The sequence below is a fragment of the Paraburkholderia lebeckiae genome (assembly GCF_050436225.1).
Taxonomy (GTDB): Bacteria; Pseudomonadota; Gammaproteobacteria; order Burkholderiales; family Burkholderiaceae; genus Paraburkholderia; species Paraburkholderia tuberum.
On record NZ_JBNDLU010000002.1, the window covers coordinates 4,131,796 to 4,175,000 of the forward strand.

Annotated in this window: 41 protein-coding genes and 1 pseudogene (2 of these 42 only partly in view); 21 read left to right on the forward strand and 21 right to left on the reverse strand. The window is 63.5% G+C overall.

The genetic code is table 11. The annotated features are described in order from the left end of the window. Positions 1-1,424 carry the 3' portion of a glutamine--fructose-6-phosphate transaminase (isomerizing) gene (gene glmS, locus OKW45_RS33610; RefSeq protein ID WP_018418705.1) on the forward strand. The gene continues 394 nt to the left of window position 1, outside the view, so 1,424 of the gene's 1,818 nt are visible here — the last part of the coding sequence; its start codon lies off the left edge, out of view; its stop codon occupies positions 1,422-1,424. 162 nt (positions 1,425-1,586) lie between these two features. Beyond that, positions 1,587-2,186, forward strand: coding sequence for a rhomboid family intramembrane serine protease (locus OKW45_RS33615; RefSeq protein ID WP_429473147.1), 600 nt, complete (start codon positions 1,587-1,589; stop codon positions 2,184-2,186). Positions 2,187-2,237: 51 nt separating this feature from the next. Here the strand turns inward: OKW45_RS33615 and OKW45_RS33620 are convergent, their stop codons facing one another. Then, positions 2,238-2,498, reverse strand: a complete 261-nt coding sequence (locus OKW45_RS33620; RefSeq protein ID WP_018418703.1) for a DUF6723 family protein — start codon at positions 2,496-2,498, stop codon at positions 2,238-2,240. A 240-nt stretch (positions 2,499-2,738) separates the two neighbouring features. Here OKW45_RS33620 and OKW45_RS33625 point away from each other — a divergent pair, with 240 nt between their 5' ends. The 5 genes from OKW45_RS33625 (at position 2,739) to OKW45_RS33645 (ending at position 8,230) form a co-directional block, all read left to right on the forward strand. Further along, a complete protein-coding gene (locus tag OKW45_RS33625; RefSeq protein ID WP_026225501.1) occupies positions 2,739-3,974 on the forward strand; it encodes an alkaline phosphatase family protein in 1,236 nt (411 codons plus the stop codon). Between the two features lie 8 nt (positions 3,975-3,982). Then, a complete protein-coding gene (locus tag OKW45_RS33630; RefSeq protein ID WP_429473148.1) occupies positions 3,983-5,269 on the forward strand; it encodes a cytochrome-c peroxidase in 1,287 nt (428 codons plus the stop codon). 125 nt (positions 5,270-5,394) lie between these two features. Next, positions 5,395-6,087, forward strand: coding sequence for a lytic transglycosylase domain-containing protein (locus OKW45_RS33635; protein ID WP_018418700.1), 693 nt, complete (start codon positions 5,395-5,397; stop codon positions 6,085-6,087). Between the two features lie 195 nt (positions 6,088-6,282). After that, positions 6,283-7,200, forward strand: coding sequence for a DUF2242 domain-containing protein (locus tag OKW45_RS33640; RefSeq protein WP_429473150.1), 918 nt, complete (start codon positions 6,283-6,285; stop codon positions 7,198-7,200). Between the two features lie 778 nt (positions 7,201-7,978). Continuing rightward, positions 7,979-8,230: a hypothetical protein gene (locus tag OKW45_RS33645; protein WP_018418697.1), complete on the forward strand. Its 252-nt coding sequence runs from the start codon at positions 7,979-7,981 to the stop codon at positions 8,228-8,230. A gap of 85 nt (positions 8,231-8,315) precedes the next feature. Here the strand turns inward: OKW45_RS33645 and OKW45_RS33650 are convergent, their stop codons facing one another. Further along, a complete protein-coding gene (locus tag OKW45_RS33650; protein WP_429473152.1) occupies positions 8,316-9,245 on the reverse strand; it encodes a DMT family transporter in 930 nt (309 codons plus the stop codon). Positions 9,246-9,481: 236 nt separating this feature from the next. Here OKW45_RS33650 and OKW45_RS33655 point away from each other — a divergent pair, with 236 nt between their 5' ends. Continuing rightward, positions 9,482-10,234, forward strand: coding sequence for an IclR family transcriptional regulator domain-containing protein (locus OKW45_RS33655; RefSeq protein ID WP_018418696.1), 753 nt, complete (start codon positions 9,482-9,484; stop codon positions 10,232-10,234). Positions 10,235-10,499: 265 nt separating this feature from the next. Then, complete coding sequence (locus OKW45_RS33660; protein ID WP_429473153.1) at positions 10,500-10,709, forward strand: hypothetical protein; 210 nt, start codon at positions 10,500-10,502, stop codon at positions 10,707-10,709. Positions 10,710-10,860: 151 nt separating this feature from the next. On the opposite strand, the gene OKW45_RS33665 is transcribed toward OKW45_RS33660, so the two are convergent. Together OKW45_RS33665 and OKW45_RS33670 are read right to left on the reverse strand one after the other, a co-directional pair. Continuing rightward, a complete protein-coding gene (locus OKW45_RS33665) occupies positions 10,861-11,136 on the reverse strand; it encodes a hypothetical protein (protein WP_018418694.1) in 276 nt (91 codons plus the stop codon). Between the two features lie 53 nt (positions 11,137-11,189). Then, positions 11,190-11,948 carry a Mut7-C RNAse domain-containing protein gene (locus OKW45_RS33670; protein ID WP_018418693.1) on the reverse strand — a complete coding sequence of 253 codons (759 nt, stop codon included), beginning with the start codon at positions 11,946-11,948 and terminating at the stop codon, positions 11,190-11,192. A gap of 93 nt (positions 11,949-12,041) precedes the next feature. Here OKW45_RS33670 and OKW45_RS33675 point away from each other — a divergent pair, with 93 nt between their 5' ends. Together OKW45_RS33675 and OKW45_RS33680 are read left to right on the forward strand one after the other, a co-directional pair. Next, positions 12,042-12,911 (forward strand): NAD(P)-dependent oxidoreductase, encoded by an 870-nt coding sequence (locus OKW45_RS33675; protein WP_018418692.1) that lies wholly within the window; start codon positions 12,042-12,044, stop codon positions 12,909-12,911. A 105-nt stretch (positions 12,912-13,016) separates the two neighbouring features. Then, the gene (locus OKW45_RS33680; protein WP_429473154.1) at positions 13,017-13,652 is read left to right on the forward strand and encodes a LysE family translocator; all 636 of its coding nucleotides are present in this window, start codon (positions 13,017-13,019) and stop codon (positions 13,650-13,652) included. Positions 13,653-13,949: 297 nt separating this feature from the next. On the opposite strand, the pseudogene OKW45_RS33685 reads toward OKW45_RS33680, so the two are convergent. The 4 genes and pseudogenes from OKW45_RS33685 to OKW45_RS33700 form a co-directional block, all read right to left on the reverse strand. Then, positions 13,950-14,200: pseudogene (locus OKW45_RS33685) on the reverse strand (DUF2957 domain-containing protein); the annotation flags it as partial. A gap of 476 nt (positions 14,201-14,676) precedes the next feature. Further along, positions 14,677-15,624 carry an N-acetyl-gamma-glutamyl-phosphate reductase gene (gene argC, locus OKW45_RS33690; protein WP_429473156.1) on the reverse strand — a complete coding sequence of 316 codons (948 nt, stop codon included), beginning with the start codon at positions 15,622-15,624 and terminating at the stop codon, positions 14,677-14,679. Between the two features lie 222 nt (positions 15,625-15,846). Next, complete coding sequence (locus OKW45_RS33695) at positions 15,847-16,419, reverse strand: flavodoxin family protein (RefSeq protein WP_026225500.1); 573 nt, start codon at positions 16,417-16,419, stop codon at positions 15,847-15,849. A gap of 91 nt (positions 16,420-16,510) precedes the next feature. After that, the gene (locus tag OKW45_RS33700) at positions 16,511-17,107 is read right to left on the reverse strand and encodes a YbhB/YbcL family Raf kinase inhibitor-like protein (protein ID WP_429473157.1); all 597 of its coding nucleotides are present in this window, start codon (positions 17,105-17,107) and stop codon (positions 16,511-16,513) included. A gap of 269 nt (positions 17,108-17,376) precedes the next feature. Between OKW45_RS33700 and OKW45_RS33705 the strand changes: the two genes are divergently transcribed. After that, positions 17,377-18,057 (forward strand): response regulator, encoded by a 681-nt coding sequence (locus OKW45_RS33705; RefSeq protein ID WP_018418687.1) that lies wholly within the window; start codon positions 17,377-17,379, stop codon positions 18,055-18,057. 144 nt (positions 18,058-18,201) lie between these two features. Here the strand turns inward: OKW45_RS33705 and OKW45_RS33710 are convergent, their stop codons facing one another. Further along, entirely contained in the window at positions 18,202-18,888 is a 687-nt protein-coding gene (locus OKW45_RS33710) for an orotate phosphoribosyltransferase (protein WP_018418686.1), read from the reverse strand. A gap of 311 nt (positions 18,889-19,199) precedes the next feature. On the opposite strand from OKW45_RS33710, the gene OKW45_RS33715 reads away from it, so the two are divergent. Both OKW45_RS33715 and OKW45_RS33720 read left to right on the forward strand, forming a co-directional pair. Then, complete coding sequence (locus OKW45_RS33715; RefSeq protein WP_429473159.1) at positions 19,200-20,444, forward strand: MFS transporter; 1,245 nt, start codon at positions 19,200-19,202, stop codon at positions 20,442-20,444. Between the two features lie 361 nt (positions 20,445-20,805). Next, positions 20,806-23,088, forward strand: a complete 2,283-nt coding sequence (locus OKW45_RS33720) for an NADP-dependent malic enzyme (protein WP_429473160.1) — start codon at positions 20,806-20,808, stop codon at positions 23,086-23,088. Between the two features lie 159 nt (positions 23,089-23,247). On the opposite strand, the gene OKW45_RS33725 is transcribed toward OKW45_RS33720, so the two are convergent. Then, entirely contained in the window at positions 23,248-26,844 is a 3,597-nt protein-coding gene (locus OKW45_RS33725) for an indolepyruvate ferredoxin oxidoreductase family protein (RefSeq protein WP_429473161.1), read from the reverse strand. 386 nt (positions 26,845-27,230) lie between these two features. Here OKW45_RS33725 and OKW45_RS33730 point away from each other — a divergent pair, with 386 nt between their 5' ends. Beyond that, positions 27,231-27,431, forward strand: a complete 201-nt coding sequence (locus OKW45_RS33730) for a hypothetical protein (RefSeq protein ID WP_429473162.1) — start codon at positions 27,231-27,233, stop codon at positions 27,429-27,431. Positions 27,432-27,569: 138 nt separating this feature from the next. Here OKW45_RS33730 and hppD read toward each other — a convergent pair whose 3' ends face one another. Further along, positions 27,570-28,667 carry a 4-hydroxyphenylpyruvate dioxygenase gene (gene hppD, locus OKW45_RS33735; protein ID WP_429473163.1) on the reverse strand — a complete coding sequence of 366 codons (1,098 nt, stop codon included), beginning with the start codon at positions 28,665-28,667 and terminating at the stop codon, positions 27,570-27,572. A gap of 188 nt (positions 28,668-28,855) precedes the next feature. Between hppD and OKW45_RS33740 the strand changes: the two genes are divergently transcribed. Further along, positions 28,856-29,353 carry an Lrp/AsnC family transcriptional regulator gene (locus tag OKW45_RS33740; RefSeq protein ID WP_018418679.1) on the forward strand — a complete coding sequence of 166 codons (498 nt, stop codon included), beginning with the start codon at positions 28,856-28,858 and terminating at the stop codon, positions 29,351-29,353. Between the two features lie 96 nt (positions 29,354-29,449). Here OKW45_RS33740 and OKW45_RS33745 read toward each other — a convergent pair whose 3' ends face one another. The 8 genes from OKW45_RS33745 to paaA all read right to left on the reverse strand — a co-directional run bounded on the left by OKW45_RS33745 (position 29,450) and on the right by paaA (position 35,831). Continuing rightward, positions 29,450-30,118 (reverse strand): GNAT family N-acetyltransferase, encoded by a 669-nt coding sequence (locus tag OKW45_RS33745; protein WP_018418678.1) that lies wholly within the window; start codon positions 30,116-30,118, stop codon positions 29,450-29,452. 277 nt (positions 30,119-30,395) lie between these two features. After that, positions 30,396-31,007 (reverse strand): TetR/AcrR family transcriptional regulator, encoded by a 612-nt coding sequence (locus OKW45_RS33750; RefSeq protein WP_018418677.1) that lies wholly within the window; start codon positions 31,005-31,007, stop codon positions 30,396-30,398. A 17-nt stretch (positions 31,008-31,024) separates the two neighbouring features. Then, entirely contained in the window at positions 31,025-31,840 is an 816-nt protein-coding gene (locus OKW45_RS33755; protein WP_429473164.1) for a DUF1835 domain-containing protein, read from the reverse strand. Positions 31,841-32,014: 174 nt separating this feature from the next. Next, the gene (gene paaE, locus OKW45_RS33760) at positions 32,015-33,103 is read right to left on the reverse strand and encodes a 1,2-phenylacetyl-CoA epoxidase subunit PaaE (RefSeq protein ID WP_429473165.1); all 1,089 of its coding nucleotides are present in this window, start codon (positions 33,101-33,103) and stop codon (positions 32,015-32,017) included. A gap of 1 nt (position 33,104) precedes the next feature. Further along, complete coding sequence (gene paaD / locus OKW45_RS33765; protein WP_018418673.1) at positions 33,105-33,674, reverse strand: 1,2-phenylacetyl-CoA epoxidase subunit PaaD; 570 nt, start codon at positions 33,672-33,674, stop codon at positions 33,105-33,107. Between the two features lie 7 nt (positions 33,675-33,681). Further along, positions 33,682-34,503 carry a 1,2-phenylacetyl-CoA epoxidase subunit PaaC gene (gene paaC / locus OKW45_RS33770; RefSeq protein ID WP_429473167.1) on the reverse strand — a complete coding sequence of 274 codons (822 nt, stop codon included), beginning with the start codon at positions 34,501-34,503 and terminating at the stop codon, positions 33,682-33,684. A gap of 8 nt (positions 34,504-34,511) precedes the next feature. After that, complete coding sequence (gene paaB / locus OKW45_RS33775) at positions 34,512-34,796, reverse strand: 1,2-phenylacetyl-CoA epoxidase subunit PaaB (RefSeq protein WP_018418671.1); 285 nt, start codon at positions 34,794-34,796, stop codon at positions 34,512-34,514. A 36-nt stretch (positions 34,797-34,832) separates the two neighbouring features. Then, complete coding sequence (gene paaA / locus OKW45_RS33780; protein ID WP_429473169.1) at positions 34,833-35,831, reverse strand: 1,2-phenylacetyl-CoA epoxidase subunit PaaA; 999 nt, start codon at positions 35,829-35,831, stop codon at positions 34,833-34,835. Positions 35,832-36,322: 491 nt separating this feature from the next. Here paaA and OKW45_RS33785 point away from each other — a divergent pair, with 491 nt between their 5' ends. Next, complete coding sequence (locus OKW45_RS33785) at positions 36,323-36,640, forward strand: CHAD domain-containing protein (protein ID WP_429473170.1); 318 nt, start codon at positions 36,323-36,325, stop codon at positions 36,638-36,640. Between the two features lie 32 nt (positions 36,641-36,672). Here the strand turns inward: OKW45_RS33785 and OKW45_RS33790 are convergent, their stop codons facing one another. After that, positions 36,673-37,032 carry a hypothetical protein gene (locus OKW45_RS33790; RefSeq protein ID WP_429473171.1) on the reverse strand — a complete coding sequence of 120 codons (360 nt, stop codon included), beginning with the start codon at positions 37,030-37,032 and terminating at the stop codon, positions 36,673-36,675. A gap of 211 nt (positions 37,033-37,243) precedes the next feature. On the opposite strand from OKW45_RS33790, the gene OKW45_RS33795 reads away from it, so the two are divergent. After that, positions 37,244-38,191, forward strand: a complete 948-nt coding sequence (locus OKW45_RS33795; RefSeq protein WP_429473173.1) for an FUSC family protein — start codon at positions 37,244-37,246, stop codon at positions 38,189-38,191. Further along, positions 38,188-39,678, forward strand: coding sequence for an MdtP family multidrug efflux transporter outer membrane subunit (locus OKW45_RS33800; RefSeq protein WP_429473175.1), 1,491 nt, complete (start codon positions 38,188-38,190; stop codon positions 39,676-39,678). The genes OKW45_RS33795 and OKW45_RS33800 overlap by 4 nt, the downstream gene beginning before the upstream one ends. A gap of 16 nt (positions 39,679-39,694) precedes the next feature. Here OKW45_RS33800 and OKW45_RS33805 read toward each other — a convergent pair whose 3' ends face one another. Next, a complete protein-coding gene (locus OKW45_RS33805; protein WP_035470484.1) occupies positions 39,695-40,144 on the reverse strand; it encodes a hypothetical protein in 450 nt (149 codons plus the stop codon). A gap of 685 nt (positions 40,145-40,829) precedes the next feature. On the opposite strand from OKW45_RS33805, the gene OKW45_RS33810 reads away from it, so the two are divergent. Both OKW45_RS33810 and OKW45_RS33815 read left to right on the forward strand, forming a co-directional pair. After that, entirely contained in the window at positions 40,830-42,452 is a 1,623-nt protein-coding gene (locus OKW45_RS33810; RefSeq protein WP_429473176.1) for an NAD(P)/FAD-dependent oxidoreductase, read from the forward strand. A 113-nt stretch (positions 42,453-42,565) separates the two neighbouring features. Next, positions 42,566-43,205, forward strand: the start of a protein-coding gene (locus OKW45_RS33815) for an SGNH/GDSL hydrolase family protein (RefSeq protein ID WP_429473177.1). It continues 641 nt past the right edge of the window; 640 of the gene's 1,281 nt are visible here — the first part of the coding sequence; it begins with the start codon at positions 42,566-42,568; the stop codon falls past the right edge of the window.

The window sequence follows — 43,205 nt, forward strand, 5'->3', positions numbered from 1 at the left end:
TCCATAGCCTGTATCACGGCGACCTGTTCGCTGCGGTGCGCGAGGCGATCGCGCAACTTCACGGCGCGTATGCGATCGCGGTGCTGCACAAGGATCAGCCGCATACGGTGGTCGGCGCGCGCCAGGGCTCGCCGCTCGTGGTCGGGCTCGGGGACGGCGAAAACTTCCTCGCATCGGATGCGCTCGCGCTCGCAGGCAGCACCGAGCGCTTCATCTTCCTCGAGGAAGGCGACGTCTGCGAACTGTCGCTCGATGGCGTGCGCATCGCCGATCGTCAGGGCGAGGCCGCGCAACGCGAGGTGCGCCAGGTCGCGGCCTATGGCGGCGCGGTCGAACTCGGCCCGTATCGCCACTTCATGCAGAAGGAAATCTTCGAGCAGCCGCGCGCGATCACCGACACGATTCCTCAGGCCGACGCGTTCGATGCGTCGATCTTCGGCGAAGGCGCGCGCCAGGTGTTCGCGGACATCGACAGCCTGCTGATTCTCGCGTGCGGCACCAGCTATTACTCGGGGCTCACCGCCAAGTACTGGCTCGAATCGCTCGCGAAGATTCCGACTCAGGTCGAGATCGCGAGCGAGTATCGCTATCGCGAGTCGGTGCCGAATCCGAAGTCGCTGGTGGTGGTGATTTCGCAGTCGGGCGAAACCGCCGACACGCTCGCGGCGCTCAAGCACGCGCAGGAGCTCGGCCACAAGCACACGCTCGCGATCTGCAACGTCGGCACGAGCGCGATGGTGCGGCAGACCGAGTTGTCGTTCCTCACGCACGCGGGCCGCGAGATCGGCGTCGCGTCGACCAAGGCATTCACGACGCAGCTGGTTGCGCTGTTCACGCTGGCGGCAACGCTCGCGAAGCTGCGCGGACGTTTGAACGACGAGCAGGAAGCGAGTTATCTGAAGCAGTTGCGCCACCTGCCGGCGGCGCTCAACAGCGTGCTCGCGCTGGAGCCGCAGATCATCGCGTGGTCGGAGGAGTTTTCGCGCAAGGAACATGCGTTGTTCCTCGGACGCGGCATGCACTATCCGATCGCGCTCGAAGGCGCGCTGAAGCTCAAGGAGATTTCGTATATCCACGCCGAGGCGTATCCGGCTGGCGAGCTGAAGCACGGGCCACTGGCGCTCGTGACCGAAGCGATGCCAGTGGTGACGGTCGCGCCGAACGACGCGCTGCTCGAAAAGCTGAAGTCGAACATCCAGGAAGTGCGCGCGCGCGGCGGCGAGCTTTATGTGTTCGCCGATGCCGATACGAAGATCGTCAACGGCGAAGGACTGCATGTGATCCGGATGCCGGAGCACTATGGCTTGCTGTCGCCGATCCTGCACGTCGTGCCGCTGCAGTTGCTCGCGTATCACACCGCTTGTGCGCGTGGCACGGATGTGGATAAGCCGCGGAACCTGGCGAAGTCGGTGACGGTGGAGTGACGAAGACGTAGCGGCAAACCGGGACGCAAGCTCACGCGATCCGCCGCGCCGCCATGCGGTCCGGCGGACGAAACACCATCGGCATCTGTCTTGCCACGATGCCTCGACGTGACGACGCCACATCGACTACCCTCTGTCGACATCCCACGTGGCCTCGTCATCATGAAGACCTCGTCTCCCAACACGCTAACCGAACAGCTGAAGTCACGCGTCGTGCTAATCGCGCTGTTCGTCGGTTCGATGTGGGCGGTGTTCTTTCTGTCGGTTGCGTTACCGTTCCTGCATCTGAACGAGCACGGCGTCGTGCCGCGTTCGCTCGGCGGCTTGCAGGGGATCCTGTTCGCGCCGTGGCTGCATGCGAGCCTCGGGCACATCGCCGCCAACACGAGCGGGCTCGTCGTTCTCGGCTGGCTGTGTACGTGGCCGGATATCGCCGGCTTCTGGCGCGCGACCCTTGGCGCGATGCTCGGCGCGGGCCTGTGCGCGTGGCTGTTCGGCGCGTCGTATTCGGTGCATATCGGCGCGAGTGGGCTGGTGTTCGGCTATGCGGGCTACCTGGTCGCCCGCGGCTACTACACGCGCAATCTCGTGTCGATCCTGGTAGCCCTGGTCGTCGTCAGCAGCTACGGTCTGAGCCTGCTGTTCGGCGTACTGCCTATCTATCCGGATGTGTCGTGGCAGAGCCATGTCGGCGGCGTGCTCGGTGGTGTGCTCGCCGCGCGTGCGCGGAGCGGCGCGGCGAACCGGGTAAGCGTGCGCTGACCCACCTGCATTTTTTCGCGTAGCGGCATATCGCCGGACGATCGACGAATCCTACAACTCCGGCCGCTCCAGATCGCTCGCGACGATGTGTTCGCCATACACCTGCGCGGCCGCGAGCGCTTCGAGTCGGCTCGCGTGTGGGCCGAGTTCGGGCGCGCCATCGAATGGAAACAGCATGCGGCCGTCGGTCGTGCGCACCACCTTCAACACGCCGAAGAAGCGCCGGTAGCCGGCCATTTTCGCGCTCGCCGAAATCTCGAAGTCGTCCTCCGACGTGCCGGGGACGCTGGGAATAAACGCGGTCTTGCTCATAGCTGAAAACATCAGTTGTTCGTTGAGGCGGCGCGCAACGATGCGCGCGTTCGACGGGCATTGTCTCAAATCGGCGCGAAGCGTGAATCGAGTGGGCAACCCGCTGATTCGCCAACGGTTTTATCGGTGAACTAATGTCAACTTTCACGGCAATGTCATAGGCGCTCCATAAAGTCTGCCCGCAAATAGAACGGCATTCCCGACAGGGCAACAAAAAGACAGCAACAGAGGTCAACGAACATGTCACACCGCATTGGGCTACGCGCATTCATCATGGCCGCTTGCGCGGCTTTAATCGCTTTGATCGTGGCCGCCTGCGGCTCGTCTTCTTCGTCCGGCGGGCTGCAACTGACCGGACAGCAGCAGATTCGCCACGTGTTCGTGATCACGCTCGAAAACGAAAACTACGCGACCACATTCGGCGCCAACACCAAAGCGCCGTATCTCGCGCAAACACTGGCATCGCAAGGCGCGCTCGTGCAGCAGTACTACGGCACGGGCCACGTGAGTCTCGACAACTACATCTCGATGATCAGCGGCCAGTCGCCGACCAACGAGACCGACAACGACTGCATGACCTATCAGGACTTCAAGCTGACCGGCATGACGTCCGATGGCCAGGCGATCGGCTCGGGCTGCGTGTATCCGGCGAGCGTGAAGACGTTGCCGGACCAGTTGAAGGCAGCGGGCTATACGTGGAAGGGCTATGAAGGTGACATGGGCAACGATCCGTCGCGCGAAGCCGCCACCTGCGGCCATCCGACGCTGAACACGACGGACCTGACGCAGTCGGCCGAAGCGCCGAGCGCGGCCGTGCCGCTCGGCGACCAGTATGCGACGCGCCACAATCCGTTCATGTACTTCCATTCGATCATCGATTCGCCGGACTGCGGACAGCACGTCGTCAATCTGAATAACCTGCAGAACGATCTGCAATCGGTCTCGACCACGGCGAACTTCAACCTGATCACGCCGAACCTGTGCGACGACGGCCACGACGCACCTTGCGTGAACGGCCAGCCGGGCGGCCTGACGAGCGCGAACACGTTCCTGCAGAAGTGGGTGCCGATCATTACCGCATCGCCGGCGTTCCAGAAGGATGGCCTGCTGATCATCAACTTCGACGAAAGCAGCTACGCGACGGTCACGCAGTCCGCGTCGGGCGAGGACCTGGTATTTGCCGGCACGACCTGCTGTAGCCAGCAACCCGGCCCGAACCTGCCGTCGTTCCCTGAGACTTCGTCGCTCGCCTATAACGGCATCACGATCAACCTGACCAAATCGAGCTACGGCGGCGACCAGACCGGCGCCGTGATGATCTCGAAGTTCATCAAGCCGGGTACGGTGTCCACGGTGCCGTACAACCACTATTCGATGCTGAAGAGCATCGAGGACATCTTCCAGCTGGACCACCTCGGTTATGCGGGACAGGCAGGTCTGGTGGGGTTCGGCAGCGACATCTTCACGAACCTGTAAAAGACTCGATGCTGTCTTCTGTCATGCGATTCACGGCGCGCGCAAGCGCGCGTCGGATAGCACTCGCCGCCCTGATGGGCGGCGCGTTATTGGGGGGACCCGGTGCGGCGCCCGCTGTTGCGTCGAATGCGACACCGGCATCCGCCGATGCGAAGCCCGTTTATAGCGACGCCGCCGCGCTCGGCAAACTGATGTTCTTCGATCCGGCGCTGTCGGCCTCGGGCAAGATGTCGTGCGCGAGCTGTCACAGTCCCGAGCACGCGTACGGGCCGCCCAACGGTCTCGCCGCGCAACTCGGCGGCGCGGACTTGCATCAGCAGGGCACGCGCGCGGTGCCGAGCCTGCGCTACGTGCTGAACCGTACGCCGATCTGGACGCATGCGCAGGCGGCGAGCCTGTCCGAGCGGCTCAGCGAAACGGACAACGCGCCGGTCGGCGGCTTTGGCTGGGACGGGCGCTTCAACTTTCTGCACGAGCAGGCGAGCTTCCCGCTGTTCAATCCGAACGAGATGGCCAACAAGGATCCGGCCGCATTGCTCGCGAAGATGCAGCGCGCGCCGTACGCTGCGCGCTTCAAGGAAGTATTCGGCCAGAACATTTTTGCCGATCCGACCAAGGCTTTCACCCTGGCGATGTACGCGATCGAGCGCTTCGAGCTCGAAGACCCGAGTTTTCATCCGTACACGAGCAAGTTCGATTACTACCTGGACGGGAAAGTGCAACTAACTGCACAAGAGTTGCACGGCAAAAAACTGTTCGACGACCCCGCCGGCGGCAATTGCGCATCCTGTCATATCGACCAGTCGGGCGTGAACGGCGCTCATCCGCTTTTCACCGACTTCAACTTTCAGGCGCTTGGCGTGCCGCGCAACGCTGAACTGAAGATCAACGCCGATCCGAAGTATTTCGACATGGGCCTGTGCGGACCATTGCGTACGGATCAGAGCGACAATCTGAACTGCGGACTGTTCAAGTCGGTATCGCTGCGCAATACCGCGACGCGTCATGTGTTTTTTCACAACGGTCGCTTCCACACGCTGAAAGAGGCGTTGCGTTTCTACGTGCAACGCGATACGAACCCAGACAAGTGGTATCCAAAGGATGCGCACGGCAAAGTCGACAAATTCAACGATCTGCCGGTCGCACTGCGCGTGAACGTCGATACGACCGACGAGCCGCTGACGCGCAAAACGGGCGAACGTCCGGTCTGGTCCGAGCGTGATATCGACGACGTCGCCGCGTTCCTCGCGACGCTGAGCGACGGCTATGACCTGAAGTTAAAAGCGGTCAAATGAATGCGTCGGAAAGCGGGACGAGTTCCGGTCACCCTTGATTTAAAAGACAAAAATTGCCGAAGAAAGGCGCCGCCCGACGCAGCGGCGCTATAATGCGCGGATCTTTGCTTCCTCCGACGTCCACTATGAGCCGGTTACTTTGCCTGATCGTGCTTTCGCTCGGCCTCGCGCAAACCGCTGCGGCCGACGAAAACACCGACCGAATATCGGCGTACCTGACGCATAAGTTCGGTGTGGGCAAGGAAAAGGCTCAAAAGATCTCCGATGCGGTGCAGTCCGCCGCCAACAAATACTCCCTTCCTCCGGCGCTGCTGCTCGCCATCATCTCGATCGAATCCCGCTTCAAGGAAAAAGCCCGCGGCGCCAATGGCGCGACAGGGCTGATGCAGGTCGTGCCGCAGGCGCACCGCGGGCTGCTGCGCAACGTGAAGGATCTGACCGAGCCGGTTGCGAACATCGAAGTGGGCTCGGCGATTCTATACGGCTACATGCGCTCGGCGAACGGCGATCTGAATACCGCGCTCAAGAGCTATGGCGGCTCGAAGGCCTATGCGCAGAAGGTGAATCTGCGCGTGGAGGATTTCGCGGCGGTTGCGACACCCTCTGAGGGCGCTTCCGGGGCCGCTGGGCGGGCCGCGTCGTGCGAGGCGGATCGTTGCGCCAGCGCGAACCCGTGGGCCGACGCGTTCAGCGTGCCGGCGGCGCTCGTTGCATCCGCGGCACCCGTCGCGAGCGGGGCAGCTGCGGCATCGTCGGCCGCGAACTCTGGGTCGACTTCGGCCGCGACGGTGGGCTCGACGCGCACAACATCGAACTAGGCCCGCACGCGCAGTCTTTTCTCGCATTTTCACCCGTTTGCGCTGCGAGGGCGCGGCGGCGTGCATCAAGTTGACGCGCTGTTTTCCGCTGTAACAGGGTCCGGGCTGCACCTTGCACGCTTTTTACGCACGTGACGCTGGCCGCTCTACAATGCATTTCCATTCGCGCTCACGAGGCGCTTCTCGCAACTGATCATGCAGAACCCCTTTTCCCGCACCACCGCCGCGGCCCTGTTCGGGCTGGTCGCGCTCACGGCATGCAGCAGCACGCCGCAACCCAAATTCACTCAGGAACTATTCGAAACCGGCGCAAGCCCGTACGCGCGCAATTTCAATTCGAGTACGGGCGATAGCTGCGAAGCCGCGCGCCGCGCATTGCTGAGCCAAGGCTATCTGACGACGATGTCGCGTCCCGATACCGTCGACGGCACGAAGAATTTTCAGCCTACCGGCGATTCGCACGTGGTCGTCGAATTTCACGTCGTGTGCACGCCCGGCGAAGAGGCGGCCGATACCAGCATCGTGTATGTGAACGCGGTGCAGAACGGCTTCGCGTTGAAGAAGAGCGATACGTCGGCGAGCGTCGGGCTCAGCGTGCTCGGTTCGCTGTCGCTGCCGATTCGCTCGAATAGCGACGCGATGGTGAAGATCTCGAGCGAGACGATTCCGTCGGGCAAGTTCTATGACCGCTTTTTCCGTCTCGTCGATCATTACTTGCAGACGGTCGTGCGCACGCAGCCGGTGACGAGCAGCCCGATCGAGACGCGGACGCTGCCGATGCCGGTAGCAGCGCCGCTTCAACTGACGATCCCTGAGCCAGTGCCCGAGCCGGTAGCGGCGACCACTTCCGCTGCAGTTCACGCGACGCCGACCGTGCCGGTTCAGACGACGTCACCAGCGCTCGCCCAACCGACGACCGACAAGCCTGTCGCGGTGACGCCACCAGCTGCGGCTCAGCCGGTCCAGTCAGCGCCCGCGCCAGTGCAGTTAACCGCGCCCGCACCGGTTCCGTTGACGACACCGTCGACATCCTCGCGGGTCCAACCCGCCGACCCGATTGGTCAGGCTGCAGCGATCGAATCCACGAGCGGCACGGCGCCTCTGGTGCCGTGACAGCGGCGCAGCGGCATTCGCATCGAGGCTGATCAAGATCCGATCAGCCTCTGATTCAGGCGCGTAGCGATATTCACCTTATGGTGTTTACTTAATGCGTATACATACGTAGTAGTAGTTAACAAGGGTTAACCGATTCTGTGGATAAGTCGCGAATGTCGCGCCGCTTCAACGTCATGCGAAACCTATAACCCTGCGGAACACGTCGGTAGAAAAACTACATAACTTGGATAAGTTTGAGCACCCGTTAGCCGACCTGATCCTTATCAAGATTTCGCGCACAGGCTGTTCGTCGCGCTATCCCGAAGTTATTCAGAGCTCGCTGTGGATAACCACGCCTCCGAACGACACTTCCCGTTGCTCCCGCATCGACGCTTCGCACCATGCGAAGCGCTCGCCAACGCACAGATTTCCGCCCACCGAACGCGCACATTGATTACGCGGTACGAAGATTGCGCGCGTTCTTATTGCAAGCGCAACTGTTGCTATTTAGTCAAAATCATTTGCCCAACGAACAATCCGGCATAGAGTTAAAGTGCTTTGTGAGGTTTCTGGTGCAGTGCGGGGGATGTATGAAACGCAGATCAGCACGACAGCTAGTCCGTCTTCTGGTGGACCTTCGACATGCGGCCCATTGCAGTTCGCTGCGCGCGGCCGCGACCAGTCGGATGATGGCGCTGGCAGCCGCCGAGGCTGCCGAGGGCGACGCCACTCGCGACGACGACAGTCCCGAATCCACGCGCGATGCGCAGCGCGACAAGCTGTTCCGGAGCAGATCATGAGAGCCGCGAGCGAACGGTCGTTGCGGTTTCTGGTCGAGAAGTGGCTTTCGCCATCGCCGGCCGAGCCGATTCACGTGACGGAGTTCAGCCGCACGCGCGCGGGCGGGCGGCGATATGTGCGGGTGGAGACGTCGTCGGAACAGGGCGGGCGGGGATTGTTCTTCTTTCGCCACGACGACGGCTGCTGGTGCGTGTTTCCGCCAACCGCCGATACGCCGAGCCTATTCGCTCATCCGCGCGCGGCTTAGTTGGGAAGGGGCAAGACGCCTGTCGGCGCGCAATCGCGCATCGCGAACCGGGCGTCGGCGTCGAATCGTTTTATAACGCTGTAAATCACGACACTTGCGGCACACGCTGCCGGGCGCGTTTCCAGCCCGGCAGTACCTGACACACGATCAATCCCGCGAGCATCAGCGCACAGCCGAACAACGCGCGAGTCGTCAGCGTTTCGCCGAGGACGAGCCAGCCCGCGAACGCCGCGAACACGCCTTCCATGCTGAAAATCACCGCCGCATGCGAGGGCGCCGCGTAGCGCTGCGCGACCACCTGGATCGTATACGCGACGCCCACCGATAACGCGCCGCCGTACGCGATCGTCGGCGCGGCTCGCGCAATTATCGCGGCGCTAAAGGGTTCGACGGCAAGGCCGATCGATAGACACACGAGCCCACAGGTCACGAACTGCACGAATGCGAGCATCAGCGTGTCGTGGCGAGCCGCGAAGCGGCCGACCAGCATCATCTGCGCGGAAATCACCAGCGCCCCGGCGAGCTGATACCAGTCGCCGTACAGCATCGAAAAGTGCTCGTCGACGCTCAGGAAGTACATGCCAACGGCCGCCAGTAGCGCGCCAAGCCACGTACCGAGGCCAGTCCGGTGGCGAAACAGCACGCCAAGCAGCGGCACGATCACCACATACAGCGAACTGATGAAGCCCGCGTTCGCGATCTTCGTGTACTGCAGGCCGATCTGTTGCAGCGAGATCGACACAGCCAGCACGACGCCCAGCAGCCCGCCCGCGCCAAGCAGTTCGCGGGCTGCGCCGGGCGCGCGCTTCGTCAGCTCGGCGAGCGCCGCGCGGCGCATGCAGACGATCATCGTCAGCACGACGAGTGCGCCGAGCAGAAAGCGCAAGCCGGTGAACAGGAACGGGCCGATCGTATCGAGGCTCAGTCGCTGTGCGACGAACGCGGAGCCCCAAATCATCGCGGCGATCAGCATCAGCACGTTCGCGCGCAGGTGTTGGCGGGTATCGGGATTCAAGATTTCTTCTGATTTGTCTTTGGATCGCGCTGGGAAGCCGCGCAGGCGCGCCACGCGGTGCTCAGCCGGTAAGGAATCGCTGACATGATACGCGGGCCTCGCGCGCCGGGCAGGCAAAGCCCGCGTGTCGCGCGATAATCGCGCAAGGGCCGTGCGGTCGCCGGCCTGCGGATCGCGGTGATCAAGCGACTTGCGGATCCGACCGCGATCCCCCGCTCCTTCCACGAGCAAACGAAATGGACGACAAGGACTGGATCGCGGGCGCCGCGAAGGCGCTCGCGATCATCGAAGCATTCGACGAAGAGCACGCGCGCATGACGCCAACGATGGTCGCCGCGCGCGCCGGCCTGTCGCGCACGGCTGCGCGCCGCTATCTGCTGACGCTGCGCGAGCTCGGCTACGTCGACACCGACGGCAAGCTGTTCTGGCTCGCGCCGCGCGTGCTGCGGCTCGGCCAGTCTTACCTCGATTCGGCGCGGCTGCCGCGCACCGTGCAGCCGTTCCTGCAGCGGATTACCGCGACCGTGCAGGAAACCGCGCTGGTCGCGATCCTCGACGAACACGACGTCGTCTACGTCGCGCGCAACGGCGTGAATCGGGCGATGGCGGTCGGCTTCGTGACCGGCTCGCGCGCACCGGCGCCGTTATCGTCGGCGGGGCTCGTGCTGCTCGCGTTCCAGCCACCCGACAGCATCGACCCGTGGCTCGCGTCGTATCCGATCAAGGTTTTCACGCCGTACACCTATTCGACGGTCGAACGGCTCAGAGAAGTGCTTGGCGAAATCCGCCGCAACGGCTACGTGGTCACCGACCAGCAGTTGGAGATCGGTGTGCGCGGCGTCGCGGTCCCGCTGCGCGACCGGCACGGTACGGTGGTCGCGGCGATCAGCGTCAGCATGCCGATCGGCGAGGAGTCGGCGAACGCCGCGCTGCACCGCGTTTTGCCGGCGCTGCAGGAGACCGCGAGCCTGCTGCGGAACCTGGTTTGAGCGCCGCGAAGCGGTCGGCGAGGCGCGAGGGCGGCGGCTTCACGGGGACCTGGTAGGGTCTCCGCTGCGGCTTGCAGGTAGATGAAAGCACTCTGAAAGCAGGCTGTCTCCCGGAAAATACATATCGAGTTTTGCGCATGACAAACCGCCTACGCCTGGGTAATACTCTCCCGCGGGGAGCACAAGGCACCTCGAAGTCCAGCCGCTCTACCGTGCAGCTGTATTCATTCACATTGACTCAGTCGTCTGGTTTGGGGATCAACACATGAAAAAAGTTATCGTCTCGCTCGCAGCCGCTTCGATCGCACTCGTTTCCGTTCAGGCTTTCGCGCAGGCATCGGATGCCGCTGCTATGGAAGCGGCAAGCGCACCGAAGAAGCACCACATCAAGCAGTTGAAGACCCACGGCAAGAAGGCACACGTTTCCGCCGCAGCTTCGGCAGCAGGCACGAACGACAAGGGCGCGCAGAACTAAGCCAACGCGCGCTCGTCGGGCGCGACATAGCGCTGCGCCGCACCGTTTGGCGGTCGGTGCAGCCGGTGGCGGCAGATGCGTTGCCAGCAAAAAGGCCAGAGCTCGCGCTCTGGCCTTTTTGCTTTTGCGGCGGATTTTGCGCGCGGGAAGATCAGCCCGCGAGCCCGCGCCGGATCACTTCATCCAGCAGCCCGTTCAGGCCGTCCGGATGACTGGCGGCGCGCGTTTTCAGCTCCTCCACCAGCTCGCCGTTGAGCTTGCACGCAAACGGGACGAGGCCTTGCGCCTGATCGAGCTTGCGCTGCTCGCGCCGGTCGATCTTCGGCTCGGTCGCCGCGTTCTTGCCACCGCGGTTAGCGGTCGCCTGTTTCATCGCGTTGCCCAGTTTCAGCGCCTTGTTCTTTTCAAGGTCGGTTTTTTTCATCATCGGAAAGGCCTCTGCCAAATAGATCAACCCGCATTGTACGCAAGCGCGGGGCGTCAGCCGACACGGTCCGGTGCGCCGGCGGAGACGCTGTCCATCAACGCGCGCATCCTCTGCCAATGCGTGCCTTCCCAGAACACGCGTCGGCATACATCGCAGGTCACGAAGCGGCTGTGCCGCTGCAGCACGCCGCGCGGCACGCGCGGGCCGGCTTCCTCGCGTGCGATGCGTCGCAGCGGCGCGTTGCATACGAGGCATAGTCGAAACGGTTGCGCGCTGCGCGCGAGGTCGAGCCGCTCGAACACTTCGCGCAGCTGCTCGCGCGGCCGCAGCGCGCGCACGTAGCAGCCATGCGTGATGTTGCGGCGTTTGAGCAGCTCGCGGTCGCGGGTCAGCACGATGCGCTGCTGCGCGGCGGCGAGCGCCTCGATATCGGCGTCGGGAAAGTGGTTGTCGTACAGCGTATCGAAGCCCGCAAGCCGTAGAAGCGGCGCGAGGCCGCCGAGATGCGCATCGGCGATGAAGCGCATCACGCGCAACGGACGCTCGCGCACGCGCAGCAGCGGCTGGATGTCGAGCGCTTCGAATTTCGGATAGACCGCGACGCGGTCGCCGTCGGCGAGCGGATGATCGAAACCGACCGAGTCGCCGTTCACCAGTATCAGCTCTACCTCGGTATGCGGCACACCGAGCACTTCGATCATGTGCTTGGTCGATGCGCCGCGCGCGCAGACGCAGGTGAACGCGCGCCGGCGCAGCGGCCGGGCGATGAAGTCGTTCAGCTCCTCGTAGAAGCGGAATGTCGCGGTGACCATGCCTGCAGTATCGCACCGCTCGGGTTGCGCGTTGTGCTGCGCTTGTCGCATGAGTGTGCTCTACTTCAGGTTCTTTAGAAGACGGAGCGATAGATGGACATCGGTTTTATCGGTCTCGGCGAGATGGGCGCCGCGATGGTTGCAAACATTCTGAAAGCCGGGCACCAGGTGCGCGTGTGGAACCGCTCGCCGGAAAAGGCCCAGGAGCTGGCCGGGCTGGGCGCGCAAGTCGTCGCGACGCCGGCTGAAGCGTTTGCGGGCGACGCCGTGTTCTCGATGCTCGCCGACGATGCCGCGCTGCGCGAAGTCATCACCGCGTCGTTGCTCGAACATGCGCCGCGCGGGCTGATCCACGCGAATATGGCGACGATTTCCGTGGCGCTCGCCGAGGAACTGGCGACCGCGCACGCGTCGCGCGGCGTGCATTACGTCGCCGCACCGGTGCTCGGGCGGCCCGACGTCGCGGCCGCGGGCAAGCTGACGATCGTCGCGGGCGGCCCGGCCGAATCGATCGACCGGATCCAGCCGATTTTCGACGCACTCGGCCAGAAGACCTGGCGCATCGGCTCGCTGCCGCAGCAGGCGAACGTGATGAAGCTGGCCGCGAACTTCATGCTCGGCGCGGCGATCGAGACGCTCGGCGAAGCGGCCGCGCTCGTGACGGGCCACGGCCTCGTGATGCAGGACTTCCTCGACGTGATCACGAGCGGCCTGTTTCCGGGACCGGTGTACTCCGGCTACGGCAAGCTGATCGCCGAGCAGCGCTTCGAGCCGGCGCTGTTCAAGGCGCGTCTGGGACTGAAGGACGTGCGCCTCGCGCTCGCCGCCGCCGATGCGGTGACGACGCCGATGCCGGTCGCGAGCGTGGTTCGGGACAGCCTGATCGAGGCGATCGCGCACGGCGACGGCGAGAAGGATTTCGCGGTGCTGGGTCAGGTCGCGACGCGCCGGGCTGGCCGCTGACGGCGCTGTCGATCGCCGGACGCCAGCGATCGACGCTACGTGGCCGCAAGAGTCGCGCTGGGCGGCAAGGCATAATAGCCGCCCGATCCCCTACACCCGATTTCGATGACTCTGCATACATGGTGGCTGTTCGCCGCCACCGTTTTCGTCGTTTCCGCGATTCCCGGTCCCAACATGCTGCTCGTGATGACGCACGGCGCCCAGAACGGCCTGCGTCGCGCGAGCGCGACGATGGCCGGTTGTCTGTCGGCGCTGGTGCTGATGCTGGCCGTATCGGCGGCGGGGCTCGGCGTGTTTCTGGCGGCATGGCCGACCATGTTCAACGCACTGCGCATGATCGGCGCGGCCTACCTCGTGTATCTAGGCATCAAGGCATGGCGCGCGCCGGCCGACGAAACCGCCGCGCACAACGTCGACGACCTGGCGGCCAGGCCCGCGCGCTCGCGCTTCGCGCTATTTCGCAACGGCTTTCTGGTCGCGAGCAGCAATCCGAAGGCGATCCTGTTCGCGGCCGCGCTGCTGCCGCAATTCATCGATGCAACCCAGCCGAAGTTGCCGCAGTTCGGCGTGCTGCTCGTGACGTTCGCGTCGATCGAGGTCAGCTGGTATCTGGTGTATGCGGGTTTTGGCACGCGCATCGGCGCCAGGTTGAAGAGCCGCAGCGTCGCGCGGATGTTCAACCGGCTGACGGGCGGTGTATTCGTCGGTTTCGGCGCGATGATGGCGCTGGTGAGGCACTAAGCACCGCGCGTGTCGGCAGACAAGGGAAAACTGAGCCGTCCCAATGTGACCGTTGTATGTTTGCAACATCGAGGGTCAACCCTAATTTGCATGTTGCAACGCACCAAGCGGTTTGCTATAGTTCGTCTTGTCTCCTCCATGTCTCCTCTGATATGGATTCAGCCCGCCAACCTAGGCGGGCTTTTTTTGCCCGGAATTCGCCGCGCGCCCAAAGCGGCGCCGCGACCGCGGAAAATCAGATTCAGCACTTATACGACACGGCGACCGCGAAGCTGCGGCCGTTCGTCGGCGTCGGCGTGTCGCGTCGATATTCAGCTGAACGATTTCACCGCTGCCGGCGCCGCCGAGGTAAATGCTTTTGACGATGTGCGCGGTGTCGGGGCACAGCGTCGCGGTGCTAGCGCTGGGCGTCGGCGCACCTTGCGTACCGCAACTCGCTGCGCCGGTGTGACGGAGCCCGGATTGTCGGCTTTGCCGCTGTCGCAAGCGATAAGAAAAGGTGCTGTGGCAATAGCCATTGCCAGGCCGCGAGTTGTGCCCTGCGACATGCTGCTGTCTCCCTTTATTTAATTGTGCGGAGTCATTTTGCAGTGCATTTATTCGCTGTCAGTTGAAGTGGCAATCTAAAAATATCGATTCAAACAGCACGAATTTCAGCGCACGCACTGCACGGGCATGCGCGGCCTTGTTAAACGGAAAAGGATTTTTCACGCTGAACGCGGCATCGTTGTTTCGCCAATACGCTTGCTGGACAAGCGTCGCGGCAAAAAGGCTCTATCATCCTGGCACGCCCATTCGCAAAAAAATTCGGAGCTTCCTATGCGCGGAAAACAATTCAGTGCGATGTAACTAGAGGAATGAATTGCCGACTCGAGTGAAGAATCCGATTTTTATTTCAGGTAATTCGGACGACTACCAGGCAGAAATGTGTTGTATCAATTTTAATGTGCGGGCTTTAAAACAAAAAAGCCGGTCTGTGAAGACCGGCTTTTTTTCGTGGCACCGCGGATGCGGGTCGACTCGCCTAACGCTTCAAACCGGTGTCTTCGGCCGCGCCGATCGCGAGATTCATGCACTGGATCGCCGCACCCGACGCGCCCTTACCGAGATTGTCCAGCCGCGCCACGGTCACGAAGCGCTCTTCGTTGCCGAACACGAACAGGTCGACGCGGTTGGTGTCGTTGTTCGCCTGCACGTCGAAGAAGCCGTTGTCGAGACTCGCGTCGGCGCTGAACGGCGCGACGTGCACGAACGCTTCGCCCGCGTAGTATTCGGCGAACTGAGCCTGCACGTCCTGCGGCGTCGTCTTCTTCGCGAGCTGTCCCGGCGAGAAGTACGTGGTGACCGCGAGGCCCTTGTAGAAGTCGCCGACGATCGGCGTGAAGATCGGCGCCGACTTCAGGCCCGTATGCGTGGCCATTTCCGGCAGGTGCTTGTGCGTGAGGCCGAGCGCGTACGGGCGCGGGCTCCTGAGTCTGTCGTTGCCGCCGGCTTCGTAGTCGGCAATCATCTTCTTGCCGCCGCCGCTGTAGCCAGTGATCGAATAGGCGTGCGCGGCGAACTCGGGTGCGACGACGCCGCCTTCGACGAGCGGTCGCATCGCGAGCACGAACGCCGAGGCGTGGCAGCCCGGCACGGCGATGCGTTTGGCGGTGCGCAGGCGCTCGCGCTGCGAGCGAGCCAGCTCGGGCAGGCCGTAGGCCCAGTCGGGCGAGGTGCGGAACGCGGTGCTCGCATCGATCAGCACCGTGCGGTCGTTCTCGACGAGCGAGGCCGACTCGCGCGAGGCGACATCGGGCAGACACAGGAAGGTGACGTCCGACGCGTTGATGAGACGACGGCGCTCGTCCAGGTCCTTGCGCTTCGCTTCTTCGATACGCAGGATTTCGACGTCGGCGCGCTGCGACAGGTATTCAAAAATTTTCAGGCCGGTCGTGCCTTCCTGTCCGTCGACAAAAACTTTCGTGCTCATCTCAATCTCACTCGCTGGAAACGGGGCGCGACGCCGCGCCGGAACGTTATTTTAAGACCTCATCGCCGCGACCGTGCGGTGCAGCGCGAAAAAACGACGATGCGCGCACAACGTGACGTCGGCGTGACCCGTTGCGCGGCGAATGCGGGCTGATGACCGAAGATTAACCGCAAATGGGCCGCCACGTCGTTTCGGCGCCGTTCAGCCACTAGCCGCGCGCCGCTACCCGCGCGGCGCGATCCAACGCGCGGTGACACCCGCAATGCGCGCGCCGAACAGGCGCGCGGTTTCGAGATCGCCCGGCGGCGGCGCTTCGTCGGGCGACGCATCGGCCGCCGATTGCGTAAGCAGTCCGGTAAAGCCGCCGACGAAGTTCAGATCGTTGCGCGTCGCGGCCTTCGTGTTCGACGGCATCATGCCGGTGCCGGCCCAGATCATGCTGTGCTGCATCGCCAGTGTGACGAAGTACTGAATGGTCGAGAACTTGTCGCCGTTCATCGTCGCCGAGTTCGTGAAGCCGGCTGCGATCTTGTCTTTCCACGCCTGCGCGAACCACGGTTTCGAACTGGCGTCGGCGAACTTCTTGAAGTCGGCCGACGGACCGCCCATGTAGGTCGGCGCGCCGAAGATCAGCGCGTCGGCGGCGGCGAGTTCGTCCCACGAGGCGTCGTCGAGGTCGCCGACCGGCATCATCTTCGCCTGCGCACCGGCTTCCAGCGCGCCTGCGAGCACGGCTTCGGCGACCTTCTTCGTGTGGCCGTAGCCACTGTGATAAACGATGACGATCTTCGACATGAAGTGCTCCAGCAAAGCGATCGGGAAGGCGAACGGCACAAGCCAGGCGATGCGGCGCGGCGGCGCCCCATGACGACCGCGATGGCCGCCACTAGCGCCCATAATTGACCACCAGCCGCGCGCTGCCGATCGCGGCCGTGCCGATCTCGTGATCGAACATCAACGCGGGACGTCCTTGCGCGAGACGCAGATCGGCCGAGTTCAGCGCGTACACGGTGATGATATAGCGATGCGGTTTGCCGGGCGGCGGGCACGGGCCGCCATAGCCGTCGGTATCGAAGTCGTTGCGCCCTTCGACCGCGCCGAGCTTGCGCAGGAAACCGGACGAGCTCGCATTCTCGGGCAGGCTGTCGACCGTGGCGGGGATGCCCGCGACCGCCCAGTGCCACCAGCCGCGCCCCGGCGCGTCCTCGTCGAACATCGTGATCGCGAAGCCGCGCGTACCGGCCGGCGCGTCGCGCCATGAGAGCTGCGGTGAACGGTTGCCGCCCTTGCAGTCGTTCCGGTCGAACACCTGCGCATTCTCTACGGTGCCGCCCGCGCGCACGCTCGCGCTCGTCAGCGTGAACGGCTCGTCGGCCCGCGCACCGGCGCTATGCGCTGCGAATAGCGCGAGCATCGCGCCGACGGCGAGCGATCGATGCCGCCAAGATGAAGCCAGCGAAACAACCAGGCAACGCACGGGCATATGCCGGTTCTCCTGTCAGGGTGCGAGGCGCGGGTCCTCGCGACGGTCGTTGTCCTGAATTGTGCCCCAAGGTCGAGTCAAGTCTAACACCAGCGCTGATTAGCTCTGCGACGCAATATGTTCGCGTCCCGCGGAATTCGCAGACAGGAAATCAGCTATAGTAAGAGGGTTGTCGCGCGATCCTGACTGTATTTGACTCGTTTTAATAGCGAGCGTCGAAAGCAGTGTTAGAAGTTGTGGAGACCGGTTTATCCGTCCAGAGGAGGGCGATGCAAGTTTCACTCAGGGTCGTGGTGGCAGACGATCATCCGGTTATTCTGTTTGGCGCTGAAAATGCGCTGCTCAAATTTCCCGGTATGCAAGTCGTTGGGCGTGCAAGGCAGTCGACTGAACTTATCAAATTGTTGCAATCCACCGAATGCGACGTGCTCGTCACCGACTTGGCCATGCCGGGCGGTCAGTACGGCGACGGCTTGCAACTCATCGACTATTTGCGCCGCAATTTCCCGAATCTACCGATCGTCGTGCTCACCATGCTCGAGAACGCCGCATTGCTCAAACGGCTCAAGGAACTTGGCGTGACGTCGGTCGTGAACAAATCGGACGATCTCAGCCATATTGCGCTTGCGGTACAACACGTGGGCCGTCGTATGACCTATATGAGTCCGTCGGTGAAGGCGGTGCTCGATGGGTTGCGGGTCAATTCAGCCGGCAAGCGCGACGACTCGAAGCTGTCGCGGCGCGAACTCGAAGTCGTGCGCCTGTTCGTATCGGGTATGACGATCAAGGAAATATCGGGGCGTTTGAATCGCAGCATCAAGACGATCAGCACACAAAAAAACGCGGCCATGCGCAAGCTCGGAATCGATCGCGACTCCCAACTATTCCAGTATGCGCAGAGCAATGGTTTGCTGAATCTTTCGAGTATGGACGTCGCGAACCAGTCCTGATATCGGGCCTCGTTTCGTCCGCCGGGTAATCGGCGATAAACAATCGGCGATAAAAAAAGCCGCCTGTCTCGCAACGGGCGGCTTTTTCATTCGATCCGCATAAAGCGGCTACGTTTTTATTGTCACTGCCTTACCGCGATGGCTTTATTGCGGCGTGGACGTCGCACCGCCATGTGCAGCGGACCACTCGGCCGGCGCATGCAGGAATTTCTCCACTTCGTCGATCGTCTTCGTGTCGAAGTAGTTGTTCTGCTTCGCGACGCGCAGCACGTCCCACCACGTGGCGAGCGCGTGCAGATCGACGTCGATGTCTTTCAGCACCGACACGCTTTCCTTGAAGATGTTGTAGTGGAACAGCACGAAGCAGTGGTTCACCGTCGCGCCGGCGGTGCGCAGCGCGTTGATGAAGTTGATCTTGCTGCGGCTGTCGGTCGTCAGGTCTTCGACGAGCAACACGCGCTGGCCTTCGGTCAGCAGACCTTCGATCTGCGCGTTGCGGCCGAAACCCTTCGGCTTCTTGCGCACGTACTGCATCGGCACCATCAGGCGGTCGGACAGCCATGCCGCGAACGGGATGCCCGCGGTTTCGCCGCCGGCGACCGCGTCGATCTGCTCATAGCCGACGTCGCGCAGGATCGTCGCTTCGGCCATTTCCATCAGGCCGCGGCGCACACGCGGATACGAGATCAGCTTGCGGCAGTCGATATACACCGGGCTCGCCCAGCCGGACGTGAAAATATACGGTTTCTCCGCGTTGAAATGCACTGCTTGCACTTCGAGCAGCATCTTGGCGGTGGTGTCGGAGATCGTCTGGCGATCGAAGCCTGTCATGGGCGGATCCTTCGGAGTGAGCGGGGGAGAAGCGGGCGCCGGGCCCGGTGGCGCAGCAAGCGGGGTATGCCGCGCCATGCTGGGCGGAATACGCGGCCGGGGAAGAGCACAGACCGGCTTTTGCTGCGCGCGTGGGCGGCTATTTTACCTGAAATGGGTCGCACAGAGGAGGCCGTCATGCGCGGCGGCGCAGCCGGCGGGCGCTTTGGCGCGCGCACCGTCTTGTGACCTGGTGAGGCCGCCTTTACACTCACGCGACTTTCCCGGGACGCTTCCCACGCAGCCGCCTTCAGACCTACGGAATGCTTTCAATGAACGCCGCTCCACCCGCCTCCGCCTCCGCCACCGAAACCCGCTCCGCCGTCAAACCGGGCTATGCGGGCCGCGCGCTGCTTGCGTCGGTGCTGGGCTATGCGATGGACGGCTTCGATCTGCTGATTCTCGGCTTCATGCTGCCGGTGATCGCCGCCGACCTGCATCTGAGTTCCTCGCAGGCCGGTGCGCTGGTCACATGGACGCTCATCGGTGCCGTGGCGGGCGGCGTGCTCTTCGGCGTGCTCAGCGATTATTTCGGCCGCGTGCGCATGCTGACGTGGACGATCCTGATCTTCGCGGTGTTCACCGGCCTGTGCGCGCTCGCGCAAGGCTACACGGACCTGCTGATCTATCGGACCATCGCCGGGATCGGGCTGGGCGGCGAATTCGGCATCGGTATGACGCTGGTCGCCGAAGCGTGGCCGGCGTCGCAGCGGGCGCGGGTGTCGTCGTATGTCGGGCTCGGCTGGCAGCTTGGCGTGCTGGCGGCCGCGTTGCTGACGCCGCTGCTGCTGCCGGTGATCGGCTGGCGCGGCATGTTCGCGCTCGGGCTGCTGCCGGCGGTCGCGTCGTTCTTCGTGCGGCGCCGCGTCGAGGAACCGGCGCTTTTCGACCAACGCGTCGCGCGCGGCATGCGCAAGCTGCCGCTGAAACTGCTGTTCGTCGATGGACGCACGACGCGCGCGAGCCTCGGCGTCACGATCCTGTGCTCGGTGCAGAACTTCGGCTATTACGGGTTGATGATCTGGCTACCTAGCTATCTGTCGAAGACCTTCGGCTACTCGCTGACCAAATCGGGGCTGTGGACCGCCGCGACGATTCTCGGCATGGCGGTCGGCATCTGGCTATTCGGCATCGCCGCCGACCGCTTCGGCCGCAAGCCGACGTTCCTGTTCTACCAGGCGGGCGCCGTCGTCATGGTGTTCGTCTACGCGCAACTGACAACGCCGATGGCGTTGCTGATCGGCGGCGCGGCGATGGGGGTGTTCGTCAACGGCATGATCGGCGGCTACGGCGCGCTGATTTCGGAGCTCTATCCAACCGATGCGCGCGCCACCGCGCAAAACGTGCTGTTCAACGCGGGGCGCGCGGTGGGCGGCTTTGGGCCGGTCGTCGTGGGCGCGCTGGCGGCGCGCTACTCGTTCGGCGCGGCGCTCGCGCTACTGGCGTCGATTTACCTGCTCGACATCCTCGCGACCCTGGTTCTGATACCTGAGCGACGCGGCGTCGAACTCGACTGACCGCGTCGACGAAGCGCGTCCTTCAATCGCTTCGAATACTGCGAATACGTGGACCATGCGGCCCGCATGGCACCCCGTCGCGTGGCGGAAAAGCACATGGCCGGGTCGTGGCGACGCCGCGTCCTGAGCGCCTGTTTCGCTAATGGCGAGTCCTGTTAACCACTCAGTGCATCGACGCGTCCGGGGTGTACACTGATCGACCCGCGAAGCACTCCACATCGTCCGTCTTCGTCGAGGTAAGCCGTCGTGCCTGACCGGGCGCGTGCGAAAACCGCCTCGGCCGGCTATCCGTCCGACAGATGAAAGCGCTGCAACGGTGTGTGTCGCCGGGCCCAATCACTTACGTTTCGCAGGCCTAGAAATGGACGAACAACTCAAGCAAAGCGCTCTCGCATATCACCAGAATCCGAAACCTGGCAAGATTTCGGTGACGCCCACCAAGCCGCTGTCGAACCAGCTGGATTTGTCGCTCGCGTATTCGCCGGGTGTGGCGGCAGCCTGTATGGCAATTCACGAGGAACCGCTCGACGCGCAGAAGTACACGTCGCGCGGCAACCTCGTCGGCGTGATCACGAACGGCACCGCGGTGCTCGGCCTCGGCAATATCGGCCCGCTTGCCGCGAAGCCGGTGATGGAAGGCAAGGGGTGTCTGTTCAAGAAGTTCGCGGGCATCGACGTGTTCGACATCGAGTTGAGCGAATCCGATCCGGACAAGCTTGTCGAGGCGATCGCAATGCTCGAGCCGACGCTCGGCGGCATCAACCTCGAGGACATCAAGGCGCCCGAGTGCTTCTACATCGAGAAGAAGCTGCGCGAGCGTATGAAGATTCCGGTCTTCCACGACGATCAGCACGGCACCGCGATCATCGCGTCGGCGGCGATCCTGAACGGCCTCAAGGTGGTCGGCAAGAGGCTCGACGACGTGAAGCTGGTCTGTTCGGGCGCGGGCGCGGCGGCCATTGCGTGTCTGGATCTGCTCGTCAATCTCGGTCTGTCGAAGAAGAACATCCTCGTCGCCGACTCGAAGGGCGTGATCTACGAAGGGCGCGGCAACCTCGATCCGTCGAAGGAACGCTATGCGGCGCACACCGAAGCGCGCTCGCTCGCCGATGCGATCCGCGGCGCCGACGTGTTCCTCGGCTGCTCGAGCGCCGGCGTGCTAAAGCCGGAAATGGTCGCCGAAATGGGCTCGCAGCCGCTGATTCTCGCGCTCGCGAACCCCGAGCCGGAAATCCGTCCGGAAGAAGCGCGCAAGGTGCGCCCGGACTGCATCATCGCGACCGGCCGGTCGGACTATCCGAACCAGGTCAACAACGTGCTGTGTTTCCCGTTCATCTTCCGCGGCGCGCTCGACGTCGGCGCGACGACGATCACCGAAGAAATGAAGCTCGCGTGCGTGCGCGCGATTGCCGAACTGGCCGAGGAAACCGACCAGGGCGATGAAGTCGCGAAGGCCTACGAAGGCCACTCGCTCGAATTCGGTCCCGAATACCTGATTCCGAAGCCGTTCGATCCACGCCTGATCATCAAGATCGCGCCGGCCGTCGCGCAGGCCGCAATGGACTCGGGCGTCGCGACCCGCCCGATCCAGGACATGGATGCATACCGCGAACAGCTCGGCGCGACCGTCTATCGCTCGGGCATGGTGATGCGGCCGGTGTTCGCGGCGGCAAAGTCGGCACCGGCGCGCATCGTGTTCGCGGAAGGCGAGGACGAGCGCGTGCTGCGCGCCGCGCAGTTCGTGCTGCTCGAAAAGATCGCCAAGCCGATCCTGGTCGGCCGTCCGTCCGTGATCGAGATGCGTCTGAAGAAGATGGGCTCGAAGCTCAAGTGCGGCGAAGACGTCGAGATCGTCGATCCGGAAGACGATCCGCGCTATCACAAGTGCTGGCAGGCGTATCACGAACTCGGCGCGCGCGAAGGCGTGACGCCGGACGTCGCGAAGGCTGCGATGCGCAAGTTCAACACGCTGATCGGCGCGATCCTCGTGCGCCTTGGCGAAGCGGACGGCATGATCTGCGGCATGATCGGCCAGTACCACACGCATCTGAACTTCATCGAGCAGGTGCTCGGCAAGGCCGACGACGTCGAGAACTTCGCCGCGATGAATCTGCTGATGCTGCCGGGCCGCAACATGTTCATCTGCGACACGTACGTGAACGAAGTGCCGACCGCCGAGCAGCTCGCCGACATGACGATGCTCGCCGCGCGCGAAATCGAGAAGTTCGGCATCACGCCGAAGGTCGCGCTGCTGTCGAACTCGAACTTCGGCAGCGCGCCGTCGTCGTCGTCGCAGCGCATGGCCGCGGCGCGCAAGCTGATCACGCAACGCGCGCCGTCGCTCGAAATCGACGGTGAAATGCACGGCGACGCGGCGCTGTCGGAGACGATCCGCAAGGCCGCGTTCCCGGGCACGACACTCGCCGGCGAGGCGAATCTGCTGATCATGCCGAACGTCGAAGCGGCGAACATCGCGTACAACCTGCTGAAGGTCGTGGGCGGCGAGGGTGTGACGGTCGGACCGTTCCTGCTGGGTGCGGAAAAGCCGGTGCATATCCTGACGCCGGCCGCGACCGTGCGCCGGATCATCAACATGACGGCGGTCGCTTCGGCGAACGCGCGCAAGTCGGTGAACGCGAAGTAACGTGCGTCACGTGAGGTTGGCGCGGGCGCAGCAGTAACGCGCGCGCGGCGGCCCAGGCAGAAGCGCTACGGAACTGCGGTTCCGTAGCGTTTTTTTGCGCCTGAAAAAAAGCGGCGGTCCGTGCAGACCGCCGCTTTTCGGTTCAGCTGGGAGAGTCGATCAAGCCGCGTGCTGCGTCTTGCCCGCATTCGGCGAACGCCAACGCGCGAGCAGCTCGTTCCACTTGATGCGCACGCCTTTCAGGTTGTTTTCCTTCACATGCCCATAGCCGCGGATGCCGTCGGGCAGATCCGCTAGCTCGACCGCGAGATCGCGTTTCTGAGAAGTCAGCCCGCTGATCAGCTCACGCACCAATGCCTCGTATTCACCAATCAGCGCGCGCTCGGTGCGACGCTCCTCGGTGTTGCCAAATACGTCGAACGCGGTGCCGCGCAGGAACTTGAGCTTCGCGAGCACGTGCATCGCGCGGAACATCCACGGACCGTACTTCTTCTTAACCAGATGGCCGTGCGCGTCCTTCTTCGATAGCGTCGGCGGCGCGAGATGCAGGTGCAGCTTCCAGTCGCCTTCGAACGTCGTGTTCAGTTTTTCGATGAACGCCGGGTCGCTGTACAGACGCGCGACTTCGTATTCGTCCTTGTACGCCATCAGCTTGTGCAGGTTCTTCGCGACCGCCTCGGTCAGCGGCATTTGGCCGTCGGCGGCATCGAGCGCTTCTTCCGCGGCCCGCACCTGCGACACCAGCGCGCGATAGCGCTCCGCGTACGCACGGTTCTGCCAGGCCGTCAGATAGTCGGCGCGCTTGTCGATCAGCGTGTCGAGCGCCTTCGGCGTATGCAGCGCGATGATCTTGCCGCCCGCGCTGTCGGCCGGATCGCCGCGCCCCTGCGATTCCGCGAGCTTGCGCACCGCGGCCAGATCGTGCGCGGCACGCCGGCCCCATTCGAACGCCGCGAGGTTTTTCTCCACCTGCACATTGTTCAGCTCGATCGCTCGAATCAGCGACTCGTGCGTGAGCGGCACCCAGCCGCGCTGCCACGCATAGCCGAGCACGAACGGGTTCGTGTAGATCGCGTCGCCGAGCAGCGCGACGGCGAAGTGATTCGCGTCGACGGTCGAGACATTGTCATTGCCGGCCGCGGCGCGCACGTCGGCTTCGGTGCTGCTGCCGGGGAAGCGCCAGTTCGGGTTCTTGATCAGCTCGGCCGTCGGCGTATGCGCGCTGTTCAGCACGACGCGCGTGCGATCCGCGTGCATCCGCGACACGCATTCGTCGCTGGCGGTGACGATCGCGTCGCAGCCGATCACGAGGCTCGCTTCGCCCATTGCGATGCGGGTTGCGTGGATGTCGGCGGGCTGCTTCGCGATCTGCACGTGGCTCATCACGGCGCCGCCTTTCTGCGCGAGGCCGGTGACGTCGAGCACCGTGACGCCCTTGTTCTCGAGATGCGCGGCCATGCCGAGCAGCGCGCCGATCGTGACGACACCCGTGCCGCCGACGCCCGTCACCAGAACGCCGTACGGACGGTCGATGGACGGCAACTCGGGATCCGGCACCGGCGGCATTTCGGCGCCGGCGCTCGACGCCGCCTTCGGCTTGCGCAACTGGCCGCCTTCAACGGAGACGAAGCTCGGGCAGAAGCCGTTCACGCACGAGAAGTCCTTGTTGCAGGTCGACTGGTTGATCTGGCGCTTCGTGCCGTACTCAGTATCGAGCGGTTCGACCGACAGGCAGTTCGACTTCACCGAGCAGTCGCCGCAGCCTTCGCACACCGCTTCGTTGATCACGACGCGCCGTGCAGGATCGGGATACGCGCCGCGTTTCCTGCGACGGCGCTTTTCGGTCGCGCAGGTCTGGTCGTAGATCAGGATCGTGGTGCCCGGAACCTCGCGCAGCTGACGCTGCACGTCGTCGAGCTGGTCGCGGTGGTGAATGTCGACGCCGGGCGCGAGGCCGACGTTTGCCGCGTACTTCTCCGGCTCATCGGTGACGATGACGATCTTCGCCGCGCCTTCGGCGGCGAGCTGATGCGTGATCTGCGGCACGCTCAGCACGCCATCGACCGGCTGGCCGCCCGTCATCGCGACCGCGTCGTTGTACAGCAGCTTGTAGGTGATGTTCGCCTTCGACGCGATCGCCGCGCGAATTGCGAGCAGCCCCGAGTGGAAGTAGGTGCCGTCGCCGAGATTGGCGAACACGTGCTTGTCGTTCGTGAACGGCGCCTGGCCAATCCACGCGACGCCTTCGCCGCCCATCTGGCTGAACGTGCTGGTGCTGCGATCCATCCAGACCGTCATGTAATGACAGCCGATGCCGGCCATCGCGCGCGAGCCTTCCGGCACGTTGGTCGACGTGTTGTGCGGGCAGCCCGAGCAGAACCACGGCTTGCGCTCGACTTCGACGCGCGGCCGCGCGAGCGCCTTTTCCTTGGCCTCGATCACCGCGATGCGCGCGGCAATGCGGGCGCGCACATCCGATGGCAGATCGAACTTGTCGAGCCGCGTGGCGATCGCCTTCGCAATGATCGCGGGCGACAGCTCATAGTGCGCCGGCAGCAGCCAGTTGCCCATCGGCACCGACCATTCGCCGCCCGCGCCGTCCTTCTCGTCGAACTTGCCGAATACGCGCGGGCGCTGCGCGTCGGGCCAGTTGTACAGCTCTTCCTTGATCGCGTATTCGAGGATCTGGCGCTTTTCCTCGACCACCAGAATTTCGTCGAGACCGCGTGCGAAGGCCTGCGCACCTTGCGCTTCGAGCGGCCACACGCAGCCGACTTTGTACAGCCGGATGCCGATGCGCGAGCAGGTTTCGTCGTCGAGACCGAGGTCGGTCAGCGCCTGACGCACGTCGAGATAGGCCTTGCCGCCGGTCATGATGCCGAAGCGCGCATGCGGCGAATCGATTTCGACGCGGTCGAGTTTGTTCGCTCGGACGTAGGCGAGGCCCGCGTACCACTTGTAGTCGAGCAGACGCGCTTCCTGCACGAGCGGCGGATCGGGCCAGCGGATGTTCAGCCCACCGTCGGGCATCACGAAGTCTTCCGGCAGGATGATGTTGGTGCGGTGCGGATCGATATCGACCGATGCGGACGATTCGACCACGTCGGTCACGCACTTCATCGCGACCCAGAGGCCCGAGTAGCGGCTCATCGCCCAGCCGTGCAGGCCGAAGTCCAGATATTCCTGCACGTTCGACGGAAACAGCACCGGCAGGCCGCATGCCTTGAAGATGTGTTCGGACTGGTGCGCCAGTGTCGAGGATTTGGCCGCGTGATCGTCGCCGGCGAGCACGAGAACGCCGCCGTGCCGCGACGAGCCGGCCGAGTTGCCGTGCTTGAAGACGTCACCAGACCGGTCGACGCCGGGGCCCTTGCCGTACCACATCGAAAACACGCCGTCGTATTTGGCGCTCGGGTACAGATTGACTTGCTGCGAACCCCACACCGCGGTGGCCGCGAGGTCTTCATTGACGCCGGGCTGGAACACGACCTGGTGCGCGGCCAGATGCTTTTTCGCTTTCCAGAGCGACTGGTCGAGCCCGCCGAGCGGCGATCCGCGGTAGCCGGAGATGAAGCCGGCCGTGTTGAGGCCGGCGGCGCGGTCGCGTTCCTGCTGCAGCATCGGCAGACGCACCAGCGCCTGGATGCCGCTCATGTACGCGCGGCCGCGATCGAGGGTGTATTTGTCGTCGAGCGTGACGGAAGACAACGCGGCTTCGAGCGAGGCTCGCTGACCTGCGTCTAGCGGGGCATTCATTATGTGTACTCCTCCACTTCAGCTTGGGATCACCAAAACTTTTCTGGCCCCGGCATCTCGTGAATGCTGGGGCCGGGGTCGTCATATTGACGGGTTTTAAGCGATGGTAGCACTGGTGGAAACCCGCCGCAGCGGATCAAAAATCGCCCGCGCACGATCTGATTTCGGCCGGTTCCGCGACGAGTTGCCTACATGTTGTCAGCAGTTGTCGCGGATTTCCGCCGGAATGGAGTCGTATTGCGCCTGCGCGTGTAACAAGCTGTAAAACCTACAAATTTGCGGAACCGCAGTGAAAACCACTGTCTAACCCCGACCTGCGAGCGATGCCGAACGCCGCGCATTCTGTGCAGCTTCTGGACAGCAGGGCAGTTAGAAAAGGAGTACGCATGAACAAAAGAAACATCCAGACCTTCCTGATGGTTTCCGCCGCTTTCTTCGCGATGAGCGCGCCGGTGCGCTCGAATCCGGGCAGCACGGGGGCACTGTCGAACGCGATCGTCCGCACGGCGCGGATGGCGCCGGCGCGTCCGGGAACGGCGCGGGTCGACGGTGCGATCGGCAGCGACCTGTACAGGCAGAATTCATGACGCACCGCATCGCGCGCGTCTAATGACGACCGGCCGCCGTTCCGAAGAGAGCGGCGGCGTTGCAACGTAAAAGGGCGGGGATCCTGCGATCCTCGCCCTTTTTTCTGCTGCGCGCCGATCAGGCGCGAGTCTCCGTGGTCAGGTCTTGTCCTGTACGACGCCGCGGCGAATCTGATCGAGCTCGATCGATTCGAACAGCGCCTTGAAGTTGCCTTCGCCGAAGCCCTGGTTGCCCTTGCGCTGAATGATCTCGAAGAAGATCGGGCCGATCTGGTTTTCGGTGAAGATCTGCAGTAGCAGATCGTCCGGTGCGCCGTCGATCAGGATCTTGCGCTTGCGCAGTTCCTCGAGCGGCTCGCCATGATTCGGCACGCGTCGGTCGACGAGTTCATAGTACGTGTCGATCGTGTCGAGCAGTGAAATGTCCGATGCGCGCAGGCCGTCGACCGTGCGGTAGATGTCGCTGGTGCCGAGCGCGATGTGCTGGATGCCTTCGCCGTGGTACGCGTCCAGATACTCCTGGATCTGACCGGCGGTGTCCGAGCCTTCCTCGTTGATCGGAATGCGAATCTTGCCGCACGGCGAGGTCATCGCCTTCGACTTGACGCCCGTCACCTTGCCCTCGATGTCGAAGTAGCGCACCTCGCGGAAGTCGAACAGGCGCTCGTAGAACTCCGCCCACTCCTGCATGCGTCCGCGATGCACATTGTGCGTCAGGTGGTCGATATAGGTCAGGCCGTGGCCGACCGGGTTCGGGTTCGCGCCCGGAATCGGCTCGAAGTCGACGTCATAGATATCGATGTCACCGATGCTGTTCGGCGCCGTGCCGTTCTTGCCGCGCCAGCGGTCGACGAAATAGATCAGCGAATCGCCAATGCCCTTGATCGCCGGGATGTTCAGCTCCATCGGGCCGGTCTTGTTGTCGAAACCCCATGCGCCCTTTTCGAGCGCCTGGCTATACGCCTTCGCAGCGTCCTGTACGCGAAACGCAATCGCGCAGATCGACGGGCCATGCAAGCGCGCGAAGCGCTGCGCAAACGAATGCTTTTCCGCGTTGACGATGAAGTTGATGTCGCCCTGACGATACAGCGTCACGTCCTTATGACGATGCCTCGCGACGGCCGTGAAGCCCATCCGTTCGAACAGCTTGCCGAGCGCTATCGGGTCCGGCGCTGTGTATTCGATGAATTCGAAGCCGTCGGTGCCGACCGGGTTTTCCCAAGTAGAAACCTGCATTTTCTGTCTCCATCCCATGCAAGAGGGTTGCCGAGGCGCGCTGGTGGTGAGCGCGCGGGACGGTCGGCTGGGCGCGACCGGATAGGGCGAGTGTAGGACTGAGATGAAGGCAAATACTTGCGAACTTAATCGCGCGTCCCTACGCTTGAGGCAGTTTATGCCTTCATTCAACGGATGCGCGGCAGAACATGGCTAATAACGGGATAGACGCGATCGATCGACGCATTCTGACGATCCTTCAGGAGAATGGCCGGCTGTCGAATCAGGAGATAGCGGAACGGATCAATCTGTCGCCGAGTCCGTGCCTGCGGCGGATTCGCCGGCTCGAGGAAAGCGGCGTGATTCGCGGCTATGTCGCGCTGCTCGACGCGCAACGTCTCGGGCTTGACCTGCTCGCGTATGTCAGCGTGCGGCTGGAGAAGGGTGGCGGTCGCGCATTCAGTCCGCATGGCGAGGCCACGCACGCCGATCTGTTCGGCGCGGCCGTGCAGACGTGGCCCGAAGTTGTCGCATGTCACGCGATGACGGGTGAGATGGATTACCTGCTGCGCGTCCAGGTGGAGGACATGGCGCACTTTTCACGCTTCGTGCAGGATCAATTGCTGCGGCATCCATCGGTGATCGATGTGAAATCGAGCTTTTCGCTAGAAAGGATCAAGGAAACGACAGCGCTGCCCATTTTGTAGCTTCACGCGCACGGTCCTACGTGTGGCGTTGATTGGGTACAGACAGAAAAAAGGCGACCTTGCGGCCGCCCCATCTCATTTCCCCGTAGCGATTATTCAGGCAGCGACAGCCACCGGCATGAACGACTCGAACAGTCGCGATGCCTGGCGTGCGTGGCGCTTGAGCGCGTAATCGAACACGGCGGCCTGCTCCTGCAGCATTTCCGCGAGGATGCTCGACTGATCGGCCGGCGACAGCGTCAGATATGCGTCGGCTTCGCCATACGCGTACTCGATCTTCATGCCGGCCTTCCTGGCGATGTGCATCATGGTCGAATTGCGCGCCAGGCAGTGGATGTACAGCGTCGTCACATGCGTGTTGCGGCTGCGGATCGCGGCGCGCTCGAATAGCTTCGAGCCGATACCGATGCCGCGTGCGCTTTCGAGCACGGAGACGCCGAATTCGGCGGTGCGCTTGTTGCCTTCGGCCGGCAGGTAGGCCAGATGGCCGACGCCGCTCAGTTCCAGCTTGCTGTTGAACACGCCGAACACGGTGTCGCGCGTGAAGTCGATCGCGCGCACGTAGTTTTCGATCACATGATTCGGCACGACCTGGCCGAAGCGCAGCAGACGGTCTTCTTCGTCGAGCGCGAGGAAGTGAGCAAGCAGGCGTTCGCGATCGGCGGCGGTGAGTTCACGGACCAGAACGTGCGCGCGTCCAGCAGGCGGCAACGCGCGATCGTTCGACGCGATCGGCTTCGTGTTGCGATGGGTCAGCATGTTCATGGTCGGGTTCTCCTTTTAATCAGGCGGCGTTGTGCACCGCAAAACCGATTTTAACGGAAACCTAAGCCATTCCCTAGGGAAAACCCGTATCAAAAATCGAGGTGAATACCTGGAACGCTGGAGCCCTCAATTTAATTAATTGATTTTAAACATGAATTAAAACTGATCGCACGTTCGTGACACGATGCCGCATGGATTCCCTGCGCTGATTTATCTGGTCTGCATGTTGTTGCTTTGCAACATCCGTGCGCGGGTTGCGATCTGTTCAGACCGTCGTCTACCTGGCCGGCGCGCTGCCGAGACCATGCTCGACCATGCCGACCACCTGCTCGGCGAACTCGCGATAGCCCATCCGGCCGTCCGGCTTGAGCCACGTGAACGTCCAGTTGATCATGCCGAACACCATCATCGTCAGCGCGGTCTGGTTGTCGCGTGTCGCCCGTTCGGGATAGGCGCGCACGAGCTGCCGCGCGAAGGCGGCGACTACGTCGCGCTGACGGTTCAGGATGATCTCGCGCTGCGAATCGACCAGATACTTGACATCGTTCAGCAGCGCGACGTGCCGGCTGTGCGACGTCTCATACTCGGACAGGAACGCGCGGATCAGCTCCGCGAAGGTTTCACGCTCGCTCAGTTCGCGCCGCTGGCTCGATCCTTCCACCTCGGCGATGATCAGCATCAGGCGCTTCGTGTAGCGATCGAGCAGATCGAACAGGATTGCTTCCTTGCTCTCGTAATAGTGATAGAGGCGCGCTTTCGAGGTGCCGCTCGCCGCGGCAAGATCGGCCATCGACGTGCTTGGATAGCTGGTCTGCGCAAACTTCGCGGCGGCCAGTTCGAGAATCTGCTCGCGTTGAGTTTCGTGGTCGGGGGCTCGTGTGCGGGCCATGTTCGTCGGTTCTTATCTTATTGGGGTGAGCAGGGGGCGGATGCCGCGCGCAGTTCGAGCGAGCGCCATTCGTTCGCGTCGCCGCGCAGGCGGATGCGCCGCAGCGCCGCGAGTTCGCGCATGCGCCACAGCACGATGCTGTCGCTGACGAGGAACCACAACCCGGCGGTCATCACGTAGGCGGCGACGCGCGCGGCGGGCTGCCAGTCGTCGGTTGCGCGTTCGAGGATCAGCGCGTCGATTTCGGCAACGCTGCCGCTCGTGAAGGTGTTGGCACGCCAGCGCCGCGTCTCGCCGTTCGCCTGTTTGACCTCCTGCCATTCGAGCGCGAGCCGGCTGATGCGCAGCACGGAAATCGGCGCGGCGTCCGGCAGGTGTGTCTGCAATACGTCCGGCGCAAACATGCCGACCGATGTCGCGCGATCCTTGCGGGTATGCGCCCACGCTTGCGGATCGGTGAGGTCGGCAATCGACAGACGCACCTCGTTCAAACGTTGCGGGCTGTTGCGCACCAGGTAGCAGACGCGTCGCAGCATCAGTTGATCGGACGCGCTTTCGCCGTGCCACACCACGAGATTCGCGGTGCTGCTGGCGAGGCCGTCGAGCACCGCGGCCTGTTCGCGGAACTCGCGCACGAAGTCGCGTTGCGTGTCGGCGCTGACGCGTTCCCAGAAGTCGGCGCGCACGTGCGGAGCGTCGTCGACGCCGCGTAACGGGCCGACCGCCAGATCGTCCCGCAGCGGCTGCACGCGATCGTCGCGGCCCGCCTGGTCCAGCGCGGTACGCAGCGACTCGGCGGCGACATCGCCGTTGGTGAGGTGAATCGTGCTCATGGGCAAGGGCTTGCAGTGACGCCAGCAGCTGTAACAAAAAGAGGCCGCTCGCCGACTGGAACCCGATGTCCCGATCGATGAGCGGCCCCTAGTTTAAGCGGATCGCGAAACGGCCGAAAGCGGTGGCGGACGTCACAGGAGGGCAGTCCGTACCTAGCCACGAAAGCACTCGACTCAACGTTCGTCGTAACTGACGACGACCTTGTCGCTAACCGGATGACACTGACACGTCAGCACGAACCCGTCGCGGACCTCGTGTTCTTCGAGCGTGTAGTTCTTTTCCATCTTCACTTCGCCCTCGAGCACCTTCGCGCGACAGGTGCAGCACACACCGCCCTTGCACGCATACGGCAGCGCGAGACCGGCGCGCAGCCCGACGTCGAGCACGCTCGCGCCCTGATACGGCAGGCGCAGCTTGCGCCGCTTGCCGTCGAGCACGATTTCGAGGTCGGCAGCGGGGGTGTCCGCGGTGATCTCGACGGGCGGCACGCCCGCCTGCGGCAGCGGCGTGCCGAAGCGCTCGACGTGCACCTTGGCGGGCGGCACGCCGGCTGCCTTGAGCGCGGCCTCGGCCGCGTCCATCATCGGTGCGGGGCCGCAGACGAACGCTTCGTCGATCGCGTCCGCCGGCAGGAGCTGCTCGATGAACGCCGCGCATTTTTCCTGGTCGAGCACGCCGTTAAACAGCTCGACGTCCTGCAGGTCGTCCGACAGCACGTGATACAGCACGAAGCGGTTCATGAAGCGGTTCTTCAGATCCTCGAGCTCCTCGGCGAACATGATCTGGTCGACGCTGCGGTTGCCGTAGACGAGCGTGAAGGTGCTGCGCGGCTCGACTTCGAGCGTCGTCTTGATGATCGCGAGCACCGGCGTGATGCCCGAGCCGCCCGAGAAGGCGAGGTACTGCTGCCCCTGTTCCGCGTTCAGGTGCGTGAAGAAACGGCCGTCGGGCGTCATCACGTCGATCGTGTGGCCGGGCTGCAGCGTGTCGAACGCGAAGTTCGAGAAACGCCCGCCGCGCACGCGCTTGATGCCGATGCGCAACTCGCCGTCGCGATCGTAGTCGGTGACGCCCACGCAGATCGAATACGAACGGCGCGTTTCCTCACCTTCAATATGCGTCTTCAGCGTGACGAACTGGCCCTGCGTGAAGCGATAGTGGTCGCGCAGTTCGGGCGGGACTTCGAAGGCGACCGAGACCGCATCGGCGGTTTCGGGGCGCACTTCGCGGATACGCAGCGGATGGAATTGCGGGGTGGCCATATCAGTACGGTTTGAAGTAGTCGAAGGGTTCGCGGCAGTCGAGGCAGCGATACAGGGCCTTGCAGGCGGTCGAGCCGAATTGCGCGAGCCGCTCGGTGTGCGCCGAGCCGCAACGCGGGCAGCCTGGGGCCGGCAGCGCGCGCGGCACGAAGCGCAGGACTTTCTCCTGCGACGCTGACGTCGCGGCTGAACCGCAGTTGCCCGTCGGCGGCGCGATGCCGTAGACGCGCAGTTTTTCGCGGGCTTCGGCCGTGATCCAGTCGGTGGTCCACGCCGGCGCGAGCACGGTGGCGACGCGGTATGGCATGAGCTGCGCGGCCTCGAGCGCACGGCCGATGTCTTCGGCAATCTGCGACATCGCCGGGCAGCCCGAGTAGGTCGGCGTGATCACGACTTCGAGCGCGCCGTCGGCGGCGCGTCGCACGTCGCGCAGGATGCCGAGTTCGCGGATCGACACCACCGGGATCTCCGGGTCGGGTACCGCTTCGAGCACGGTCCATGCGCGGGTGAACGCGGCGTCGGTCGTGGCAGCGGCGGCGTTCGCGGGCTGCGGGGCGGTCGAGGTCGTCATCGCGTACTCACCAGCTGGCGCCCGGATGCTGGCGCGCGAGGCTCTGCATTTGCGCGAGCACGAAACCCATGTGCTCCGAATGCTCGCCGTGCTTGCCCGTGCTCACGTGCCGCAGCGCCGCGGGCAGCGTCAGCGTGGCCTGGTCGAGCGTGGCGCGCACGTCGTCGAGCCACGCGGCTTCCAGCGCCGAGGTGCGCGGGCCGATGCGGGCCGCGGCGACCGCGTCTTCCACTGCGTCCGCGCTGAAGAACTCGTACGTGTACGGCATCAGATAGTCGAGCGCGGCCTGCGCGCGACGGTGCGATTCGTCGGTGCCGTCCCCGAAACGGATCAGCCACTCGCTCGCGTGATGCGCGTGGTAGTGCGTTTCCTTGATCGACTTCGCGGCAATCGCGACGAGCTGCCCGTCGCTGGAGCCCGTCAGCGCACCCCACAGATGCATCATCAGCGTCGCGTACAGGAAGTTGCGCACGATCGTCACCGCGTAATCCTTCTCGGCCTGCGCGGTGCCGGCGAGCGGCCCGTAATGCGGCAGCTCGGCGAGCGTGTAGTTCGCGAATTCGCGCTCGGCGCGGAAGTACGCGTAGTCGTCTTCAGTGCGCTGACGGCCGGTGAGCTGCGCTTCGAGCTCGGCCGCGTGCGTGTACAGCAGGCGCGCCTGGCCGATCAGGTCGAGGCTCATGTTCGACAGCGCGATGTCCTCTTCGAGGACCGGGCCGTGGCCGCACCACTCGGTGTTGCGCTGGCCGAGGATCAGCGCAGTATCCGCAAGGCGCAGCACGTACTGGAGATGTTCGGGCGTAGTGGGCGTAATGGACGTAGTGGTCATGGCCGTGCTTACATGTGGTTGACTTCGTCGGGGAGCGTGTAGAACGTCGGGTGGCGATAGATCTTGTCGCCCGCCGGTTCGAATAGCTCGGCCTTCTCGTGCGGCGCCGAAGCCGTGATCGCCGAGGACGGCACCACCCAGATGCTCACACCTTCCTGGCGGCGCGTGTAGACGTCGCGCGCCATGCGCAGCGCCATCGGAGCGTCGGCGGCATGCAGACTGCCGCAGTGTTTATGGTCGAGTCCCTGCTTGCTGCGCACGAACACTTCCCAAATCGGCCATTCCTTGTTCATTGCTGATCTCCTGATTCCTTTGATGTGCGGTGCCACTCAGGCGGCGTGCTGTTGCGCGCGCTGGCGCTGCTTTTCCGCGTGGGCGAGCGCGGCTTCGCGTACCCAGGCGCCGTCTTCATGGGCCTTCACGCGGGTCGCGAGGCGCTCGCGGTTGCACGGGCCGTCGCCATTGACGACGCGCCAGAACTCTTCCCAGTCGATGTCGCCGTAGTCGTAGTGGCCGCGCGCCTCGTTCCATTTGAGGTCCGGGTCGGGCAGCGTGACGCCGAGCACCTTCGCCTGCTCGACGGTCGCGTCGACGAATTTCTGGCGCAGGTCGTCGTTGGTGATGCGCTTGATGCCCCATCTGGCCGACTGATTGCTGTGGACCGAGTCCTTGTCGCTCGGGCCGAACATCATCAGCACCGGCCACCACCAGCGGTTCACCGCCTGCTGGACCAGCTCGCGCTGCGCTTCGGTGCCGGCCATCATCGCGAGCAGCGCGTCGAAGCCTTGGCGCTGATGGAACGACTCCTCCTTGCAGATGCGGATCATCGCGCGGGCGTACGGGCCGTACGTGCAGCGGCACAGCGGGATCTGGTTCATGATCGCCGCGCCGTCGACGAGCCAGCCGATCACGCCGACGTCGGCCCAGGTGGGCGTCGGGTAGTTGAAGATGCTCGAATACTTGGCCTTGCCCGCGTGCAGCGCGTCGATCAGCTGCTCGCGCGACACGCCGAGCGTTTCGGCGGCGCTATACAGATAGAGGCCGTGGCCGGCTTCGTCCTGCACCTTGGCGATCAGGATCGCCTTGCGCTTGAGGCTCGGCGCGCGCGTGATCCAGTTGCCCTCGGGCAGCATGCCGACGATCTCCGAGTGCGCATGCTGCGAGATCTGCCGCACCAGCGTTTTGCGGTACGCGTCAGGCATCCAGTCCTGCGGCTCGATCTTGCCGTCGGCGGTCATGACCGCGTCGAAGCGAGCCTGTTCGGGCGAATTCGCGTCCGCGTCCAGCGGGGCGACGTTGCCGGGGATATCGAGGGATTGGGTGTACATGAGGGACGCTCTCTCTGGAGGAGTGGTCTGTGTCGACCTAGTATAAACCAACCGACCGGTCGGTTAATAAATTTTTTTGTGAAGAGGCGTTTGGGGCTTTGTCGGTTGCCGTGTATGTCAAACCCAAAACCAAGGCCAAGCGAGTGCTCGCGGGATCGACGCTTGCACATGCGGGGGCCAATGGGAATGCGGACGAAGTCTCGGCTGTCCGCCAGGCGCGCGAGCGGATCGCCGTCAACAACCGGCAGCGGCGGCAGCCGCAGTCGAGTCGGTTCGCTATACCCGGCTGGTTCTCCGACTCGCGCTCTGGTTAAACCGGAAGGGCCGGCAAGACGGGATATCCGACAAGCAGCGGGAGGGGATTGGCAGGCGCGCGGGCAGTTCGCCGCGCAAGTCGTGCGCCGCCGGCACAGGAAACTGATCAAACGTGGCAAGCGGCTCGCCGATCTCGACGATCACTGTCGCCACCGCGCCCGCATTGCCGCGAGACAGTGCGATACGCGACCGAGTTTTTCGCGTCGCTGTGCGCGAGGCGCGCCGTCCGGCATTATGTCGACGCGTTGATCGAGCTCCAGGATGATCTGGGCTGGCGCAACGATGCCGTTGTCGCCGACCAGCTCCTGAAGCCGTTGCCACGAGCATCGCCCGAAGCGGCCTTGGGCGCAGCCTTCGCGCGAGGTTATCTCGCTTCACGCGTCGCTGCCGATCATCAGACATTGAAGAAGCGGTGGAAACGCTTCAGGCGCCTCCCGCCACCGCACCAGGCGCGCCTGTGGCTCAAAGGGGAGAGTCCGCTTCGCAGCTTGTGACCGTTGGACGCTTTTGACAGGCAGTGGCTCGCTCAACCCTCCGTTGGTCGTTGCTGTGGCTTCTTACTACGGGTCGTGTTGTCCGTCTCGCGCAGCGCCGCGTTTGCCCTGACTAACAATGCTGCATCGTGGTCACGCAGCACTGCGTCGACTGCGTCGAAGGCCTTCTTTAGCTCCTTTTTTCCAGGCTTCGTTGAATTGTCGCCTTCCGATATGACATCAGCTTCCTTCTTCAACCGCTTGACGAGTTTCGCAGCAAACCGGCTATCGAGCGATCTGTTCTGGACGAACTCCTTGATCTGTATGGTCAACGCCACCAACGCCTGTTCAGTTGTTTCATTTGAGGTTTCATTTGAGTCGCTGGCATTGTCAGAAAACGATTTCTTCCCCATCAGAATTCTCCAAAGTGTATTTACTCTCAGCGAGCAGCGGCGAAGACAGAGCGTAAAGTTGCGAATCGGAATACCTGAGAGTATCACTTCGTGAATCTGCGCGATCACTGCCTCAGCTTGTGTCTGTCTCGTCCCTCGGCAAATCCATAGAAAGTGAAGATCATCAGTCACGCGCGCCTACGCATTTATACAGCAGGGCATTCACACGATCATGCTGACCTGCGTGATCGTCGTGCTGCCGAACCTCGGCGCATCGACGCAGCGCGCGTTGCTGCGGCTGGCGGGGGCTGTCATCGGCAGTGCGCTCGCACTGTTCATGGTCGTGTCCGTGATACCGCATCTCGACGACATTGTCGGCCTGCTGCTGATCACGTTGCCCGTCGTCGCGTTCGCGGCGTGGATAGCGGCTGGATCCGAGCGGATCGGCTACGCAGGCATCCAGCTGATGTTCACCTTCTCGCTCGCGCTGCTCGAACGATTCGGCCCAACCACGAATCTCACTGAAATCCGCGACCGGTTGGTGGGCATTCTGCTGGGCGTCGGCGTGGCGACCTTCGTGCAGACGTCGTTCTGGCGCGAGGGCGAAGGTGACGTGCTGCGGCAGAAGCTGGCGACCACGTTGCGCGCGATTGCCGCACATCTGAGCGCATCGCATGCAGACGCCGACAGGCGCGATGAATTGCCCTACGCTCAGCGCCAGTTGCAGGCGTGGGCTGTGCTGGCCGATTGCGAGGCGACGCTCTCGCGCGTTGCGCTCGAGCCGGGCTGGCAGGAGACGGAACAGACGCAACTGACGCTGTGCGCACAAACGGTTCTCGCGCAGGGGCGCGAGATCATGCTGGCGGGCGATGCGTTGCGCAACACGCTGGTTGCGCAAGCGGGATCGTGGAGCCCACCAACGATCGATGCAGTGCGCTCGACCTGGGAACAGGCGCTCGCCGAACTCAACCGATACGCGGATGAACTCGCGGCCAGCCCGCCCGACGCCCGCGCGCCGCGCCGCATGGAAATCGCCGCGCGAGCCGCCGAACCGGTCCAACTGCTCGACATGCCACTCATCGCTGCAGCGGAACATCTGGCACGGCAGGTCGCCGGATTGCCGGACTGGCGCGTCGTGGCACCCGTTAAGGCGCCTGCTTTTCGGGCCGCACGAACATGAAAGCGCAATCAGTGTCTCGCGTGTCGTCCTGGCATGGCACTGCCTTCTGCGTCGCGGGATGGCTGTGCGGCAGCCTGGTGAGGTGTACGCTGATCCATGACATCGGCACGCCCTATCCTGCGATTTCGCCGGAACAGATCAATCTCGCCGACGACATCCATCTCGCGCGCGATGGATGGCCGGCCGCGCGCTGGTGGACGCACTATCACGATGCGCAACTCAGTGCGCTGATCGATCAGGCGCTAAGCGATGCGCCGACGATGGTGATCGCACGCACGCGCGTGGCCCAGGCGAGGTCGGATGTCGAGCTTGTCAGAACGGGGTCGAGTCTTCAGGTCGTGGCGCTTGCGCCGCTGAATCGCGAGCATGTTTCCGCGAACGGCTTCATCGGCCCGTTTGCGATGAACGAACCGGCGTTGGGGCTGACGGGCCCATGGTACACCGAGGGCGTCGTCGGACTTGGCGCAAGTCTCACCGTCGACATCTGGGGCAAGCAGCGCGCGCAGGTCGCGGCGTCGCTGGGCGTGAGCAATGCGCGGCTCGCCGAGACGTCCGCCGTCGAACTCGAAATCTCGACGGATGTCGCGCGGCTTTACTACGGCATTCAGACGACTTACCAGCTTCTCGATCTGCTGGACGAATCGCATGAAGTGGCGGAGTTCTCGGTGAAGGCACACGAAGCTCGTGTGGCGCGGGGCCTCGAAGCCCGCACGCTACTGGAAGAAGCAAGAACTGAGCAATTGGCCATCGAACAGCAGACTGTGGCGGCGCAAGGACAGATCAGGCAGTTTCGCGAATCGATGCGAGCGCTGGCGGGCGCGGGACCCAACGGCTTGCCAGCGATCGAGCCCGTCGCGCTCCCGCGCTCGAAGGCGGCTTTACCGACGACGCTTTCATACGAACTCCTTGCCCGGCGGCCCGACCTGCACGCGATGCGATGGTATGTAGAGTCATCGTTCGACCGGAACGACGCAGCGAAAGCGGCGTTCTACCCGAGCTTCGACATCAAGGCGTTCTTCGGCTTCAACGCATTGCATCTTGCCGACCTCTTCACGCATGCAAGCCAGCAGATCAACCTGATCCCGGGCCTGTATCTGCCGATCTTCGACGGCGGCCGGCTCAACGCCAACCTGAGCGGAGCGCGCGAGGGCAGCAACCTGTTGATCGAGCAGTACAACCAGGCGGTTCTCAACGCAGTACGCGATGTTGCGCAGACGGGCAGCCGCCTGCAGGCGCTCGATGCGGAGGCCGAATTGCAGAAGCAGCGGATCGAATCGGTTGCGTTCGCGAGGGACAGCGTCGAAGCCTATTATCAACGAGGTCTGACGAGCCGGCTCGCGGCGCTCGAAGCGCGCCAGCAGGTGATCGCCGAGCAGCTTGCACTGCTCACGCTCCGAGGGCAGATGCTCAGTCACGAAATTGCGTTGACCAAGGCGCTCGGCGGCGGGTATCGCGCCGAAGCACCCGTCGAACTCATGCCGCGCTGAACGGTGCGAGCGGGCATCAATCCAGTTGCGCGCGAAGCGATGCAAACTCCGCGCGGCATGCGTCGCTGAAGTTGTTGAGGATATCGACGGAGCCGTCCGCAAGCATCTCGCGAATCTCGAGGAAGGACTTGTCCGGCGCGAGGTAGGTGTCGACGATCTTGCGTCCGATGACGTCGGCTTCGTCTGCGACTTCGCGTGAAGACTGGATCCGCATCCGGCCGATTTTAGCGTAGAGGCTGCCAACCGAGTTCAGATCCGGCTCGTTGTGTTGCAGTGCGTCAACGTAGCACCTGGTCGCCTCCTCGATGAACTCCTTGTAGAGTTCCTGACGCCGGACGCGGTCATGTGCACGCCACTCCGCGCGAACCTGGGTGCGTTGGGTCAGCCATGAAGCCAGAACCGAAGTGAGGCCGCCGATTGCAGCGCCCACGAGTGCAGCCAGTGCGGAGATGATCGATGCATTCATGGAGCTGCCGCTCATTGCTGTTTGCGATCATCCATATTAGCGCCCGCGCGCGCATTTCCTGGGAGTAGTGCCAAGACTGTGAGCCAACAGGGTGAAGAAGACCGGTCCCGCGGTACCTGCCAGCAGGTGCGACCGGCAGGCCGACCTGGCTTGGGATCGCAGCCGCCGAAGGGCTAGTCCGGTCCGAAAGCTGGCGTTGGGTCTTGTGAGGCCGGACGGGTGGTCAGGGTCGAACTGAGACGATCGCGTGATCTGGTTCTGTGCGGCCGCAAGCTGATACCGGCGTAACGCGGTCTAATGGCTGTCGGCGGAACAAACCAACGGAGCACGGCTTCCGGTCTGGAAGATGTACGAACCTCCCGCAACGGCGGTCCCGATTGATGCGCGTCCGCAAATGCTCAAGTTTGTTGTCAAGTAGCCCGGAATTGCTCAAGTTAGCTGACAAGCCGCGTCGAGCGCTCATGGCAAGGTGAGCGCTAAATCATTGATTTTTATAGGGCCTGGCGCTCAACTTAGATAACAACCGATAGGGCTGATAGCTCATTGAGGGCGTCGAAGCATGCATGCTGGTTTGCCCAGTTTCGATGGGCCGGCGGTTCAAGACCGGCCGCCACCCCGCGCCGACACTTACCGGTAAAATTGCGAATTGGCCGCGATTTGCGGCCCACTTGCATCTCCGGTACTCATGTTACGTCTAAGCGAAATCAAACTCCCCCTCGATCATCCCGAAAGCGCCCTCGAAGCCGCCATCCGTGCGCGCCTCACGGAACTCGGCGTGGCGCGGGACGGGCTCATCCGGTACACCGTGTTTCGCCGCGCGCACGACGCGCGCAAGCGCGCCGACATCAAGCTCACCTATATCGTCGATGTCGAGGTAAAGGATGAAGGGGCCGCGCTGAAACGGCTCGCCGACGTGCCGCATTGCGGCGTGACGCCCGACATGAGCTACAAGTTCGTCGCCGAAGCGCCCGCCCAACTCAGCACGCCGCGTCCGGTCGTCATCGGCATGGGGCCGTGCGGACTGTTCGCGGGCCTGATCCTCGCGCAGATGGGCTTCCGGCCGATCATCCTCGAGCGCGGCAAGGCCGTACGTGAGCGCACCAAGGACACGTTTGGCCTGTGGCGCAAATCGGTGCTGAATCCCGAGTCGAACGTGCAGTTCGGCGAAGGTGGCGCGGGCACCTTTTCGGACGGCAAGCTCTACAGCCAGATCAAGGACCCGAAACACTACGGCCGCAAGGTGCTCGACGAATTCGTGCGGGCTGGTGCGCCGGAGGACATCCTGTACCTGAGCCGGCCGCATATTGGCACGTTTCGTCTCGTCAGCATGGTCGAGAAGATGCGCGCGAGCATCCACGAGTTGGGCGGCGAAGTGCGCTTCGAAGCGCATGTCGAGGACATCGACATCGACAACGGCCAGGTGCGCGGGCTGACGCTGTCGACCGGCGAGACGCTGCGCTGCGACCACGTTGTACTGGCGGTCGGCCATAGCGCACGCGATACCTTCCAGATGCTGTACGACCGCGGCGTTCACGTCGAGGCGAAGTCGTTTTCGCTCGGTTTCCGGATCGAGCATCCGCAAGGGGTGATCGATCGGAGCCGTTTTGGGAAATTTGCCGGTCACAAACAGCTCGGCGCAGCCGACTACAAGGTGGTGCACCACTGCAGCAACGGGCGAGCGGTCTATAGCTTCTGCATGTGTCCCGGCGGCACCGTGGTGGCGGCCACGTCGGAGCCGGGGCGCGTCGTCACAAACGGCATGAGCCAGTACTCGCGCGCGGAGCGCAACGCGAACGCGGGCATCGTGGTGGGCATTACGCCAGACGACTACCCGGGCGGGCCGCTCGCCGGCATCGCGTTCCAGCGCAAGTGGGAGGAGCGGGCGTTCGAGCTCGGTGGCGGTAACTATATGGCTCCAGGGCAGTTGGTCGGCGACTTCATCGCGGGGCGGCCGTCCACTTCACTCGGCTCGGTCGTTCCATCGTACAAGCCGGGCGTGCGGCCAACCGATCTCAGCACCGCGCTGCCCGACTACGCGATCGAAGCGATTCGCGAAGCGCTGCCACAGATGGAGAAGAAAATCGCCGGTTTCGCGATGCATGATGCGGTGCTGACCGGCGTTGAAACGCGAACTTCGTCGCCGGTACGCGTGCGTCGCGGCGACGACTACCAGAGTGTCAACGTCAACGGGCTGTATCCGGCGGGCGAGGGTGCGGGGTATGCGGGCGGGATCTACTCGGCGGCAATCGACGGAATCGAGGTCGCCGAAGCGGTCGCGCTGAAGATCATGAGTCAGCAAACGGCGTGAGTCCGAGCCGGCACAGCCGCCGGGCGCCGGGGTATGCGCACCTGCCTGCGATTGCCGGCGATTGCCGCGTCGTTCGGGCAAAATGCGCGTTTCGCCTCGAACCGATCCTCCGAATGACCAATCGCACCCTGGCTGCCGCATGCGGCGCGGCGCTGCTTGCCCAATTTGCCCCGTTTGTCGTTTCATCGAGTGCGTTCGCTGCCGAAGCGCCCGAGCATTGGGTCGCCGTTTGGGCGACCGCGCTGCAACCGATTCCACAGCGGGCCGAGTTGCCACCGCTGTATCGCGCGCCGGAAGTCGCCGGGCGCACCGTTCGGCAAATCGTGTATCCGACGTTGTCGGGGAGGGTGGCGCGAATTCATCTGAGCAATGCGTACGGCAAGACGCCTCTCGTCATCGACGAACTGCGCATCGCGCGCTCGGCCGATGGCTCGGCAGCGGTCGAGGGCGCCGGCAGTCGGGTGACGTTTGGTGGTAAGGGCGCGGTCAGCGTTCCGCCTGGCGGCGAGGTGGACAGCGATCCGGTCGCGATCGATGTCGTCGAGGGCGCCCCATATGCGATCAGTGCGTTCATGGGACCGGAGCAGCGGATCGTCGCATGGCACCGAGTGTCGAATCAGGTGAATTATGTGTCGGGGCCCGGCAATCACACCGCCGACGCGTCCGCCACGGCGTTTCGCGGCCGCTTCACGCAATATATGTGGGTCACGGGCTTGTCGGTGGAGGCGGCGGCACCGTCGCTTGCCGTGGCCG

What these genes read in the sequence shown, in the direction of transcription:
- OKW45_RS33730 (WP_429473162.1), top strand. Translation starts at nt 27,231, where the DNA reads ATGAACAAAAGAAACATCCAGACCTTCCTGATGGTTTCCGCCGCTTTC.
- paaC (WP_429473167.1), bottom strand. Translation starts at nt 34,503, where the DNA reads ATGACCACTACGTCCATTACGCCCACTACGCCCGAACATCTCCAGTAC.
- OKW45_RS33755 (WP_429473164.1), bottom strand. Translation starts at nt 31,840, where the DNA reads ATGAGCACGATTCACCTCACCAACGGCGATGTCGCCGCCGAGTCGCTG.
- OKW45_RS33670 (WP_018418693.1), bottom strand. Translation starts at nt 11,948, where the DNA reads ATGGTCACCGCGACATTCCGCTTCTACGAGGAGCTGAACGACTTCATC.
- OKW45_RS33680 (WP_429473154.1), top strand. Translation starts at nt 13,017, where the DNA reads ATGACTCTGCATACATGGTGGCTGTTCGCCGCCACCGTTTTCGTCGTT.
- OKW45_RS33645 (WP_018418697.1), top strand. Translation starts at nt 7,979, where the DNA reads ATGAGAGCCGCGAGCGAACGGTCGTTGCGGTTTCTGGTCGAGAAGTGG.
- OKW45_RS33805 (WP_035470484.1), bottom strand. Translation starts at nt 40,144, where the DNA reads ATGAATGCATCGATCATCTCCGCACTGGCTGCACTCGTGGGCGCTGCA.
- OKW45_RS33635 (WP_018418700.1), top strand. Translation starts at nt 5,395, where the DNA reads ATGAGCCGGTTACTTTGCCTGATCGTGCTTTCGCTCGGCCTCGCGCAA.
- OKW45_RS33750 (WP_018418677.1), bottom strand. Translation starts at nt 31,007, where the DNA reads ATGGCCCGCACACGAGCCCCCGACCACGAAACTCAACGCGAGCAGATT.
- OKW45_RS33620 (WP_018418703.1), bottom strand. Translation starts at nt 2,498, where the DNA reads ATGAGCAAGACCGCGTTTATTCCCAGCGTCCCCGGCACGTCGGAGGAC.
- OKW45_RS33615 (WP_429473147.1), top strand. Translation starts at nt 1,587, where the DNA reads ATGAAGACCTCGTCTCCCAACACGCTAACCGAACAGCTGAAGTCACGC.
- paaE (WP_429473165.1), bottom strand. Translation starts at nt 33,103, where the DNA reads ATGGCCACCCCGCAATTCCATCCGCTGCGTATCCGCGAAGTGCGCCCC.
- OKW45_RS33795 (WP_429473173.1), top strand. Translation starts at nt 37,244, where the DNA reads ATGCTGACCTGCGTGATCGTCGTGCTGCCGAACCTCGGCGCATCGACG.
- OKW45_RS33640 (WP_429473150.1), top strand. Translation starts at nt 6,283, where the DNA reads ATGCAGAACCCCTTTTCCCGCACCACCGCCGCGGCCCTGTTCGGGCTG.
- OKW45_RS33660 (WP_429473153.1), top strand. Translation starts at nt 10,500, where the DNA reads ATGAAAAAAGTTATCGTCTCGCTCGCAGCCGCTTCGATCGCACTCGTT.
- argC (WP_429473156.1), bottom strand. Translation starts at nt 15,624, where the DNA reads ATGAGCACGAAAGTTTTTGTCGACGGACAGGAAGGCACGACCGGCCTG.
- OKW45_RS33710 (WP_018418686.1), bottom strand. Translation starts at nt 18,888, where the DNA reads ATGACAGGCTTCGATCGCCAGACGATCTCCGACACCACCGCCAAGATG.
- OKW45_RS33665 (WP_018418694.1), bottom strand. Translation starts at nt 11,136, where the DNA reads ATGATGAAAAAAACCGACCTTGAAAAGAACAAGGCGCTGAAACTGGGC.
- OKW45_RS33715 (WP_429473159.1), top strand. Translation starts at nt 19,200, where the DNA reads ATGAACGCCGCTCCACCCGCCTCCGCCTCCGCCACCGAAACCCGCTCC.
- OKW45_RS33745 (WP_018418678.1), bottom strand. Translation starts at nt 30,118, where the DNA reads ATGAACATGCTGACCCATCGCAACACGAAGCCGATCGCGTCGAACGAT.
- OKW45_RS33655 (WP_018418696.1), top strand. Translation starts at nt 9,482, where the DNA reads ATGGACGACAAGGACTGGATCGCGGGCGCCGCGAAGGCGCTCGCGATC.
- OKW45_RS33720 (WP_429473160.1), top strand. Translation starts at nt 20,806, where the DNA reads ATGGACGAACAACTCAAGCAAAGCGCTCTCGCATATCACCAGAATCCG.
- paaA (WP_429473169.1), bottom strand. Translation starts at nt 35,831, where the DNA reads ATGTACACCCAATCCCTCGATATCCCCGGCAACGTCGCCCCGCTGGAC.
- OKW45_RS33695 (WP_026225500.1), bottom strand. Translation starts at nt 16,419, where the DNA reads ATGTCGAAGATCGTCATCGTTTATCACAGTGGCTACGGCCACACGAAG.
- OKW45_RS33630 (WP_429473148.1), top strand. Translation starts at nt 3,983, where the DNA reads ATGCTGTCTTCTGTCATGCGATTCACGGCGCGCGCAAGCGCGCGTCGG.
- OKW45_RS33790 (WP_429473171.1), bottom strand. Translation starts at nt 37,032, where the DNA reads ATGGGGAAGAAATCGTTTTCTGACAATGCCAGCGACTCAAATGAAACC.
- OKW45_RS33725 (WP_429473161.1), bottom strand. Translation starts at nt 26,844, where the DNA reads ATGAATGCCCCGCTAGACGCAGGTCAGCGAGCCTCGCTCGAAGCCGCG.
- OKW45_RS33700 (WP_429473157.1), bottom strand. Translation starts at nt 17,107, where the DNA reads ATGCCCGTGCGTTGCCTGGTTGTTTCGCTGGCTTCATCTTGGCGGCAT.
- OKW45_RS33810 (WP_429473176.1), top strand. Translation starts at nt 40,830, where the DNA reads ATGTTACGTCTAAGCGAAATCAAACTCCCCCTCGATCATCCCGAAAGC.
- hppD (WP_429473163.1), bottom strand. Translation starts at nt 28,667, where the DNA reads ATGCAGGTTTCTACTTGGGAAAACCCGGTCGGCACCGACGGCTTCGAA.
- paaB (WP_018418671.1), bottom strand. Translation starts at nt 34,796, where the DNA reads ATGAACAAGGAATGGCCGATTTGGGAAGTGTTCGTGCGCAGCAAGCAG.
- OKW45_RS33800 (WP_429473175.1), top strand. Translation starts at nt 38,188, where the DNA reads ATGAAAGCGCAATCAGTGTCTCGCGTGTCGTCCTGGCATGGCACTGCC.
- paaD (WP_018418673.1), bottom strand. Translation starts at nt 33,674, where the DNA reads ATGACGACCTCGACCGCCCCGCAGCCCGCGAACGCCGCCGCTGCCACG.
- OKW45_RS33625 (WP_026225501.1), top strand. Translation starts at nt 2,739, where the DNA reads ATGTCACACCGCATTGGGCTACGCGCATTCATCATGGCCGCTTGCGCG.
- OKW45_RS33705 (WP_018418687.1), top strand. Translation starts at nt 17,377, where the DNA reads ATGCAAGTTTCACTCAGGGTCGTGGTGGCAGACGATCATCCGGTTATT.
- OKW45_RS33740 (WP_018418679.1), top strand. Translation starts at nt 28,856, where the DNA reads ATGGCTAATAACGGGATAGACGCGATCGATCGACGCATTCTGACGATC.
- OKW45_RS33675 (WP_018418692.1), top strand. Translation starts at nt 12,042, where the DNA reads ATGGACATCGGTTTTATCGGTCTCGGCGAGATGGGCGCCGCGATGGTT.